Raw genomic sequence first — 57,671 nt, forward strand, 5'->3', positions numbered from 1 at the left:
GAGGGGGCTTGTCCCCCGTTGGGCTGCGAAGCGGCCCTAAAATCTGACATCCCGATCTACCTGAAAACTCTATTGCCTTTAAAGGGGCTGCTTCGCACCCCAACGGGGGACAAGCCCCCTCGCCACAACTTTGCAAGGATCGCCATCATGCTGCTGATGCTCTACCTCATCGCCATCACCGCCGAAGCCATGACGGGTGCCTTGTCCGCCGGGCGGCGCGGGATGGACTGGTTCGGTGTGGTGCTGATCGCCTGCGTGACGGCGCTGGGCGGCGGTTCGGTGCGTGACGTGTTGCTCGGCCACTACCCGCTGACCTGGGTCAAACACCCGGAGTACCTGGTGCTGACCTCCGTCGCGGCCCTGGTGACCATCTTCATCGCTCCATTGATGCGCCACCTGCGGTCGCTGTTCCTCGCGCTGGACGCCGTGGGCCTGGTGGCCTTCACCCTGATCGGCAGCATGACCGCCCTGGAAATGGGCCACGGCATGCTGGTGGCGTCAGTCAGCGGTGTGATCACCGGGGTATTCGGCGGCATCCTGCGGGATATCTTCTGCAACGACATTCCGTTGATCTTCCGCCGCGAGCTGTACGCCAGCGTGTCGTTCCTGGCCGCCTGGTTCTACATGCTGTGCATCTACCTTGAGCTGCCAAGTGAGCAATCGATCCTGCTGACGCTGTTCAGCGGCTTTCTATTGCGCCTGCTGGCGATCCGTTTTCACTGGGAAATGCCCAAGTTCGTCTACAACGACGACGTGCACTGACGTTCGGCGTGCTGGTTCAGCGCCCATTCCACATGTTCGCGCACCAGTTCCGAGGGGTATTCCCGACGCGCCTTCAGCGCTTCCAGCACCGGAATGCTTGATGGCGCATTGCCCAGGCCCACCGCCAGGTTGCGCAGCCAGCGCTCATAGCCGGCGCGGCGCAGGGGAGAACCTTCGGTGCTGCTGAGGAATTTGTCCTCGTCCCACATAAACAACTCGGCGAGCTCTGCGTTATCCAGGTTGTGCCGTGGCTTGAAATCGCCTTCGTCGGTAGGCCGCGCGAAACGATTCCACGGGCAAACGATCTGACAGTCATCGCAGCCGAATACCCGATTGCCGATCAGTGGGCGCAGTTCTTCGGGGATCGCGCTTTTCAGCTCGATGGTCAGGTAGGAAATGCAGCGCCGGGCGTCCAGCACGTAGGGCCCGACGAAGGCGTTGGTAGGGCAGATATCCAGGCAGGCGGTGCAGCGGCCACAATGTTCGGTGGCGTGGGGTGGGTCGACCGGCAACGGCAGGTCGACAAACAGCTCGCTCAGGAAGAAGTAACTGCCCGCCTTGCGATTGAGTACCAAGGTGTTCTTGCCGATCCAGCCGAGCCCGGCCTGCTCGGCGATGGCTTTTTCCAGCACGGGGGCGCTGTCGACAAAGGCGCGGAAGCCGAACGGGCCGATTTGCGCCTGGATGCGGTCGGCCAGTTGCTGCACGCGCTTGCGGATCAGCTTGTGGTAGTCGCGGCCCAGGGCGTAGCGGGAGATGTAGGCTTTTTCGGGTTTGGCCAGCAGTTGGGCCATTTGGGTGTCGCCCGGCAAGTAGTCCATGCGCAGTGAGACCACGCGCAAGGTGCCGGGTACCAGCTCCTCCGGGTGTGAGCGCTTGCTGCCGTGGGCGCCCATGTAGTCCATTTCGCCGTGGTAGCCGGCGTCGAGCCAGCGTTGCAGGTGCTGTTCATGCTCGGCGAGGTCGAGGCCGCTGATGCCCACTTGTTGAAAGCCCAGCTCGCGGCCCCAGTCTTTGATCGATTGGGCGAGGGCGGGCAGGTCGTAGGTAATAGCAGGCATGAACAAGAGAAACCGCAGGTTAGATGCGTATAATTCTGCCAGACATCGGAGCTTGAAGACGCATGCCGCAGACAAAACACGAAATACCCGACGTTCAGCACCTGTTGCCCGGCCAATTGCCGCAACTCGCTGCGCGTTCCCCGGACGCCCATAAAGGCCAGTTCGGCCATGTATTGCTGATCGGCGGCGACCGCGGTTTTGGCGGCGCCGCCTTGCTCAGTGCTGAAAGTGCCCTGCGCAGTGGTGCCGGAATGGTTTCCCTGGCGACCCGCAGCGAACACGTCGGTGCGGCGCTGGCGCGGTTGCCGGAAGTGATGACGGTGGGCGTGCACTCGGCCAATCAATTGATGGGCCTGCTGGAAAAGATTTCCGTGATCGTCATCGGCCCGGGCCTGGGCGAGGTCTCCTGGGGCAAAAGCCTGCTGTCGGTAGCGGCCAATGCCAGGCAGCCGCAAGTCTGGGACGCCGATGCCTTGAACCTGCTGGCGGCGGGCAGCGTCAGCTTGCCGGCCAATTGCGTGATCACTCCGCATCCTGGCGAAGCGGCCCGCTTGATGGGTATTTCGACAGCCGAGGTTCAGGCCGACCGCCTTAACGTGGCGCGCGCCTTGAGTCAGAAATTCAATGCAGTGGCCATCCTCAAGGGCGCCGGCAGCTTGATCGCCAGCCCGGACGGTCGGGTTGCCCGCTGCGATCAGGGCCATCCTGCAATGGCAACCGCTGGCCTTGGCGATGTGTTGGCCGGCCTGGTCGGTGCTTTGCTGGCGCAAGGCATGCCGGCATTTGATGCCGCCTGCCTGGCGGTCTGGCTGCATGCCACTGCCGGAGATCGCCAGGGTACCTACGGTCGCGGGCTGGCCGCCAGCGACCTGATTCCTGCCATTCGTCAGTTGCTGGAGGGGCAATCGCCGTGTCTGAAGTAGTTCTTTTCCTGCCTGATGAAGACGCCATGGTCGCCTTGGGCAACCGTATTGCCCGGGTCACTCAAGGCTCAGGGCTGATCTTTCTGGAAGGCGATCTCGGCGCCGGAAAAACCACCTTGTCCCGGGGCATCATTCGCGGGTTGGGGCACGCGGGTGCTGTGAAAAGCCCTACGTTCACCTTGGTAGAACCCTACGAAATCGGTGACGTACGAGCGTTCCACTTCGACCTGTATCGCCTGGTGGACCCGGAAGAACTGGAATACATGGGCATTCGTGATTACTTCGATGAGGACGCCTTGTGCCTGATCGAGTGGCCAGATAAAGGCACAGGCTTTTTGCCAAAGCCGGACCTGACCATTACCATTACCCCGCATAAGCAAGGACGTCAGCTGAAGTTGTTGTCCCAGAGCGCGCGCGGCGAGTCGTGGTGCGCCGCCTTGGCATTGGAATTCAAATAATTGATGGGGTTAGGTATGCGCTTTCGCGCGTTGGTTACTGTCGTAGGGGTGTTGCTTGCGGCAATGACTTTCAATGCACTGGCGGCCTCACAGGTGAAAAGTGTTCGCCTGTGGCGGGCACCGGATAACACGCGACTGGTATTCGACCTGTCTGGCCCGGTTCAGCACAGCGTCTTCACCCTCACGGCGCCTGATCGCCTGGTGATTGATATCAACGGTGCGACCCTGGCCGCGCCGTTGAAAGTCGCCATGGCCAATACCCCGATTACCGCGATGCGCTCGGCCCAGCGTACGCCGACCGACCTGCGGGTGGTTATCGACCTGAAAAAGGCCGTGACCCCGAAAAGCTTCGTGCTGGCGCCCAACGCGCAGTATGGCAACCGGCTGGTGGTCGACCTGTTCGACAACGCCGCCGATGCCGCGCCGCCGCCTGCGCCAACTCCAAGCGTCGCGACGATACCTGCGGTGCCGGTCAACCAGTCGCAACCCCAGGTCAAATTGCCGCCGCTGCCACCGGCTCCGGCGGGCAAACGTGACATTATCGTGGTCATCGATGCCGGTCACGGCGGCGAAGACCCGGGTGCCTCGGGCTCGCGCGGCCAGCATGAAAAAGACGTAGTACTGGCCATCGCCCGCGAACTGCAGCGCCAGATCAATGGCATGAAAGGCTACCGCGCCGAGCTGACCCGGACCGGCGACTACTTTATTCCGCTGCGTGGCCGTACCGAAATCGCCCGCAAGAAGGGCGCCGACCTGTTCGTCTCGATCCACGCCGACGCCGCACCTTCGGCCGCGGCGTTTGGTGCCTCGGTGTTTGCCCTGTCTGATCGCGGCGCTACGTCCGAGACCGCCCGCTGGCTGGCGGACAGTGAAAACCGTTCCGACTTGATCGGCGGGGCTGGCAACGTATCCCTCGACGACAAGGACAAGATGCTCGCTGGCGTATTGCTCGATCTGTCGATGACTGCCTCGCTGACCTCCAGCCTGAACGTGGGGCAGAAAGTCCTGAGCAACATTGGTCGCGTCACCTCGCTGCACAAACAGCGCGTGGAACAGGCCGGGTTCATGGTGCTCAAGTCGCCGGATATTCCGTCGATCCTGGTGGAAACCGGGTTTATCTCCAACTCCAACGAAGCTTCGAAACTGGCCTCGGCCAGCCACCAGCAGGCGTTGGCGCGGTCCATCAGCGCCGGTGTTCGCCAGTTCTTCCAGCAGAACCCGCCGCCGGGCACTTATATAGCCTGGCTGCGTGACTCCGGGAAAATCGCCCAGGGCCCGCGTGACCATCGCGTGCAGCCGGGCGACACCCTGGCGATGCTGGCGGTGCGCTTCCAGGTGTCAGCGGCAACCTTGCGCAGTGCCAACAACCTCAAGACCGATGAATTGAAGGTCGGCCAGGTGTTGACCATCCCGGGCACTGAACTGGCGGCGCAATAATGAGCGAAACAGTCTTGAGCAATACCTCGCGCATCGAGCTGCTAAGCCCGCGTCTCGCCAACCAGATCGCGGCGGGTGAGGTGGTCGAGCGGCCAGCGTCGGTGATCAAGGAGTTGCTGGAAAACAGTATCGACTCCGGCGCCAGGCGCATTGATGTCGATGTTGAGCAAGGCGGCGTCAAGCTGCTGCGAGTGCGCGACGACGGCAGCGGGATTTCCTCCGATGACCTGCCGCTGGCCCTGGCCCGTCACGCCACCAGCAAGATTCGCGACCTGGAAGACCTGGAACGGGTGATGAGCCTCGGGTTTCGTGGTGAGGCCCTGGCTTCCATCAGCTCGGTGGCTCGCCTGACCCTGACGTCCCGCACCCGCGACGCCGATCAGGCCTGGCAGGTTGAAACCGAAGGCCGCGACATGGCGCCCCGGGTCCAGCCGGCGGCACATCCGGTGGGCACCTCGGTGGAAGTGCGCGACCTGTTCTTCAACACCCCGGCCCGGCGTAAATTCCTCAAGGCCGAAAAAACTGAATTCGATCACCTGCAGGAAGTCATCAAGCGCCTGGCCCTGGCGCGGTTTGATGTGGCTTTCCACCTGCGCCACAACGGCAAGACCATCCTCAGCCTGCACGAGGCCCATGATGATGCGGCCCGTGCGCGGCGTGTCTCGGCCATCTGCGGCGCGGGATTCCTGGAGCAGGCGCTGCCGATCGAGATCGAGCGCAATGGCCTGCGGCTGTGGGGTTGGGTGGGTTTGCCGACTTTCTCCCGTAGCCAGGCGGACATGCAGTATTTCTTCGTGAATGGCCGGGCGGTGCGCGACAAGCTGGTGGCCCACGCGGTGCGCCAGGCGTATCGCGACGTGCTGTTCAACGGGCGGCATCCGACGTTTGTGCTGTTTTTCGAGGTCGACCCGTCGGTGGTCGACGTCAACGTGCACCCGACCAAGCACGAAGTGCGCTTCCGTGACGGTCGCATGGTCCACGACTTTCTTTACGGCACCCTGCACCGCGCCTTGGGCGATGTGCGGCCAGATGATCACCTGGCGGCGCCGATTGTCACGGCTGTTGTCCGTCCTTCAGGGCCGGAAGCCGGCGAGTTCGGGCCCCAGGGCGAAATGAGCCTGGCGGCCAACCTGCTGCAATCGCCGCAAGCCCAGCCGAGCTTTACCGCACCTGGTTCAGGCGCCGGCGCCGGTTATCAATACCAGTACACCCCGCGTCCGCAATCGGCGGTGCCGGTGGCCGAGGCCCAGGCGGCCTATCGCGAGTTTTTCGCGCCGCTGCCCGGCGCCGAGCCAGGTGCTGCCGCGTTGCCGGAAGGCCAGGGCGACGTGCCGCCGTTGGGTTACGCGCTGGCACAGCTCAAGGGTATCTATATTCTTGCGGAAAACGCCCATGGCCTGGTGCTGGTGGACATGCACGCCGCCCACGAGCGGATCATGTACGAGCGCCTGAAGATCGCCATGGCCAGCGAAGGCCTGAGCGGCCAGCCGCTGCTGGTGCCGGAATCCCTGGCGGTCAGCCAGCGGGAAGCGGATTGCGCCGAAGAGCACGTCAGCGTGTTCCAGAAGCTGGGCTTTGAGTTGCAACGCCTGGGGCCGGAAACCCTCGCTATCCGCCAGATTCCGGCTTTGCTCAAGCAGGCAGAGGCCAACCGGCTGGTGGCCGACGTCCTGGCGGACCTGATGGAATACGGTACCAGTGACCGGGTCCAGGCCCACATCAATGAACTGCTCGGCACCATGGCCTGTCACGGCGCCATCCGCGCCAACCGCCGGCTGGCCTTGCCGGAAATGAACGGCCTGCTGCGGGACATGGAAAACACCGAGCGCAGCGGCCAGTGCAACCATGGCCGCCCGACCTGGACCCAGATGGGCCTGGACGACCTCGACAAACTGTTCTTGCGCGGCCGTTGATGAGTGCCTTGCCCCCCGCCATCTTCCTGATGGGCCCGACGGCCGCCGGCAAGACCGACCTGGCCATCGAGCTGACCAAGGTCTTGCCGTGCGAGTTGATCAGTGTCGACTCTGCACTGGTTTACCGGGACATGGACATCGGCACTGCCAAACCTTCAAAAGAGCTGCTGGCCCAGTATCCGCACCGGTTGATCGACATTATTGATCCCAGCGAGAGCTATTCGGCGGCGGATTTTCGCACCGATGCGCTGGCCGCCATGGCCGATATCACCGCGCGGGGCAAGATTCCGCTGCTGGTCGGCGGCACGATGCTCTACTACAAGGCCTTGCAGGAAGGTCTGGCTGATATGCCGCCAGCTGATCCACAGGTGCGCGCCGAACTTGAAGAAGAGGCTGCGCGCCTTGGCTGGCAGGCCTTGCACGATCAGTTGGCCATTGTGGATCCGGTTTCCGCCGCGCGAATTCATCCCAATGACCCCCAGCGCCTGACGCGAGCGTTGGAAGTCTGGCGGGTCAGTGGCCAGACCATGACTGAACACAGGCTGAAACAAACTGCGCAAAGTGCTGAAGCAGGCGCCTCGGGACACTCACAATTGCCCTATACTGTGGCGAATCTGGCCATCGCTCCGACGGATCGCCAGGTGCTGCATGAACGAATTGCACAAAGATTCACAATTATGTTGGAACAGGGGTTTGTGGAGGAGGTCGTAGCACTGCGTTCAAGAGGTGACCTGCATCCAGGGCTGCCTTCGATACGTGCTGTAGGCTACCGCCAAGTCTGGGATCATCTGGATGGCAAGCTGACGTCAGCCGAAATGCAGGAGCGCGGCATCATTGCCACGCGCCAATTGGCGAAGCGTCAGTTCACCTGGTTGCGCAGTTGGAGCGATTTGCACTGGCTGGACAGCCTGGACAGCGACAATCTGTCACGCGCCTTGAAATACTTGGGAACGGTCTCCATATTGAGCTGAGTCCTTGCAATTGCCGTCTATCCTTGGGGGTGTGACGGCCATGAGCTATCTATTTTCCGATTTTTATTATTGATCCTTAAAGGAGTGCGGCACATGTCAAAAGGGCATTCGCTACAAGACCCTTACTTGAATACTTTACGTAAAGAGAAAGTTGGGGTTTCCATCTATCTGGTCAACGGTATCAAGCTGCAAGGTACGATCGAGTCGTTCGACCAGTTCGTGATCCTGCTGAAAAACACCGTAAGCCAAATGGTTTACAAGCACGCTATCTCGACCGTAGTGCCGGTTCGTCCAATTCGTCTGCCTAGCGCAACCGAAGAACAGGGTGACGCCGAGCCTGCACCAGGTAACGCCTGATAGGAGTCTCCTTTGTTCTTTGAGCGCCACGGTGGTGGTGAGCGAGTAATCCTCGTTCACTTGGATGGACAGGACCCTGAGGCGCGCGAAGATCCGCAGGAGTTTCAGGAGTTGGCAAATTCGGCCGGCGCCGAGACCGTCGCGTTTTTTAACGTGCCGCGTCATCGGCCAACCGCCAAATTCCTGATCGGCAGCGGCAAGGTCGAGGAACTGCGCGACCTGGTCCACGCCGAAAAGGCCGATCTGGTGATTTTCAATCACATCCTCACGCCCAGTCAGGAACGTAACCTCGAACGAGTTTTCGAGTGTCGCGTGATCGACCGCACGGGTCTGATTCTCGATATTTTCGCTCAACGCGCCCGTACCCATGAAGGCAAGCTCCAGGTAGAACTGGCCCAGCTTGACCACATGAGCACCCGGCTGGTGCGTGGCTGGACTCACCTTGAGCGCCAGGGTGGCGGCATCGGCATGCGCGGCCCGGGTGAAACCCAGCTGGAAACCGACCGGCGTCTGCTGCGGGTGCGCCTGCGGCAGATCAAGGGCCGCCTGGAGAAGGTGCGCAGCCAGCGCGAACAATCGCGACGTGGCCGTATGCGTGCGGATATCCCGACCGTTTCCCTGGTGGGCTATACCAACGCCGGCAAATCCACACTCTTCAACAACGTGACGAAATCGGATGTGTACGCGGCCGACCAACTGTTCGCGACCCTCGACCCGACCTTGCGCCGTCTGGAACTGGACGACCTGGGGCCGATTGTCCTGGCCGATACCGTGGGTTTCATTCGTCACTTGCCCCACAAGCTGGTCGAGGCATTTCGGTCTACGCTCGAAGAGTCGAGCAATTCCGACCTGCTGTTGCACGTGATCGATGCGGCCGAACCGGATCGCATGTTGCAGATTGAACAGGTCATGGTGGTGCTGGGCGAGATTGGTGCCCAGGACTTGCCGATCCTCGAGGTCTATAACAAACTCGATTTGCTTGAAGGCGTTGAGCCACAAATCCAGCGCGACGAAAACGGCAAGCCCCAGCGGGTCTGGCTGTCGGCGCGTGATGGCAGTGGCCTGGAATTGCTTGAACAAGCCATTGCCGAGCTGTTGGGCAGCGATTTGTTCGTCGGCACCTTGCGCTTGCCGCAGCGTTTTGCTCGACTGCGTGCACAGTTTTTCGAGCTGGGCGCGGTACAGAAAGAAGAACACGACGAAGAAGGTGTCAGCTTGCTGGCCGTTCGATTGCCGCGCTCGGAGCTGAATCGGCTGGTCAGCCGTGAAGGCGTTGTGCCGACAGAGTTCATCGAACAACACACTTTGCAATAAAAGCCTGAGAAAGCGGTTGTGCCGCTGTGACAGGCATTCTGTAGCATTGGTCGGCGCGCCGTGGGTGCGTCTTTGCTTTATCAGATGGAGAGCGCTATGGCTTGGAATGAGCCGGGTGGCAACTCGAATAATCAGGATCCTTGGGGTGGTAAACGCCGCAATAATGGCGACCGCAAGGGGCCACCAGATCTCGACGAGGCCTTCCGAAAGCTGCAGGAAAGCCTGAATGGGTTGTTCGGTGGTGGAAAAAAACGTGGTGGTGACGAAGGCGGTCGTACGAGCAAGGGCGGTGGTTACGGCCTGCTCGGCATCGGCCTCGTCGTGCTGGCGGCCGTCTGGCTGTACAGCGCCGTCTATGTGGTGGACGAGCAGGAGCAAGCAGTGGTGCTGCGCTTCGGCAAGTACTACGAGACTGTCGGCCCTGGCCTGAACATCTACTTCCCGCCGATCGACAAGAAGTACATGGAAAACGTCACGCGTGAGCGTGCCTACACCAAGCAGGGCCAGATGCTGACCGAAGACGAGAACATCGTCGAAGTGCCGCTGACCGTGCAGTACAAGATCAGCAACCTGCAGGACTTCGTGCTGAACGTCGACCAGCCGGAGATCAGCCTGCAACATGCGACCGAAAGCGCCCTGCGCCACGTGGTGGGTTCCACCGCAATGGACCAGGTGCTGACTGAAGGCCGTGAATTGATGGCCAGCGAAATCAAGGAGCGCCTGCAACGGTTCCTCGACACGTACCGCACCGGTATCACCGTGACCCAGGTCAACGTACAGAGCGCAGCGGCACCGCGTGAAGTGCAGGAAGCCTTCGATGACGTGATCCGTGCCCGTGAAGACGAGCAGCGTTCGCGCAACCAGGCTGAAACCTACGCCAACGGCGTGGTGCCGGAAGCCCGTGGCCAGGCCCAGCGCATCCTTGAGGATGCCAACGGTTACCGCGACGAAGTGGTCTCCCGCGCCAAGGGTGAGGCAGATCGTTTCACCAAGCTGGTGGCCGAGTACCGCAAGGCACCGGAAGTCACCCGTGAGCGTCTGTACCTGGACACCATGCAGGAAGTCTTCAGCAACACCAGCAAGGTTCTCGTGACCGGCAGCAAGGGCGGGCAGAACAATCTGCTGTACCTGCCGCTGGACAAGATGATCGAAGGTGGTCGTAGCAGCACCAGCGCACCGGCTACCGGTTCCAATGCTGCTGCCAACGAAGCGAGCGCCCGTGCGGCCGCTGACCTGCTGCAACAGCAAACACGTACCAGGGAGAGTCGTTGATGAGCAATAAATCGCTGACCGCCCTGATTGTGGGCGTCGTCGTGGTCATCGCTGCCTGGAACTGCTTCTATATCGTGTCTCAGACCGAGCGCGCGGTGTTGCTGCAATTCGGTCGCGTGGTCCAGGCGGATGTCCAGCCGGGCCTGCATGTGAAAGTCCCCTACGTCAACCAGGTGCGCAAGTTCGACGGCCGCCTGATGACCCTGGATGCACCGACACAACGCTTCCTGACCCTGGAAAAGAAAGCCGTGATGGTTGACGCCTACGCCAAGTGGCGCGTCAAGGATGCCGAGCGCTTCTACACCGCGACCTCCGGCCTCAAGCAGATTGCCGACGAGCGTTTGTCGCGCCGTCTGGAATCGGGCCTGCGTGACCAGTTTGGTAAGCGCACCCTGCACGAGGTGGTATCCGGTGAGCGTGACGCGCTGATGGCGGACATCACGCGTTCGTTGAATGCGATGGCGGAAAAAGAGCTGGGCATCGAGGTGATCGATGTTCGGGTCAAGGCCATCGACCTTCCGAAGGAAGTGAACCGCAGCGTGTTCGAACGTATGAGCACCGAGCGTGAGCGCGAGGCTCGTGAGCACCGCGCCAAGGGTAACGAACTGGCAGAAGGGATCCGCGCGGATGCCGACCGTCAGCGTCGCGTACTGTTGGCTGAAGCCTATCGCGAGTCTGAAGAGGCCCGTGGTGATGGTGATGCTCAAGCCGCTTCGATCTACGCCAAGGCCTATGGCCAGGACCAGGAGTTCTACGCGTTCTACCGTAGCCTGCGCGCCTACCGTGAAAGCTTTGCGAACAAAACCGACGTCATGGTGCTGGACCCAAGTAGCGATTTCTTCCGCTACCTGGAAAAGTCCAAGTAACCCGCATGTAGTCTGAGAATCGCTCCGTCGGGCGGCTAAAATGCCGGGCGGGGTGATCCTTTCAGAAAACGGGTGTATGATGCGGCAGCCGGGAAATTCCCGGCTTTTTTGCGTCTGCATGTTTGATTGTGGTTTTGCTCCGCAGGCGCCACAGGTTTTTCGAGGAAAGTGCCCGACGAGGCCGATTGTTGGTCGTTCGTCACGTCGCTCTTGCGCGTGGTTTATGCAGGGGCCGGGTATTTTCTGCTTCACTCAAGGCTCGCCCGAGGGCTGGCCGCCCGGATCATAGGGGAATGGCGTAATGGCAACGGTAGACCGCTGGCTGCTGCCAGATGGCATCGAAGAAGTACTGCCACCAGAAGCTGCGCGCATTGAAATCGCGCGCCGCCAGGTGTTGGATCTGTTCCAGAGCTGGGGTTACGAGTTTGTCGTGACTCCGCATATCGAGTACCTGGAATCCCTGCTGACCGGCGCGGGCCAGGACCTGGATCTGCGCACCTTCAAGGTCATCGACCCGCAATCGGGCCGGCAAATGGGCTTTCGTGCCGACATCACGCCGCAAGTAGCGCGCATTGATGCGCACACCCTGCGTCGCGAAGGGCCAAGCCGCCTGTGCTACGCCGGCAGCGTGCTGCATGCGCAACCGCGTGCCTTGTCGTCGTCCCGCAGCCCGATCCAGTTGGGCGCCGAGTTGTACGGTGATGCCAGCCCGAGCAGCGACGTGGAAGTCATCAGCCTGATGCTGGCCATGCTGCAATTGGCCGATGTGCCGGATGTGCACATGGACCTTGGGCATGTCGGTATCTACCGCGGCCTGGCCCGTGCGGCCGGCTTGTCGGGTGAAGTGGAACAACAGTTGTTCGATGCCTTGCAGCGCAAGGCCATCGATGAAGTGATTGCCCTGACGGCGGGCGTGCCTGCCGACCTGGCCGGCATGCTGCGTGCGCTGGTGGATCTGTGTGGCGGCCGTGAAGTACTGACCGCCGCCCGTGATCGCCTGGCGAATGCGCCGGCTGATGTATTGGCGGCCCTGGACGATGTGCTGGCGATTGCCGAGCAGTTGTCTGCGCGCTTCCCGCAGTTGCCGCTGTATTTTGATTTGGGTGAGTTGCGCGGCTACCACTACCACACCGGTGTGGTGTTCGCGGTGTTTGTCCCGGGTGTTGGCCAGGCCATCGCCCAGGGCGGTCGTTACGACGATATCGGCGCCGACTTCGGTCGCGCTCGTCCGGCGACCGGTTTTTCCACCGATTTGAAAACCCTGGTGACCCTGGGGCGTGCTGAGGTCGAACTGCCGTCTGGCGGTATCTGGATGCCCGACAGTACGGACGCAGCACTCTGGCAGCAGGTTTGCCAGTTGCGCAGTGAGGGTCAACGTGTGGTCCAGGCCCTGCCTGGGCAGCCATTGGCCGCCGCCCGTGAAGCGGACTGCGACCGGCAATTGATTCAGCAGAATGGGCTTTGGCAAGTATCGCCACTGGCTTCTTGAGTTTTCCTGCCGGCCGCTGCCGGCACCAAGTTTGCGCGAATGAGGACAAGTGTTATGGGTAAGAATGTCGTAGTCCTGGGCACCCAATGGGGTGATGAGGGCAAAGGCAAGATCGTTGATCTGCTGACCGAACATGCTGCCGCCGTAGTGCGCTACCAAGGTGGCCACAACGCTGGCCACACCCTGGTCATCGATGGCGAAAAAACCGTCTTGCACCTGATCCCGTCGGGTGTACTGCGCGAAGGCGTGCAGTGCCTGATCGGCAACGGCGTGGTGGTTGCACCTGACGCCCTGCTGCGCGAGATCACCAAGCTGGAAGAGAAAGGCGTGCCAGTGCGCGAGCGCCTGCGTATCAGCCCTTCCTGCCCGCTGATCCTGTCCTTCCACGTTGCGCTGGACCAGGCCCGTGAAAAGGCCCGTGGCGAGCTGAAGATCGGCACGACCGGTCGCGGCATCGGCCCGGCCTACGAAGACAAGGTTGCACGTCGTGGCCTGCGTGTGGGCGACCTGCTCAACATGCCGCGCTTTGAAGACAAGCTGCGTGAACTGGTGGATTACCACAACTTCATGCTGGTGGGTTACTACAAAGAGCCGGCCATCGAGTTTGAAAAGACCCTGGCCGAGTGCAAGGAATACGCCGAGCTGCTCAAGCCGCTGATGCTGGACGTGACTGCCGAGCTGCACGACCTGCGTCGCGCCGGCAAAGACATCATGTTCGAAGGCGCCCAGGGCTCGTTGCTGGACATCGACCACGGCACCTACCCTTACGTCACCAGTTCCAACACCACCGCTGGCGGCGTTGCGACGGGTTCGGGCGTTGGCCCGATGTTCCTGGACTACATCCTCGGCATCACCAAGGCATACACCACGCGTGTAGGTTCGGGTCCATTCCCGACTGAACTGTTCGACGACGTCGGCGCGCACCTGGCCAAACAAGGCCACGAGTTCGGCGCGACGACCGGCCGTGCGCGCCGTTGTGGCTGGTTCGACGCCGTTATCCTGCGTCGCGCTATCGATGTGAACAGCATCTCGGGCATCTGCCTGACCAAGCTGGACGTACTCGACGGCCTGGAAACCATCAACATCTGCATCGGCTACAAGGATGCGGAAGGCAAGGACGTTGCCCCGACTGACGCGGACAGCTACGTAGGCCTGCAGCCTGTGTACGAAGAAGTGCCAGGCTGGACCGAATCGACCGTGGGCGCCAAGACCCTGGAAGAACTGCCAGCCAACGCCCGCGCTTACATCAAGCGCGTCGAAGAGCTGATCGGTGCGCCGATCGACATTATTTCGACGGGCCCGGACCGCAACGAGACCATCGTTCTGCGTCACCCGTTCGCTTAATAAGCTGTTGATGTAAAAAGCAAAGGGCTCCTTCGGGAGCCCTTTGTCGTTTCCGCCTGGTAAACGGCACGACCCTTGCTATGGTTCTTTCTTTCGCGGTGCTATCAAATTAATGGCACCCGTGGTGGAGGGATTCCCAGTGTCTGCCGTTCTCTCATTGTTACAAAGCCGGCTGTTGCGGCCGGTGTTCGTTACCCTAGGTATCGCTCTTTTGGTGCAGGTACTGGTGGCCGTCGCCCTGACGCGAAGCACCGTCACTGCATTGGAAGCTGATTTGGGCAATCGCCTGGGCGTCGACAGCCAGAAACTGTCCGGCGAGTTGGCGCAAGCCGGCAAGGAAGTGACATCCAGCCTGGACAGTCTGTCTTCCAGCACGCGCCAGCGTCTGACGGCGGGGCTTTCCACGCGCCTGCAGGAAGAGCAGAAGCAACTGCGTGCGACCCTGGAAAAAGACCTGCAGGACTCTGCCAATGACATGGCGCAACTGCTCGCTTCGGTGGCGCCGCGCGCCATGTGGGACAGCGACGTGCCGACGCTGTCTGAGTTTGCCCGCAGAGCTCAGCGCAATCCCAACGTGTTGTTTGTGGTGTATGACGACGCGGCTGGCGAGCACCTGACCCGTTACCTCAATCGTGAAAACCCGATCAACCAGGCGCTGCTGGAAAAGGGCAAGGGCGAACGTGCCCTGGATAAAGTGCTGGATGCGGCGAAGAATGATCCCTCGGTGTTCTACGTCGAAGCGTCCATCAGCCCCAATGGCGTAGAGATCGGCAAGGTCCGCATGGGGGTTTCGACTGCCTCGGTCGAGGCTGACCTGGCCGCGCTGGACAAGCGTTTTGCTGCACTGATTGCCAGCGGTGACCAGTTGGTGGGCGACAGCCTCAAGGGTGCCGCGGCTGACAGCGCGGCGGCCATGGGCGCGCGTTTGCAGTCGGCGCAAGCCACCGCCACCCAGATGACCGCCAATACCACCAGCGCCGTGCAAGAGGCGGCGGGCACCTTGCGCTGGCGCATCGGCATGGGCCTGGCGGTGGTAGGTTTTGGTGTATTGCTGTTGATTGCTGTAGTGCTCGGCCGTCGGGTGGTCAATCGCCTGAAGCTGCTGATTGCAGCGATGGACGATCTGGCGGCAGGCGAGGGCGACCTGACCAAGCGCGTGCAGATCAACAGCCAGGACGAAATCGGCGACATGGCCTCGGCGGTCAATCGCTTTGTGGATAAATTGCAGCCGATCGTGCGTGAAGCCGGTGATGTGGCCCAGCGTACCGGCGTGGAAATCGGCGCGATGACCCTGCGCAATGCGGGTGCCGATGCGGCCGCCGGCTTGCAGCGTGATGAGGTTGCCGAAAGCCTGCGGGCGCTGTCGCAAATGGCGGATGAGGCCCAGGCGGAAAGCCATGCGATGCAGGCGGCCTTGCAGCAGGTGGTGGATATTCGCCAGGCGACTGATGAAAATTCCCGCACTTCAGCCGAAGTCGGCAGCTTGATCGAGGCGTTGGCGGGGCAGGTGCAGGCCGGTTCCAAGGTGATCGAGCGGCTGGCGCAGCAGAGCGAGCAGATCGAGGTGGTGTTAACGGTGATCCACGGGATTGCCGAGCAAACCAACCTGCTGGCGCTCAACGCGGCTATTGAGGCGGCGCGAGCCGGTGAGACCGGGCGCGGCTTTGCGGTGGTGGCGGACGAGGTTCGCGCCCTGGCCAGTAAAACCCAGAGTTCTACCGGCGACATCCAGGCCCACATCGTGGCCTTGCAGCAAGGCGCCCGTGAGGCTGTGGAAACCATCGGCAAGGCCGGGCGCCAGGCCAGCGAAGGTTTGCTGGTATTACGCGACAGCGTGCGCCTGCAGCAGTCGGTGCAGGCCTCGGTGGAGCAGGTGCATGCAGCGATTGGCCTGGCGACGCGGGCGGCTGAGCATCAGGCGCAGGGTGCGCATGCGGTGCGTGGGCGAGTCGAGATCATTCATGCCCAGGCTGAGCGAGCGGCGCAGGCGGTGGTAGAGACTACAGCCAGTGGCAAAGTGCTGGATGGGTTGGCTGCGCAGTTGAAGGCGAGCTTGGGGCAGTTCCGGGCTTGATGTCGCCTGGTGCGGCCCTTTCGCGAGCAAGCCCGCTCCCACATTCGACCGAGTTCCACTTCTGGAATGCGAGCAAATGTGGGAGCGGGCTTGCTCGCGAAAGCTATTTCAGCGGCTCAGGTACATCCGCGTCGTAAGCAAATACACCGGCAGTCCCGACACCAAAATCAACAATGCCGCATAGGGCGCCGCTGCCGCGAATTCCACATTCGAGGTGTGCGCCCACACGGCAGTTGCCAAGGTGTTCAGCCCGGTAGGGCTAAGCAGCAACGTCGCCGTCAATTCCTTCATTGCATCCAGGAATACCAGCGCAAACGCCGCCCCCAATGCCGGGAAAATAATCGGCAGCGTCACCCGGCAAAACGCACTGAACGACGACGCGCCCAGCGTTCTCGCCGCCTCTTCCAGCTGTGGTGCTGCCTTGTTCAGCGCCGTGCGGATCGGCGCCTGGGCCAGGGGCAAAAACAGCAGCGCATAAGCGATCAGCAGCAATGCCGACGTTTGATACAGCGCCGGCACGTAATGCAGGGCGAAATACACCAGTGTCAGCGCAATCACCAGGCCGGGCAGGGCGTGCAGGAGGTACGGCAGGCGTTCCGCCCACAGTGCGAGCTGGCCCTTGTAGCGCACCACCAGCAAGCCCACCGGCACGGCAAACAACAGGCAAAGCGCGGCGCCACCCAGGGACAGCGCCAACGAAGAAAGCAGTGCCTCGCTGATCTCGGCTATCGGAAATGCCGCCGAACTGCCCACTGCCAGCCAATAACCGAGCATGCCCAGTGGAATGCCGCTGCCGATGATCGCCAGGAGCAGGCAATACAGCTGCCCCAGCGCCGCCCATTTGCCGAGTCGAACCTGTTCGGCATGCCGCGCCGCGCCCTGGCCGGTACGCACGTGCCGGCCCTTGCCGCGCACCCGCAGCTCCAGCCAGAGCAGCGTCAGGCACATCACCAGCAGCACCGCCGAGAGCATCGCCGCATTGGCGTTGCTGAACTCCAGCTCGAATTGCTGGTAGATCGCGGTGGTAAACGTCTGCAAGCCGATGATCGACAAGGCGCCGAACTCCACCAGCATATGCAGGGCAATCAACAGTGCCCCTGCCAGCAGTGACGGCCACAGTAAAGGCAAGGTGATGCGAAAGAACACGCCCCAGCGATTCAGGCCAAGGGTGCGGGCCGATTCTTCCAGGGATGGATCAAGATTGCGCAGGGTTGCCGCCACCGGCAGAAACACCAGTGGGTATTTGGACAGGGTCATCACCAGGATCGCTCCGCCCAACCCTTCAAAGTTGGCGCTTAACGAAACCCAGGTAAAGCTGCTGACAAACGCCGGCACCGCGAACGGCAGGCACAGGATCACTCCCCAGATCCGCCGCCCCGGCAGGTTGCTGCGTTCCAGCAGCCAGGCCAGGGACAAGCCGATCACGCCGCAGGCCACGGTGACGCCGACCATCAGCGCCAGGGTGTTGCGCAGCAACCCGAATACATAGGGCCGCCACAGCAAATGCACCGCTTCGGCCCATCCTGCCTGCCAGGCCTTGAGGCCGACATACGCCAGCGGCAACAGGCTCAGGCCTACCAGCAGCAGGACTGGTAGCAGCAACCAGATCGAAGGGCGTTTGCGTCTCGGCGTAAAACCCCCGCGCAAGGCGGGGGCGGGGAGCGATGGGTTCATCAGTTCAAGCCAACGTCACGTTCCAGTTCCAGGGCTTCTTCGGCGTTGCCCAGGTCGGCAGGGGTGACTTTCGGCGGTTGCAGCTCGCTGAAAGGCTTGAGGCCGCGGTTGGATTCCATGCCCTTGCGCAGCGGGTATTCGGCGGAAGTGTTGGTGATCACCCGCTGGCCTTCTTCGCTGGCCATGAATGCCAGCAGTTGCTGGGCTTCCTTTGGATGCTTGCTGGATTTCAGTGCAGCCGCGGCAGACACGGTGATCAGGCCACCGGCATCGCCGTTGGTGAAGTAGTGCAGCTGCGAATCCAGGTTGGTTTTTTCTTTCTTCAGGGCGAACCAGTAGTAGTTGTTCACCAAGACAGTGGCGACTTCGCCATTTTCCACGGCCTTGAGCGCAACCATGTTGTTGCTGTAGACCTTGCCGAAAGCGCGCAGGCCGGTCAGCCACTCTTCAGCCGCTTCGCGACCGTGCAGCTTGATGATCGCTACGGCTTGTTCCTGGAACGCGCCGCTGGTGGGCACGAAACCGACCTTGCCTTGCCACTCGGGCCCGGCGAAATCCAGTACCGACTTGGGCAGGTCTTTCTCGGCGATCAGCTTCGGGTTGAAGGCCACGACGCGGGTGCGTGCGGTTACGCCCATCCAGGCGCCGTTGGCGGCCACGTATTCCTTCGGCAGGACGTCGAGGGTGCTGGCGTCGATGGTTGCCAGCAGGCCTTGCTCGCCGAGTTTATTCAGCGGCGGCGATTCTTCGGTGTAGATCACGTCGGCAGGGGAGCGGTCACCTTCTTCGACGACCTGGCTGGCCAGTTGGTTGCTGCTGCCCTTGCGCACATTGACGTGGATGCCGGTCTTGGCTTCGAAGGCCTTGGCAAGTTCATCGCCGACCTCCTTGTGTTGGCCGTTGTACAAGGTCAGTGCAACCTTGTCGGCAGAATAGGCAGCGGGCGAGAGCAGGGTCAGGCCGAGCAGAGTGATGGTCAGGCCACGCAGAAGGGATGTCTTGAGACGGGTATCGCGGATCATCATCCGGGGTTTTCCTCACTTGAGTGCAACAAATCCTTACAAGGATAAACGATAAAACTTCTCAAGTGCGGACGAGGGGGGAAATCACCGGTCAGGTTTTCAAACCCCGGAAACGAAAAAACCCGCTTTCGCGGGTTTGATCTGAATTTGGTGCCCAGGAGAAGACTCGAACTTCCACGACCTTGCGATCACCAGCACCTGAAGCTGGCGTGTCTACCAATTTCACCACCTGGGCATTATCAACGCTTGCGCTGTTGATGGAGCGAACTATACGGAGGGCTTTTTGATCTGTAAACCCCTGATTCAAAAATATAAATCAAGATTCTTGTTAAAAATCAAAGGCCTGAAACGCAAAAACCCGCTTTCGCGGGTTTTTGGAGACTCAAGGCATAACCTTGAGTTTGAAATTGGTGCCCAGGAGAAGACTCGAACTTCCACGACCTTGCGATCACCAGCACCTGAAGCTGGCGTGTCTACCAATTTCACCACCTGGGCAGCATCAACAACGTTGCCGTCGTCGATGGCGCGCACTATACGGAGGCTATTTTGAGCTGTAAAGCCCTGCCATGAAAAAAGTCTGGAATATTTCGCCGACGGTCGCGCAAGGTGCATTCCAAGGGCTACAAAGTGCTTTTACGGGCTTGTTGACACCTGAAATTTCCCGTTTCAATACGCGTATGCCAAACTAACCCGCATATAGACAAGGTGAAAACTCTCTAATGGCCGATTGGCAGTCCCTCGATCCCGAGGCCGCTCGTGAAGCGGAAAAATATGAAAACCCTATTCCTAGCCGCGAACTGATCCTGGCGCACCTCGCCGATCGGGGTTCGCCTGCTAGCCGCGAGCAGCTGGTTGAAGAATTCGGTCTGACCACCGAAGACCAACTCGAAGCCCTGCGTCGCCGCCTGCGCGCCATGGAGCGCGATGCCCAGTTGATCTACACCCGCCGCGGCACCTACGCGCCGGTGGACAAGCTCGACCTGATCCTCGGCCGCATCGCCGGCCACCGTGACGGTTTCGGCTTCCTGATCCCGGACGATGGCAGCGACGACCTGTTCATGAGCCCTGCGCAAATGCGCCTGGTGTTCGATGGCGACCGTGCCCTGGCGCGCGTTTCCGGCCTCGACCGTCGCGGTCGCCGTGAAGGCGTGATCGTCGAAGTGGTGTCCCGTGCCCACGAGTCCATCGTCGGCCGTTACTTCGAAGAAGGCGGCATCGGCTTCGTGGTGCCGGATAACCCCAAGGTCCAGCAGGAAGTGCTGATCACTCCGGGGCGCAATGGCGCCGCGAAAGTGGGCCAGTTCGTCGAGGTGAAAATCACCCACTGGCCCACTGCGCGCTTCCAGCCACAGGGCGATATCGTTGAAGTGGTCGGCAACTACATGGCGCCGGGCATGGAGATCGATGTTGCGCTGCGCACCTACGATATCCCTCACGTCTGGCCTGAGGCTGTGCTCAAAGAAGCCGCCAAGCTCAAGCCGGAAGTCGAAGAAAAAGACAAAGAGAAGCGCATCGACCTGCGTCATCTGCCGTTCGTCACCATTGACGGCGAAGATGCCCGCGACTTCGACGATGCGGTCTACTGCGAAGCCAAGCCTGGCAAACTGCGCCTGTTCTCCGGCGGCTGGAAGTTGTTCGTCGCGATTGCCGACGTGTCCAGCTACGTGAAGATCGGTTCGGCCCTGGACAACGAAGCCCAGGTGCGCGGCAACTCGGTGTACTTCCCCGAGCGCGTCATCCCGATGCTGCCTGAGCAGCTGTCCAACGGCCTGTGCTCCCTGAACCCGAAAGTCGACCGTTTGGCCATGGTGTGCGAGATGACCATCTCGAAAACCGGCGAAATGACCGACTACCAGTTCTACGAAGCGGTGATTCACTCCCAGGCGCGCCTGACCTACAACAAGGTCAGCACCATCCTGGAACAGCCGAAAACCAGCGAAGCCAAGGCCCTGCGCGGTGAGTACGGGCATGTCGTGCCGCACCTCAAGCAGCTCTACGCGCTGTACAAGGTGCTGTTGGGCGCTCGTCACGTGCGTGGCGCGATCGACTTTGAAACTCAGGAAACCCGGATTGTCTTCGGTTCCGAGCGCAAGATCGCCGCAATCACCCCGACCACGCGCAACGATGCTCACAAGCTGATCGAGGAATGCATGCTGGCGGCCAACGTGGCCACCGCAGAGTTCCTCAAAAAGCACGAGATTCCTGCGTTGTACCGGGTGCACGACGGCCCGCCGCCGGAGCGTCTGGAGAAGCTGCGCGCGTTCCTCGGTGAGCTCGGCCTGTCCCTGCACAAAGGCAAGGACGGCCCGACGCCGAAGGACTACCAGGCTCTGCTCGCGAGCATCAAGGACCGTCCGGATTACCACGTGATCCAGACCGTCATGCTGCGCTCCCTGAGCCAGGCGGTGTACAGCGCTGATAACCAGGGCCACTTCGGCCTGAATTACGAGGCGTACACCCACTTCACCTCGCCGATTCGCCGTTACCCGGACTTGCTCACGCACCGGGCGATCCGCAGCGTGATCCATTCCAAGCAGAACACCCCGCACGTCAAGCGTGCTGGTGCCATGACCATTCCGAAGGCACGGATCTATCCGTACGACGAAGCGGCCCTGGAACAGTTGGGCGAGCAGTGCTCCATGAGCGAGCGCCGTGCCGACGAAGCCACCCGCGACGTAGTGAACTGGCTCAAGTGCGAGTTCATGAAAGACCGCGTGGGCGAGTCGTTCCCGGGTGTGATCACTGCCGTGACCGGTTTTGGTTTGTTCGTCGAGCTGACCGACATCTACGTCGAGGGCCTGGTGCACGTCACCGCCTTGCCGGGTGACTACTACCACTTCGACCCTGTGCATCACCGCCTGGCGGGTGAGCGCACCGGTCGCAGCTTCCGTCTGGGCGATACCGTTGAAGTGCAGGTCATGCGCGTCGACCTCGACGAGCGCAAGATCGATTTCGGTATGCCTGACAAGCCGGCTGAACCGACTGGCCGTAAAAAACGTGGCAGCGAAACTGCAGCCCCGGCCAGCAAAGGCAAAGGTGCTCCTGCGAAAGCAGCGGTCGCCGAGCCTGCGCCAGCCAAGCCTGCGCGTCGTTCGTCTGCCAAGGACAAGGCCCCCGAAGCCTACCGCCCTAGCGATGCCGCGGCGAAAAACGCCGAGCTGCGCAAGAGCCGCGAGTTGAAGCAGCAGTTGCTCAACGAAGCCAAAAGCGGTGGTAAAGCGGCGTCTGGGGGAAAGTCCCGCGAGGCGGAAAAGCCGTCGAGCAAGCCGAGTAAACACCGTAAAGGCCCGCCAAAAGCGGGTTCGGCCCCCGCGAAAAGCGGCGGGTCGCGCAAACCTAAGGCCAAGTCATGAGTCTGGAAAAAATCTACGGCGTACACGCCGTAGAAGCATTGCTGCGTCACCACCCGAAACGCGTCAAGCAGGTGTGGTTGGCAGAAGGCCGCAGTGAGCCGCGTGTTCAAGCGCTGGTCGAACTGGCCAATCAGAACAAAGTTGCCATCGGCCAGGCCGAGCGGCGCGAGATGGACGTCTGGGTCGAAGGCGTTCACCAGGGCGTGGTAGCCGACGTCAGTCCAAGCCAGGTCTGGGGCGAAGCGATGCTCGACGAGCTGCTCGACCGCACCGAAGGCGCACCGCTGTTGCTGGTGCTCGACGGCGTGACCGATCCGCACAACCTCGGCGCCTGCCTGCGTTCGGCGGATGCTGCCGGTGCGTTGGCGGTGATCGTGCCTAAAGACAAGTCGGCAACCTTAACGCCTGTCGTGCGTAAAGTCGCCTGCGGTGCGGCGGAAGTGATTCCGTTGGTGGCCGTGACCAACCTGGCGCGCACCCTGGAGAAACTCCAGCAGCGCGGCCTGTGGGTCGTGGGTACGGCGGGGGAGGCCGAGGTCAGCATTTATGACCAGGACCTCACCGGCCCGACCATCCTGATCATGGGTGCCGAAGGCAAGGGCATGCGCCGCCTGACCCGTGAGCATTGCGATTACCTGGTGCACCTGCCGATGGCCGGTAGCGTCAGCAGCCTCAACGTTTCAGTCGCAACGGGCGTCTGCCTGTTCGAAGCCCAGCGCCAGCGTGGCGCCAAGGCCAAAGCCAAGAAATAAGGCTTAAGAGCTACGCAAGACCCTGTGGGAGCCGGGCTTGCCCGCGATGGCGGTGTGTCAGTCAGCAGAGATGTTGCCTGTGCCATTGTCATCGCAGGCAAGCCAGCTCCCACATTGTTTTGTGTTTGTCTTGATTCTGCGTTGTTCAAATAATCACCAATCACCTTGCACCCTTTCTCCCCCTTCTCTACAATTGCGCCCCTTGCCTTCATGGCAGGCACGCATGTGCCTCCCTTCGGCAAGATCCATAAGTGTCATTCACTCCTTGTCTGACCGTTTTTGAGCGGCAGGCTACAACCCGTAAGGAGCATTCATGCGTCATTACGAAATCATCTTTTTGGTCCACCCGGATCAAAGCGAGCAAGTCGGCGGCATGGTAGAGCGTTACACCAAGCTGATCGAAGAAGACGGCGGCAAAATCCACCGTCTGGAAGATTGGGGCCGTCGTCAACTGGCCTACGCAATCAACAATGTTCACAAGGCTCACTACGTGATGCTGAACGTTGAGTGCACTGGCAAGGCCCTGGCCGAGCTGGAAGACAACTTCCGCTACAACGATGCAGTGATCCGTAACCTGGTCATCCGTCGCGAAGAAGCCGTTACCGGCCAATCCGAGATGCTCAAGGCTGAAGAAAACCGCAGTGAGCGCCGTGAGCGTCGCGACCGTCCTGAGCACGAAGGCGCTGAAAGCGCTGATAGTGATGACAGCGACAACAGCGATAACGCTGACGAGTAATCCACGGACCTTTTAAGGAGCCTATCAAATGGCACGTTTCTTCCGTCGTCGTAAATTCTGCCGCTTCACCGCTGAAGACGTGAAGGAGATCGATTACAAAGATCTCAACACTCTGAAAGCCTACGTATCCGAGACCGGCAAAATTGTTCCAAGCCGCATCACCGGTACCAAAGCTCGTTATCAGCGTCAGCTGGCCACCGCTATCAAGCGCGCCCGCTTCCTGGCCCTGCTGGCCTACACCGACAGCCACGGCCGCTGAGACCGGGCAGTCGACAAGTAGTAAGGGATTGAATGCATGCGCGCCTTAGCTGAGTTCATCATGCGCGGTCGTGTGCAGGCCACTCTGGTAGTGGCTGGATGTGCAGCATTGCCGTTGTTGTATTGGTTGGGTGCTGCCGCGGGTTGCCTTGTGCTTCTGCGGCGCGGTTTGAAGGACGCCCTTGGCGTTCTTGCCCTGGGAATACTGCCGGCCTTGGTCTGGTGGTTGAAATTCGATGATCCACGGGTACTTCTGGTACTGCTCGGTTCATCGACCCTTGCGTTGGTTTTGCGCGCAAGTGAGTCCTGGGTCCGTACGCTGCTGGTCAGCGTGGCATTGGGGTTGGTGTATTCACTGGCGCTTGGCGCGGCTTTCCGCCCGCAAATCGAGGCGCTGGCGCAGGAGATCATAAAGATCCTGCCGCTGGCCCTCGGGGATCTCTACCAGCAGTTATCGGTAGAGGAGCGAGCGCGCTTTGCGTCAGTGGTTGCACCGATGCTTACCGGCCTGATAGCGGCACTGTTGCAGATTGTCAGCTTGCTGAGCCTGATTCTTGGGCGTTACTGGCAGGCGTTGTTGTATAACCCGGGTGGTTTTGGTCGCGAGTTTCGCAGTATCAGAATCCCCGCTGGACCGGCGATGTTGCTGCTGGCGTTCATGGTGGTCGGGCCGACTTTTGGCCTGGCGCTGTTGGTGCCGTTGTGCAGCGTACCGCTGGTATTCGCCGGCCTGTCCCTGATTCATGGGCTGGTGGCGCAAAAGCGACTGGGCAGATTCTGGCTGGTGGGGTTGTACGTGACGCTGTTGCTGTTCATGCAGCTGATCTATCCGTTACTCGTGGTCTTGGCCATTGTCGACGGCCTGATTGATTTTCGCGGTCGTCTGGCGCCGAAAGACGCCGATAACGCGAACGGTGAAGGTTAAAAGTTAGAGGATTTTCACATGCAACTGATCCTTCTGGAAAAAGTCGCCAACCTGGGCAACCTGGGCGACAAAGTGAACGTTAAGGCCGGCTACGGTCGTAACTACCTGCTGCCATACGGCAAAGCCACCGCTGCAACCGCTGCCAACCTGGCTGCGTTTGAAGAGCGTCGTGCTGAGCTGGAAAAAGCAGCAGCAGACAAAAAAGCTTCGGCCGAAACTCGCGCTGCCCAACTGGCTGAGCTGGAAGTGACTATCACTGCCACCGCCGGTGACGAAGGCAAGCTGTTCGGTTCGATCGGCACCCACGACATCGCTGATGCACTGACCGCCTCCGGCGTTGAAGTGCAGAAGAGCGAAGTTCGTCTGCCGAACGGCACCATCCGCAACGTTGGCGAATTCGATGTAGCCGTGCACCTGCACGCTGAAGTCGAAGCAACCGTACGCGTTGTTGTGGTAGCAGCTTAAGCAACACCTAACTGACTGGCACCTCGCGTGCCAGGCAGTTAACATCGGGCACGATCCTGTTCACAGGTCGTGCCTTTTGTTTTTCTGTAGCCCCAGATTCTCCAACTATTCCAAGTGGCCATGAACGATATCTCCGCTCCTGAGCAATATGACCTGCAAACCGCTGCCCTGAAGGTGCCGCCGCATTCCATCGAGGCCGAACAGGCCGTGCTCGGTGGCTTGATGCTGGACAACAACGCCTGGGAACGCGTGCTGGATCAAGTCTCGGACGGCGATTTCTACCGTCATGACCACCGCCTGATCTTCCGTGCCATTGCCAAGCTGGCCGACCAGAACTCACCGATCGACGTGGTGACCCTGGCCGAGCAGTTGGACAAGGAAGGCCAGACGTCCCAAGTGGGCGGCCTGGGTTACCTGGGCGAGCTGGCGAAAAACACGCCATCGGTCGCCAACATCAAGGCGTATGCGCAGATCGTCCGTGCGCGGGCCACGTTGCGCCAGTTGATCGGCATCGCCACCGAGATCGCCGACAGTGCATTCAACCCGGAAGGCCGCACTGCCGAAGAGATTCTCGACGAAGCCGAACGGCAGATCTTCCAGATCGCCGAGGCCCGGCCTAAAACCGGCGGCCCGGTCAGCGTCAACGACTTGCTGACCAAGGCCATCGACCGTATCGACACCTTGTTCAACACCGACAACGCCATCACCGGCCTGTCCACCGGCTACACCGACCTCGACGGCATGACCAGCGGCCTGCAGCCAGCCGACTTGATCATCGTCGCCGGCCGTCCGTCCATGGGTAAAACCACCTTCGCCATGAACCTGGTGGAAAACGCCGTGTTGCGCAGCGACAAGGCCGTACTGGTTTATTCCCTGGAGATGCCAGGCGAATCGCTGATCATGCGTATGTTGTCGTCCCTGGGCCGCATCGACCAGACCAAGGTGCGTGCCGGCCGCCTGGAAGACGACGACTGGCCGCGGCTGACCTCGGCGGTCAACCTGCTCAACGATCGCAAGCTGTTTATCGATGACACCGCGGGCATCAGTCCGTCGGAAATGCGCGCGCGTACCCGACGCCTGGTGCGTGAGCACGGCGATATTGCCCTGATCATGATCGACTACCTGCAGTTGATGCAGATCCCGGGTTCCAGCGGTGACAGCCGGACCAACGAGATTTCCGAGATTTCCCGCTCGTTGAAAGCCCTGGCCAAGGAATTCAACTGCCCGGTGGTTGCCCTGTCGCAGCTCAACCGATCTCTTGAGCAGCGTCCGAACAAACGCCCGATCAACTCCGACTTGCGGGAATCCGGAGCGATCGAGCAGGATGCTGACGTGATCATGTTCGTATACCGGGACGAGGTGTATCACCCGGAAACCGAGCATAAAGGCATCGCTGAAATCATTATCGGTAAACAGCGTAACGGGCCAATCGGCACCACGCGCCTGGCCTTCATCGGTAAATACACCCGCTTCGAGAACCTGGCGCCGGGCAGCTATAACTTCGAAGACGAGTAAAAGCGCTGCCCGCCAATTCCGACTGCAAAGGTCGGAATTGGTCAAATTTTGTGCTATATTCCGCGCCCGCGATTTTTCATCTCAACACCGGTCACCGTCATGCAAACAGCCAAGCCGTTATTTGACTATCCCAAGTACTGGGCCGAATGTTTCGGTCCTGCGCCATTCCTGCCGATGAGCAGGGAGGAGATGGATCAGCTTGGCTGGGATTCATGCGACATCATCATCGTCACCGGTGACGCGTACGTGGACCATCCGTCGTTCGGCATGGCAATCATCGGCCGGCTGCTGGAGTCCCAGGGCTTTCGCGTCGGGATCATTGCCCAGCCCAACTGGCAGTCCAAAGACGACTTCATGAAGCTCGGCGAGCCGAACCTGTTCTTCGGCGTCGCGGCCGGCAACATGGACTCGATGATCAACCGCTACACCGCCGACAAGAAAATCCGCTCCGATGACGCCTACACCCCAGGCGGCATGGCCGGCAAACGTCCGGACCGCGCGAGCCTGGTCTACAGCCAGCGCTGCAAGGAAGCCTACAAGCACGTGCCGATCGTGCTCGGCGGCATCGAAGCCTCCCTGCGCCGCATCGCCCACTACGACTACTGGCAGGACCGTGTACGCAACTCGATCCTGATCGACGCCTGCGCCGATATCCTGCTGTACGGCAATGCCGAGCGGGCCATCGTCGAAGTCGCCCAGCGCCTGTCGTGGGGCCACAAGATCGAAGACATCACCGACGTGCGCGGCACCGCGTTCATTCGCCGTGACACGCCTGAAGGCTGGTACGAGGTGGACTCCACCCGTATCGACCGTCCGGGCAAGATCGACAAGATCATCAACCCGTACGTGAACACCCAGGACACCCAGGCCTGCGCCATCGAGCAGGAAAAGGGCCCGGTGGAAGATCCGGAAGAGGCCAAGGTGGTACAGATCCTGGCAAGCCCGCGCATGACCCGTGACAAGACCGTGATCCGTCTGCCGTCCGTGGAAAAAGTCCGTGGCGACTCGGTGCTGTATGCCCACGCCAACCGCGTGCTCCACCTGGAAACCAACCCGGGCAACGCCCGCGCGCTGGTACAGAAGCACGGCGAAGTGGATGTGTGGTTCAACCCGCCGCCCATTCCCATGACTACCGAAGAAATGGACTACGTGTTCGGCATGCCTTACGCCCGTGTTCCACACCCGGCGTACGGCAAGGAAAAGATCCCGGCCTACGACATGATCCGCTTCTCGGTGAACATCATGCGTGGCTGCTTCGGCGGCTGCACCTTCTGCTCGATCACCGAGCACGAAGGCCGGATCATCCAGAACCGTTCCGAAGAGTCGATCATTCGCGAAATCGAAGAGATCCGCGACAAGGTGCCAGGCTTCACCGGCGTCATTTCCGACCTCGGCGGCCCGACCGCGAACATGTACCGCATTGCCTGCAAGAGCCCGGAAATCGAATCCGCGTGCCGCAAGCCATCCTGCGTGTTCCCGGGCATCTGCCCGAACCTGAACACCGACCACTCGTCGTTGATCCAGCTGTACCGCAGCGCCCGTGCGTTGCCGGGTGTGAAGAAGATCCTGATCGCTTCCGGCCTGCGCTACGACCTCGCGGTCGAGTCGCCGGAGTACGTGAAGGAGCTGGTGACCCACCACGTCGGTGGTTACCTGAAGATCGCCCCGGAACACACCGAGGAAGGTCCGCTCAACCAGATGATGAAACCGGGCATCGGCAGCTATGACAAGTTCAAGCGCATGTTCGAGAAGTACACCAAGGAAGCGGGCAAGGAGCAGTACCTGATTCCTTACTTCATCGCCGCCCACCCGGGCACCACCGATGAAGACATGATGAACCTGGCCCTGTGGCTCAAGGGCAACGGCTTCCGCGCCGACCAGGTGCAGGCGTTCTACCCGTCGCCAATGGCCACCGCCACGGCGATGTACCACTCGGGCAAGAACCCGCTGCGCAAGGTCACCTACAAGAGCGACGCGGTGACCATCGTCAAGAGCGAAGAACAGCGCCGCCTGCACAAGGCCTTCCTGCGCTACCACGACCCGAAGGGCTGGCCGATGCTGCGTGAAGCATTGACTCGCATGGGCCGTGCAGACCTGATCGGGCCGGGCAAGGAGCAACTGATCCCGTTGCACCAACCGTCCACCGACAGCTACCAGAGCGCCCGTCGCAAAAACTCGACGCCGGCTGGCAGCCACAAGGTTGCGAAGGAAACCACCACCAGGATCCTCACCCAGCATACCGGCTTGCCGCCCCGTGGCAGTGACGGCAGCAACCCGTGGGACAAGCGCGAGCAAGCCAAGGCCGCGGCCATGGCGCGCAACAAGCAGGCCGCCAAGGAGCGCACCGACGCCGCCAAGGGCAAAGGCAAGAAGCCAGCCCGCAAGCCGGTGGTGCCGCGTTGATCGTCGCCTGAAACGCAAAACGCCAGCCTCGTGCTGGCGTTTTGCTTTCTAGCGGGTGGGTAGCCTGTTTGTTAAGGTGGCGCCCATTCGAGCGCCATCGCAGGCAAGCCAGCTCCCACATGTGACCGGGTTTCAGCATGAGAATGCGGTCGAATGTGGGAGCGGGCTTGCTCGCGAAAGCGCCAGTTCAGACACCACCCATTTCAAGGAAGAACACCCCCATGAGCAGCCCCCTGCTTGGCATCGGCATGGACTCCAACCGCTCCCAGTTCATGGCCCGCCAGCGCATCGAAAGCCAGATCAACCTGCCACGCCTGTTTGCTGCCATCGACGCCGACCCAGGCATCGTGGGGGCGGGTGTGGTGTATATCGATGCCGACTTCAACGTCGTCACCCTGCGCGAATTCCAACCCATCTGCAGCATTGCGCCCAAACGCGTGATCCTGCGGGAAGCGCAGCGGTACATAGCGCCGGCGCAGTTCGCCCAGCAGGTGCAAGACAATCCCCGTGAATCGCGGCTGGTGGGTGAAGCGATCAACACCACGCTGTCGTGTGCCGGTGCAGTCATCGGCTGGGTAGTGGTACTCAGCGGCTCTGTCGCGATACCGTTTTCGGCGGGTGCCAGTACGGTGGTCGCAGCCCTCGGCTACACCGCTGCGGCAGCCAGTACCGTTCAGTGTTTTGCCGGTGGCTACCGGACCGTCAACGAAATAAGAAATCCGTCGCGCAACGACGAGCTCGACGGCGAGGAATGGTATCAATACACGATGATCGCGTTGGACGCCGCATCGTTGGTCGGAGTCGGTGCATCGTCACTCACCACCCTCAAGCTGGTCCGGCTGAATAGGGCGACCACCGGCAAAAGTGTTCGGGAGGTACTGAAAGGCTTGAATCGACAAGAGCGCGCCAAACTGACCAAGGAGTTGCTGAGCATTAACGACCCTCGCTTGAGCTCGAAGATGCTCAAGTTGCGACAGTTGTCAGGTGAGCTGCCCAAGCGCTTCACGCCCACACAGGTCAAGCACGCAACGGTCACGCAAATACAGGATGCGTTGGGCGCCTCGATTGGCTTCACGGGCAGTGCGCTTTCCGGGAATGTCCGAACCATTGCCGTAGGTCTATACGAGGAGATTGAGCAATGAACCAAGCACCGAGCATTCGTGCCTTTCTATCCCGGTACTTTCCGGTTTTCATGGGGGCGATATTTGCAGCGGTATTTTCCCTGGTCTTCGCGGTGCCTTTGTTTTTTGACAGCTATTTCCGGGACCTTCCCCTGGCGGATAACGCCAAGTACTCCTTTCTCGGCGGAATCGCTCTGACGTTGGTCATCGTGCACTGCAACTTCATGATCGCCCGCGGACGCCCGCAATGGGTGTGGCCGCTGGTGGTGTTGCTGGGGCTTTGTCTTGTGTGTGTGCTGCCCACGATCGAGTACCGACCGCATCCATTTATTTATGGCATGAGCGTGCTGTTGCCGTTGCTGGCGCTGCTGGTGCTTAACAGCAAGCGCCACCGCGAAATGCGCCAGAAACTGGTCGAAGTTCGCCACCTGCGTGAAGCCGTGATCGCCAGGCACAAAGCCCGTTGACTGGGTAGATTCACCACCCACCCTCACACTCCCGCCACAAATATGTGCAACCCTCGCACCACGACGGCAGCCATCGCGCCGTTTTGGTGCTGTACTGCACCGGGTCCCACGATAAAGCGCAATGACCACTGCTCTGGCATAAGTCTTGCGCGCTTTGTTTCCATGCCCTGGCTCGCAGGAGGCCGCCGTGTCGATTCATGTCGCGTTGCACCACGTTACGCATTACCGCTACGACCGCGCGGTCGAACTCGGCCCACAGATTGTTCGTCTGCGTCCGGCGGCCCATAGCCGCACGCGGATTCTTTCCTACGCGCTGAAGGTGCTGCCGGAACAGCACTTCATCAATTGGCAGCAAGATCCCCAGGGCAATTACCTGGCGCGTCTGGTGTTCCCGGAAAAAACTGACGAGCTGCGCATCGAAGTCGACTTGGTCGCGGAGATGGCGGTATTCAATCCGTTCGATTTCTTCCTGGAACCCTACGCCGAAAAAATCCCTTTCAGCTACGCCGCCGATGAGCAGCGCGAGCTGGCGCCGTACCTCGAAACATTGCCGCTGACCCCGAGATTCGCCGCGTATCTGGCGGGTATCGACCGCACGCCGTTGCCGGCAGTGGATTTCCTGGTGGGTCTGAATCAGCGCCTGGCCGCCGATATCGGCTACCTGATCCGCATGGAGCCGGGGGTACAAACACCGGAATTCACCCTGGAAAACGCCTCCGGTTCCTGCCGGGATTCGGCGTGGTTGCTGGTGCAACTGCTGCGCAACCTTGGGTTGGCGGCACGGTTTGTGTCGGGCTATCTGATCCAGCTGACCGCCGACGTCAAAGCCCTCGACGGCCCATCCGGCACCGAGGTGGATTTCACCGACCTGCACGCCTGGTGCGAAGTGTATTTGCCCGGCGCCGGCTGGATCGGCCTCGATGCCACCTCCGGTTTGTTCGCCGGTGAAGGTCATATCCCGTTGGCCTGTAGTCCTGATCCTTCTTCCGCGGCGCCCATCAGCGGCCTGGTGGAACCCTGCGAGTGCGAATTTACCCACGAGATGTCCGTGGAACGGATTTGGGAAGCCCCCAGGGTTACCAAGCCCTACACCGAAGAGCAGTGGCTGGCGATCCAGGCCCTGGGCCGGCAGATCGACGGTGACCTGCACAAGGACGACGTACGCCTTACCATGGGCGGCGAACCCACCTTCGTTTCCATCGACGACCCCGACGGCGCCGAATGGAACACCGCCGCCCTGGGCCCGGACAAACGCCGGCTGTCCGCCGAGCTGTTCCAGCGCATGCGCAAGCACTACGCACCCAAGGGCCTGGTGCATTTCGGCCAGGGCAAGTGGTACCCCGGCGAGCAACTGCCGCGCTGGTCCCTCAACTGCTACTGGCGCCGCGACGGCGTGCCGATCTGGCACAACAGCGCGCTGATCGCCGATGAGCAGGAAAGCTATGGCGCCGACGGCGTGATGGCCGGGCGTTTTCTGGCCAGCGTTGCCGAGCGCCTGAAACTGCCCGCGCAGTTTGTATTCCCGGCCTACGAAGACAATTTCTATTACCTGTGGCGCGAAGGCGCCTTGCCGCAAAACGTCAGCGCCGAAGATCCGCGCCTTGAGGACAAGCTTGAGCGCGAGCGCCTGCGCAAGGTCTTCAGCCAGGGCCTGGATAAAGTCATCGGCCAGGTGCTGCCGCTGGCACGCACGGCGGCCAATGACCGCTGGCAGAGCGGGCGCTGGTACCTGCGGGACAACCATTGCCGCCTGGTGCCGGGCGATTCACCGTTGGGTTATCGCCTGCCACTGGCCTCGCAACCGTGGGTAACGGCGGCGGACTATCCGTTCGTGCACCCCACCGATCCCAATCAGGACCTGGCAGACCTGCCGACCACCTCGCAACTGCAAAGCTATGGCGAGGCAGCTGCCAGCCAAGACCGTATCCCGAAGATCGACGAGTCTGCCGACTGGCTGACCCGCACCGCCCTGTGCGCCGAGGCACGGGACGGCCGCTTGTACCTGTTCATGCCGCCGCTGGAACGGGTCGAGGATTACCTGGAACTGGTGGCCGCCATCGAAGCCACCGCCGAAGAACTGCATTGCCCGGTGTTGCTGGAGGGTTATGAGCCGCCGAGCGACCCACGCCTGAGCAACTTCCGGGTGACGCCGGATCCGGGTGTGATCGAGGTCAACGTGCAGCCGTCCGCCACCTGGGACGAGTTGGTGGAACGCACCGAGTTTCTCTACGAAGAAGCCCGGCAAACCCGCCTCACCACAGAAAAATTCATGATCGACGGGCGCCACACCGGCACCGGCGGCGGTAACCACTTTGTGCTCGGTGGCGCTACGCCCAAGGATTCGCCGTTCCTGCGGCGTCCCGATCTGCTGCGCAGCCTGATCAGCTATTGGCATAACCATCCGTCATTGTCCTACCTGTTTTCCGGCCTGTTCATCGGCCCGACTTCCCAGGCACCACGGGTCGACGAAGCGCGCAACGATGCGCTGTATGAGCTGGAAATCGCCTTCGCGCAGATGCCCGAAGCGGGCGAAGAATGCCCGCCATGGTTGGTGGACCGCCTGCTGCGCAACCTGCTGATCGACGTCACTGGCAATACCCACCGCGCCGAGTTCTGCATCGACAAGCTCTACTCGCCGGACGGTGCCACCGGCCGCCTGGGCCTGCTGGAATTGCGTGCCTTTGAAATGCCGCCCCACGCCCGCATGAGCCTGACCCAACAATTGCTGCTGCGGGCACTGGTCGCGCGGTTCTGGCGTGAACCCTATGCGCCGCCGAAGCTGGCGCGCTGGGGCACAGAGCTGCATGACCGCTTCCTGCTGCCGCACTTTATCGAGCAGGATTTTGCCGACGTGATCGTCGAGCTGAACGCTGCCGGTTATCCGCTGCGGGCCGAATGGTTTGCCGCGCACCTGGAGTTCCGTTTTCCCAAGGTCGGTGACTACGCCGTCAGCGGCATCGAACTGGAATTGCGCCAGGCCCTTGAGCCCTGGCATGTGCTGGGCGAAGAGGGCGCGGTGGGCGGTACGGTGCGTTACGTGGATTCGTCCCTGGAGCGCCTGCAGGTCAAGTTGAGTGGCCTGCCGCCCCAGCGTTACCTGCTGACCTGCAATGGCATCCCGGTGCCGCTGCAACCCACCGGGCGCGTCGGCGAGTTTGTGGCTGGCGTGCGTTATCGCGCCTGGCAACCGGCCAACTGCCTGCAGCCAACGATCCCGGTGCATGCGCCACTGGTGTTCGATCTTTTGGATACGTGGATGCAGCGCTCGCTGGGCGGTTGCCAGTACCATGTCGCCCACCCGGGCGGGCGCAATTACGACAGCCTGCCGGTGAATGCCAATGAAGCTGAAAGCCGGCGGATGGCGCGGTTTTTCCGCTTGGGACACAGCCCCGGGAAATTGCCGGTGCCGAGTGTGGTGATCAATGATGAATTGCCGATGACCCTGGATTTGCGGCGCTTCCCCAATAAGAATGACTAAATGCGATTCAAAATGTGGGAGCAGGGTTTGTGTGGGAGCTGGCTTGCCTGCGATAGCATCACCTCGGTTTAACAGAGACTCCGAGGTGCTTGCATCGCAGGCAAGCCAGCTCCCACACAAGCCTGCTTGCACACTGGATTTGCAGTGTTTGTAAATTAATCTGACTTCCCTTGCCTCTGCCGAGCGTTCCATGCCCGACTTGCTCGACCGTTACCCGCTGACCGCGGGCACTTATCACGAACTGCTGGACGACAGCGGCGCGGTTCGCGCCCATTGGCAGCGGCTGCTCGATCACTTGCAACGCAGCACCCCGGCGCAACTGGCCCAGCGCCAAGCCTTGCTGACTCGGCAGATACAGGAAAACGGCGTGACCTACAACGTCTACGCCGACCCCAAGGGCGCCGATCGTCCCTGGGAGCTGGACCTGCTGCCCCACGTGCTGGCCGCCGATGAATGGAAGCAACTTGCCGCCGGCATCGCCCAGCGTGCGCGCCTGCTGAATGCAGTACTGGCCGACCTCTACGGCCCGCAACGCCTGATCGCCGAAGGCTTGCTGCCGGCAGAACTGGTGTTCGGCCATAACAATTTCCTGTGGCCGTGCCAGGGCATCCAGCCGCCCGACGGCGCGTTCCTGCACCTGTACGCCGTGGACCTGGCGCGTACGCCGGATGGCCGCTGGTGGGTCACCGCCGACCGGACCCAGGCCCCGTCCGGCGCCGGTTATGCTTTGGAAAACCGCACCATCGTGTCCCGCGCCTTCCCGGACCTTTACCGCGACTTGCAGGTGCAGCACCTCACCGGGTTCTTCCGCACCCTGCAGGAAACCCTGGCCCGCCAGGCGCCGAGCGACGACCAGCCACCGCTGATCGTGCTGCTGACCCCGGGCCGTTTCAACGAAAGCTATTTCGAGCATCTGTACCTCGCCCGCCAGCTTGGCTACCCGCTGGTGGAAGGCGGCGACGTGACCGTGCGCGACGCCACGGTGTACCTCAAGACCCTCAGCGGCCTGCGCCGGGTGCACGCGATCATGCGCCGCCTGGACGACGACTTCTGCGACCCGCTGGAACTGCGCACCGACTCGGCCCTCGGCGTGCCCGGCCTGCTGGATGCCGTGCGCCAGGGCAATGTGCTGGTGGCCAACGCCCTGGGCAGTGGCGTGCTGGAATCCCCTGGCCTGTTGGGATTTCTGCCGAAGATCAATCAATTCCTGTTTGGCGAAGAACTGATCCTGCCGTCCATCGCCACCTGGTGGTGCGGTGAGCCGCCGGTGCTGGCCGAAGCCCTGGAGAAACTGCCGGAACTGCTGATCAAGCCGGCGTTTCCGTCGCAAAGCTTCACCCCGGTATTTGGCCGCGACTTGAACGACGAACAACGCGAGGCCCTGGCTGAGCGCATGCGCGCGCGGCCTTACGCCTATGTCGCCCAGGAACTTGCGCAGTTGTCCCAGGCGCCGGTCTGGCACACCGTTGACGATCACCTTCAGCACCGCGCCATCGGCATGCGTGTGTACGCCGTAGCCAGCGCCGACGGTTATCGGGTACTGCCCGGTGGCCTGACCCGTGTGGCCGCCGATGCCGATGCCGAAGTGGTGTCGATGCAGCGCGGCGGTGCGAGCAAGGACACCTGGGTGCTCGGCGAACGCGCCCATGGCACCGAGCAATGGCGCGCCCAGCGGGCCATCGGCGCCCATGACCTGGTGCGGCGCGATCCGTACCTGCCGTCGCGGGTGGTGGAAAACCTGTTCTGGTTTGGCCGCTATTGCGAGCGCTGTGATGACAGTGCGCGCTGGCTGCGGATCGTCCTCGCCCGCTATGTCGACGGAGACGACCCGCTGGCGCTGCAGGCGGCGGTTGAACTGGGTGAGAACCTGCGACTGTTGCCGGAGGAGGGCGAGTTGCCTGAGCGGCTTCAGGCGGCGTTGCTCGGTGACGACTGGCCGTCGAGCCTGCGGGCCAACTTGCAGCGCTTGCAGTGGGCGGCGTCCCAGGTGCGCGGCAAGCTGTCCCGGGAAAACTGGCAGGCGCTGGTGGAGTTGCAGCGCGAAGCCCTGGACCTGGAAAGCGAAGAGCCGGACTTCGGCGAACTGCTGGATTTCCTCAACCGCCTGGTGATGTCCCTGGCCGCGCTGTCGGGCTTTGCCCTTGACGACATGACCCGCGACGAAGGCTGGCGCTTCCTGATGATGGGCCGGCGCATCGAGCGCCTGCAGTTTCTCAGCAGCAGCCTGGCGGCGTTCCTGCGCGGCGTGGCGGTGTTCGATCAGGCCGGGCTGGAGTGGTTGCTGGAACTGGGCAACAGCAGCATCACCTATCGTTCGCGCTACCTCGCGGTACCGCAGCTGATTCCGGTGCTGGACCTGTTGCTGCTGGATGAGCAAAACCCTCACGCAGTGCTGTTCCAGCTGAAACTGGTGAGCCGCACCTTGCGTCGCTTGAATGACGATTTCGGCGTGCCCCGGGAAACCGGGCTGGCGCCGTTGGTGGAGCGCCTGGCGCGCTTTGACCTGGGCTGCCTGGAGAACCCGCTGTTCGGCGAGTCCAGTGTGCGTGCCGCGCTGGATGGCCTGGCCGACCTGCTGCAAGCGGTGGCCGATGAAAGTGGGCAAGTCTCCGACCGCCTGGCCTTGCGCCATTTTGCCCATGTGGACGATGTCAGCCAGCAAACGGTGTCTTTGTGATGAGTGCCCGCTACCAGATTTTCCACGATACCCACTACCACTACGACAGCCCGGTGTCCCTGGCCCAGCAGCTGGCGCACCTGTGGCCGCGGCCTTGCGCCTGGCAGCGCTGCAGCTCGCAGCAACTGGAGATCAGCCCCGAGCCGACCTCGCGCCGGGATGAACTGGATGTGTTCGGCAACCCGATCACCCGGCTGGCATTCGAGCGGCCCCATGATGAACTGCTGGTGAACGCCGGGCTGACAGTGGAGGTGTTGGCGCGGCCGCTGCTGGATTTCAGCCTGTCGCCGGCCTGGGACCAGACCCGCAACGGCCTGACCTACAGCAGCCAGCCGCTGTCGGCCGAAGTGATCGAGGCGTGCCGCTATCGGTTCGAATCGCCCTATGTGCATTTGAAGAAAAGCTTCGTCGAGTTCTCCGAAGACTGTTTCCCGGCTGGTCGTCCGTTGCTGTTGGGTGTGCAGGCGCTGATGCAGAAGATCTTCAGCGAATTTACTTTCGATGCCGAAGCCACCCAGGTCGCCACGCCGTTGGTGGAAGTGCTGGAGCGCCGGCGCGGCGTGTGCCAGGACTTCGCCCACCTGATGCTCGCGTGCCTGCGTTCCCGGGGCCTGGCGGCGCGGTATATCAGTGGTTACCTGCTGACCCAGCCACCGCCCGGCCAACCACGGTTGATCGGCGCGGATGCGTCCCACGCGTGGGTGTCGGTGTTTTGCCCGGTGTCGGGTTGGGTGGATTTTGACCCGACCAACAATGTGCAGCCGGCACTGGAACACATCACCCTGGCCTGGGGCCGGGACTTTTCCGATGTTTCGCCGTTGCGGGGGGTGATTCTGGGGGGAGGGAGCCATGACCCGGAAGTGCGGGTGACGGTGATGCCGCTGGAGTAATGCACAAGATCGTTCCCACGCTCCGCGTGGGAATGCCTGTTGTGACGCTCTGCGTCACCCTGCACATATCTCAAATCGGGACGCGGAGCGCCCCAGGATGCATTCCCACGCGGAGCGTGGGAACGATCACCTATTCAGCGTCTTTCGGTGCTTCGGTGTCGTCTGTAGCCACTGTACCTTCAGCATCCGGGTTCAGTGCACCGGCTTCTTCGTCGGCTGCAATTTTCTTGCGCTGCAGCTTTTCCTCTTTCTTCTGCTCTTTGGCCAAGTCTCTCTGACGTTTGGCGAAGGAGTAATTAGGTTTTGCCATGGGCGATCCTCTGGGGTCGAAGGTGAGGTTGAGCGGCGCGTATTCTGCCTTTAATCGCGTCCCAAGGGTTAATCGGGTTTTTGGTCCACCCATTTGGGCAGGACCAGCGGTTGCCAGGCATCCAGTACGTCAAGCAGCTCAGCCGGCGATTCGCTCATTTGCAGCATGGCACGATGCGGTGCCCGGACGAAGCCTTCGCCGACGATATGATCAAGAAAATCGGTCAACTTGCGGTAAAAACCGTTCACTTCGAGCAAACCCAGCGGTTTGCCGTGGTAGCCGAGCTGGCCCCAGGTCCAGACTTCGAACAGTTCTTCCAGGGTGCCCAGGCCGCCCGGCAGCGCAATAAAGGCGTCGCTCAGTTCGGCCATGCGCGCCTTGCGGGCGTGCATGCCGTCGACCACCTCCAGGCGGGTCAGGCCTTTGTGGCCGATTTCGAGGTTTTTCAGACTTTCGGGAATAATTCCGATCACCTCGCCGCCGGCTTCCAGCGCCGCATCGGCGACGATACCCATCAGGCCCACGGCGCCGCCGCCGTACACCAGGGTCAGCTTGCGCTCGGCCAGCGCGCGCCCGAGGGCCACGGCTGCTTCACGGTAGGCCGGGTTGGTGCCGCTGCTGGCACCGCAAAACACACAGACAGACTTCAAGGACATACCTGACTCCACTCAGTTGTGGCTAAAGAGTAAAGGCTGGCTTGCGTCTCTCAAAGGATTAAACCTCGCGTTGAGGTGTTTCGCAGGTGCCGCTGGCACCACAGGCATAGGCGGCAAGCAGGCTGCGGAACAGGCTATTGAGGTGCATGGCTGGAACTCCGGATGAGTGATGGACCGATCATAGGCCGGCACCCGCACTTTGGCCGGTAGATTGTGTCGATGAGTCTGATAGCCTAAAGTTGTATACAATCTGTTGATACAGATCATATGAAGTCCTGTCTGACTCAGGCACCCTTGTCGCAATATGCGTTTTTTAAACCCTGCCCTGGAGATTCACATGTTTGCCAAACTCGTTGCTGTTTCCCTGCTGACTCTGGCTAGCGGCCAGTTGCTTGCTGCAGAGTGCAAGGTCACTGTCGACTCCACTGACCAGATGTCCTTCAACACCAAGGCCATCGAAATCGACAAGAGCTGCAAGACGTTCACCGTTGAGTTGACCCACTCCGGCAGCTTGCCGAAAAACGTCATGGGCCATAACTGGGTGCTGAGTTCCGCCGCCGACATGCCTGGCATCGCCAGCGACGGCATGGCTGCCGGCATCGACAAGAACTACCTGAAAGACGGCGACACCCGCATCATCGCCCACACCAAGATCATCGGTGCCGGCGAGAAAGACTCCGTGACCTTCGATGTGTCGAAGCTGGCGGCAGGCACTGACTACGCGTTCTTCTGCTCGTTCCCAGGCCACATCTCGATGATGAAAGGCACTGTGACCCTGAAGTAAGCAATCTTCAGGCAAAAAAAAGCGCCCTTCGGGGCGCTTTTTTTGCCTGTAGGCAGGCTGCTCTTGTGGCGAGGGAGCTTGCTCCCGCTGGGCTGCGGAGCAGCCCCAATAAGCTCACCGCGTAGCATCAGAAAAAGCAGTAAGCAGGTTTCAGGGGCCGCTTCGCGCCCCAGCGGGAGCAAGCTCCCTCGCCACAGCAAGCCTTTTTGCCAGAATGAGCCGCTACGTCAGATCAGGGTGCAAACGGCATCACCCGCTTGTGCTCGGTCTTGCGATAGGTGTCGCAGATGATCTTGAAGGCCTCCTCGCGCACCGGCTCGCCGTGCAGGAACGCGTCGATCTCGGCATAGGTCACGCCATGGGACGCTTCGTCCGGCTTGCCCGGCGACAGGTCTTCCAGGTCGGCCGTCGGGATCTTCTCTACCAGCGATTCCGGAGCACCAAAGTGCCGGGCAATCGCGCGCACCTGGTTCTTCACCAGCCCGCTCAGCGGTGCCAGGTCGCAGGCGCCGTCACCGAACTTGGTGAAAAAGCCCATCACGGCTTCCGCCGCATGGTCGGTACCGATCACCAAACCACCGGCCGCGCCGGCGATGGTGTACTGCGCCACCATGCGCATGCGCGCCTTGGTGTTGCCCAGCACGAAGTCCCGGGAGACTGCGGCCTTGCCTTCAAACGCCGCCACTTCATTGGCCAGGGATTTCACCGCCGGGCCGATGTTCACTGCGTGGCGTTCGTCGGGTTCGATAAAGTCCACGGACGCCTGGGCGTCGTGTTCGTCGAACTGGGTTTCGTAGGGCAGGCGCACCGCGATAAAGCGGTACGCATCGTCACCCTTGGCAGCCCGCAACTCTTGCATTGCACGCTGGGCCAGCAGGCCGGCGGTCAGGGAGTCGACGCCGCCGCTGATGCCCAGCACCAACGTCTTGAGGCCTGAATTGAGCAGGCAATCCTGGATAAAGGTAACGCGCCGGGCGACCTCCGCCTCAAGGGCGGCCTGGTCCTTGAACGGTGGTTGGACCTTGAGCTGTTCAGCAATCTCGCGCTGTACGGCTTGCATGATTCACTCCTTGCTGGGTAGGGCAGGTACTTTGAAAACGTGGCGCAAATAGGCGACAAAGTTCGGATCGGTGCAGTGGGTCTTGCCCGCTTCATCGGAAATCTTCGCGACGGGCTGGCCATTACAGGCAGTCATTTTAAGCACGATGCTCATCGGTTCCACACCTGGAATATCACAGGTCAGGTTGGTGCCGATGCCGAAGCTCACATTGATCCGACCACGCAGCGCGCGGAAAATCTCCAGCGCCTTGGGCAGCGACAGGCTGTCGGAGAACACCAGGGTCTTGCTCATGGGCTCGATCCCCAGCTTGTGATAGTGGGCGATCGCCTTTTCGGCCCATTGCACCGGGTCACCGGAGTCGTGGCGCAGGCCGTCGAAGAGCTTGGCGAAGTACAGGTCGAAATCGCTGAGAAACGCATCGGTGGTGATGCAATCGGTCAGGGCGATGCCCAGCAGGCCACGGTACTCGCGCACCCAGCAGTCGAGGGCGGCGATCTGGCTGTCGATCAGGCGCGGGCCGAGTTGCTGGTGGGCCATGATCCATTCGTGGGCCATGGTGCCCAGCGGCTTCATGTTCAGCTCGCGGGCCAGGTGCACGTTGCTGGTGCCGACAAAACGCCCGGGGAAGTCGTGCTTGAGCACGTTCACCACTTCTTCCTGCACGCGGTAGGAGAAGCGTCGACGCGTGCCGAAATCCGCGACCTGCAGTTCGGACAGTTCTTCGACGCTGGCGTTGGCCGTCAGCCAGTCGAACTTGCGATACAGCTGCTCGCGGGCCTGTTCGAGGATCACGCTCTGGTAGCGATAGCGGTTACGCACTTCGCTGACGATGGCCAGCATCGGCACTTCAAACAGGATCACGTGCAGCCATGGCCCGCGCAGGCGGATAAACAGCTCACCGTTTTCGATACCGGTGTGCACGTAGCGCAGGTTGAAGCGAAACAGCCCGAGGAAACGCAGGAAATCCGGCTTCATGAAGCTGATGCGTTCCAGGAAGCCCAGTTGGTCGGGGCTCAGGCTCAGCTCGGCGAGGCGCTCGATCTGGTAGCGGATCTCCGCCAGGTACGGGCGCAGGTCTTCACTGTTGCGGCAACGAAACTCCCATTCAACTTCCACGTTCGGGTAGTTGTGCAGCACCGCCTGCATCATGGTCAGCTTGTAGAAGTCGGTGTCGAGCAGGTTCTGCACGATGCGATCGGCAAACACACTCTCGCTCATAACGGGAATCTCCAGATGGGTCGGCGATGGGCGCCGACCTTTACGCACAATTAAGGAATGGCGCTAGTGGCGCATAGACCTGTGCTGTTTTGCCAGTGTTTTTTCAGCTGGGCATGGTTGTTTGGCCCCTGGCGCCTTCGCGAGCAAGCCCGCTCCCACATTTGGAACGCATTTCAAATGTGGGAGCGGGCTTGCTCGCGAAGGCGGTATTGCAGGCGACGCGCCTCAATCAGACTCAACCTGCTCCATCATCCACTTCACAAAATCCCGCACCTTGGGCACTTCAGCCGAGTGCTCGGGGTAGGCCAGGTAATACGCATCCTGGCTCGGCATCGCGTGCTGCCAGGGGATCACCAGCTTGCCTTCTGCTAGCTCTTCTTCCACCAGAAACCTGGGCAGCAGCGCCACACCGCAGCCAACCTGTGCGGCGCGAATGCACATATAAAAGGTCTCGAAGCGCGGCCCATGGTAGCTGTGCTCGGTGTGATGACCCTGGGCGGCGAACCAGTCATGCCAGCCTTGCGGGCGCGAGGCGTTTTGCAGCAACACCAGTTCGCTCAGTTGCGTGGGATCGGTAAATGCTTGGGCGGGCAGGCTGTCGGGTGAGCACACGGGCACCAGTTCTTCGCTGAACAGCTTGAGGCTCTCGGTGCCGGGCCGTGAGCCCTGGCCAAAGTAGAAGGCCAGGTCGGCCTTGCCTTGCAGCAGCTCGTCGGGCTCCTGTTCGTTGCACAGGTCCAGGTGAATCTGCGGATGGCGCAGTCGCCAGCCCTTGAGGCGCGGCACCAGCCAGCGGGCGCCGAAGGTGTAGGGCGTGGACACCCGCAGCACTTCAGTCTCGCCGCCGTAGGAGCGCAGGTAATGGGTGGACATCTCCACCTGGGTGAGGATCTTGCGCACTTCCACCAGGTACAGATCGCCCGCCGGGGTCATCTGCAAGCGGCGGCGCACCCGGCGAAACAGCAGGTGCTGCAACAGTTCTTCCAGCTGCGCGACCTGTTTGCTGACAGCGCTCTGGGTGAGGTTCAGCTCTTCGGCGGCGCGGGTAAAACTCAGGTGGCGGGTGACCGCTTCGAAGCACTGCAGGGCGGTGATCGAGGGCAAATGTCTTTTATTCAGCACGGCACGCCTCTTTTTGTTCTTAGCATGAATAAACGGAATGATATCTCGCCTAATCGTCGTTTGTTGGCAAGTCTTGGGCCAGCTACAAATAAGGTCTGGATCGCCGCGACCGCTGGCGGCGCAAATTTCTGTTTGTAGATTGAAGGAGTGACCCATGGTTGCCGCATTGCTTGATCGTCTCGGGGTAAACCCGGCGCTGTACCAGTCGGGTAAACAACCCGTGCATTCGCCCATTGATGGCAGCCGGATTGCCAGTGTGCACTGGGAAGGCGCCGCCGAGGTGGAGCAGCAGGTCAGTCGCGCCGAGCATGCATTCGAGGCCTGGCGCAAGGTGCCGGCCCCCCGTCGTGGTGAGCTGGTGCGCCAGTTCGGTGACGTGTTGCGCGAGTACAAGGCCGACCTCGGCGAGCTGGTGTCGTGGGAAGCCGGCAAGATCACCCAGGAAGGTTTGGGTGAAGTGCAGGAAATGATCGACATCTGCGACTTCGCCGTCGGCCTGTCGCGCCAGCTGTACGGCTTGACCATCGCCTCCGAGCGTCCGGGCCACCACATGCGTGAAACCTGGCACCCGCTGGGCGTGGTTGGCGTGATCAGCGCCTTCAACTTCCCGGTCGCCGTATGGGCGTGGAACACCGCGCTGGCGCTGGTGTGCGGCAACGCAGTGATCTGGAAACCGTCGGAAAAAACCCCGCTTACCGCCCTGGCCTGCCAGGCACTGTTCGAGCGCGTACTGAAGAACTTCAGCGATGCGCCGCCGTACCTCAGCCAGGTGATCATCGGTGGCCGCGATGCCGGCGCCGCACTGGTGGATGACCCGCGTGTTGCGCTGATCAGCGCCACCGGCAGCACCCGCATGGGCCGCGAAGTAGCGCCGAAAGTCGCTGCACGTTTTGCCCGCAGCATTCTCGAACTGGGCGGCAACAACGCGATGATCCTCGGCCCAAGCGCCGACCTGGACATGGCCGTGCGCGCGATTCTGTTCAGCGCCGTCGGTACTGCCGGGCAGCGCTGCACCAGCCTGCGCCGCTTGATCGCCCATGAGTCGGTGAAGGAGGAAATCGTCACCCGCCTCAAGGCTGCGTATTCCAAAGTGCGCATCGGCCATCCGCTGGAAGGCAACCTGATCGGCCCGCTCATCGACAAGCACAGCTTCGAAAACATGCAGGACGCCCTGGAGCAGGCCTTGAGCGAAGGCGGCCGGGTGTTTGGCGGCAAGCGCCAGTTGGAAGACACGTTCCCCAACGCTTACTACGTGTCGCCGGCCATCGTGGAAATGCCGGAGCAGAGTGATGTGGTGTGCACCGAGACGTTCGCGCCGATTCTGTATGTGGTCGGCTATACCGATTTCGCTGAAGCGCTGCGCCTGAACAATGCGGTGCCACAAGGCCTGTCTTCGTGCATCTTTACCACTGACGTGCGCGAGGCCGAGCAGTTCATGTCGGCGGTAGGCAGTGACTGCGGGATCGCCAACGTCAACATCGGCCCGAGCGGCGCGGAGATTGGTGGCGCGTTTGGCGGTGAGAAAGAGACCGGTGGCGGGCGTGAGTCGGGCTCGGATGCATGGCGCGGGTACATGCGTCGCCAGACCAACACCGTGAACTACTCGCTGGAACTGCCGCTGGCCCAGGGCATTACCTTCGACTGAATCTCTGCTCGGAGTGCGGTCAATGTGGGAGCTGGCTTGCCTGCGATAGCATCACCCCGGTGTAACCGATACACCGAGGTGCCTGCATCGCAGGCAAGCCAGCTCCCACATTTGATCGGGTTCGCACATCAACAAAGTGGTTTGTTAGGTCTCATCGGAGTCTGGCAATGGCATTACGCGAAGCATGTTTGTGGGAACAACTCACTCCTGGCCGGCCGGATCGTGCCGCGCTCAAGGGCGAGGTAAAAGTGGATGTGTGCGTGATCGGCGCCGGCATCACCGGTTTGTCGGCAGCCATTCACTTGCTGGAGCAAGGAAAAAGTGTCGCCGTACTCGAGGCCCATCGCACCGGCCACGGTGGTTCGGGGCGCAACGTAGGGTTGGTCAATGCAGGGATGTGGATTCCCCCGGACGAGATCGAAGCCGGTTTTGGTACCGCGGTGGGCAGCCAGCTCAACCGCATGCTCGGCGCGGCACCGTCCCTGGTGTTCAGCCTGATCGACAAATACAACATCGACTGCCAACTGCGTCGCGAGGGCACCTTGCACATGGCGCACAACGCCCGTGGCGAGGCGGATTTGCGCAGCCGTGAAGAACAATGGAAGCGTCGTGGCGCACCGGTGGAGCTGTTGACCGGCGCTGCATGCGAACAAGCCACCGGTACCAAAAAGATCGCCGCCGCCTTGCTCGACCGGCGGGCCGGCACCTTGAACCCGATGGCCTACACCAGTGGTTTGGCCAATGCCGCCGTCGGGCTCGGCGGACAGTTGTTCGATCACTCCCCAGTCACCCAACTGGAACGCCAGGGCCAGCACTGGTCAGTGCAGACTGCCCAAGGCTCGGTGCAGGCCGAACAGGTGGTGATCGCCTCCAACGCCTACACCGAAGGCGAGTGGACCGAGCTGCGCCGCAACTTTTTCCCCGGTTATTACTATCAGGTGGCGTCGGCCCCTCTGACCGACGACGCCGCCCAACAAATCCTGCCCGGCGGCCAAGGCTCCTGGGACACTCGCCAGGTACTCAGCAGCATCCGCCGCGACGCCGAAGGCCGCCTGCTGCTCGGCAGCCTGGGCAACGGCAACCAGAAACCTGCGTGGTTCCTCAAGGCCTGGGCCGATCGGGTGCAACAGCACTACTTCCCGTACCTCAAACCGGTGCAGTGGGAGTGCACCTGGACCGGCTGCATCGCGTTCACCCCGGACCACTTGATGCGCCTGTTCGAGCCGGCGCCCGGGTTGGTGGCGGTCACCGGTTATAACGGGCGTGGGGTGACGACCGGCAGTGTCGTGGGCAAAGCCTTCGCGGATTATCTGTGTCACCAGGATCCACAGGCACTGCCGATCCCCTTTGCGCCGATGCAGCCGTTGGCCGGTGTGGGCCTGCGCAGCTGTTTGTACGAGGCGGGATTCTCGCTGTATCACGCGGGCCAATGCCTGCGGATCGTGATCTGATCAACGAAATACCCCTCAGAAGCCTGCATTTTCTTAGCCGGCTACTAATCTGTATTGGTGCGAGTCGTAGCAGTAACGCACTGTAAATGTGCACTTCCGTTACGCACGCTGTTACATGTTTAAGGGTGGCCGTTTAGTGGCCGGGTTGCAGCGCTTGATCGACCGGGTTGCACTTTATAGGTCCAATGGTTGCACCTGGTTGAGATAGACGGTTGCACGTCCAATCAAAAGGCGCCCAAAAACCTGCAATAACAATGACACCGTGTCTTTTTGAATAATAAAAACGTAATGGCACGACGCTTGCTCTGGGCTTTCTCCGAAAGTTTTTGAAGTGAAGCTGCAGTGCCAATTCAACAAAAACCTCGGAGCACCACTCATGTCCCAGACGTTTTACAAGAAAGGTTTTCTAGCCCTCGCCGTTGCTGCGGCGCTGGGTGTTTCTGCGTTTGCTCAAGCTGATGTGAAGATTGGCGTAGCGGGGCCGATGACCGGCGCCAACGCGGCATTTGGTGAGCAGTACATGAAAGGTGCCCAGGCGGCAGCCGATGTCATCAACAAGGCCGGCGGCATCAACGGCGAGCAGATCAAGCTGGTGGCCGGCGATGACGCCTGCGAACCCAAGCAGGCCGTGGCCGTGGCCAACCGCCTGGTTGACCAGGACAAAGTGATTGGCGTGGTCGGGCACTTCTGCTCGTCGAACACTATCCCAGCCTCCGAGGTGTATGCCGATGCGGGCGTGATCATGATCACCCCGGGCTCCACCAACCCGCAGGTTACCGAGCGTGGCCTGTCGGCCGTGTTCCGCATGTGTGGTCGTGACGATCAGCAAGGCATCGTGGCCGGCGACTACATCGTCGACGTGCTCAAGGGCAAGAAAGTTGCCGTTATCAACGACAAGGACACCTACGGCAAAGGCCTGGCCGACGCCACTGCGGCGCAGTTGACCAAGCGCGGCGTGAAGCCGGTGCTGGAAGAAGGCCTGACCCGTGGCGAGAAAGATTTCAGCGCCCTGGTCACCAAGATCCGCTCCACCGGTGCTGACGTCGTGTACTTCGGCGGCCTGCACCCGGAAGCCGGCCCACTGGTTCGGCAGATTCGTGAAGCCGGCCTGAAAGACGTCAAGTTCATGTCCGATGACGGCGTGGTGACCGACGAACTGGTGGCCACCGCCGGTGGTGCACAGTATGTGGATGGCGTGTACATGACCTTCGGCGCCGACCCCCGCCTGCTGCCAGACAGCAAGACCGTGGTGGAAGAGTTCCGCAAAAATGGCACCGAGCCTGAAGGCTACACCCTGTACGCCTACGCCTCGATCCAGGCCCTGGCCGCCGGTTTCAATGGCGCCAAGTCCGACAAGGGCGAAGACGCAGCCAAATGGCTGAAATCCCACCCGGTCAAAACCGTCATGGGCGAGAAGAACTGGGACGCCAAGGGCGACCTGAAAATCTCCGACTATGTGGTTTACCAGTGGGACAAGGACGGCAAGTATCACCAGCTGGAAAAGCAGAAGTAATAGTTAGCGCGATGGGTTAGACGCCACTTGACCCTGTGGGAACCGGGCTTTTGTGGGAGCTGGCTTGCCTGCGATAGCGTCACCTCGGGTTGACTGACATTCCGAGGTGTCGCTATCGCGGGCAAGCCCGGCGCCCATACACGCCAGCTCCCACACGGGGACTTGGTTGCCAGCCCCTTTTGTGTCTGTCTTTTCCTCCTAGAAGATCCGCACACCCACAGGTGTGCAGGCTCTCACTGCGTGAGATTGCGTTATGGATGGTATTTTCCTGCAGCAACTGGTCAATGGGCTGACCCTCGGGTCGGTCTATGGCTTGATCGCCATCGGCTACACAATGGTCTATGGCATCATTGGCATGATCAACTTCGCCCATGGCGAGGTTTATATGATTTCCGCTTACCTCGCGGCGATCAGTCTGGCACTGCTGGCTTACTTCGGCATCGAATCCTTCCCGCTGCTCATCCTTGGCACCCTGATCTTCACCGTCGTCGTCACCGGCGTTTACGGCTGGGTCATCGAGCGTGTCGCCTACAAACCGCTGCGTAACTCCACCCGATTGGCACCGCTGATCAGCGCCATCGGTATTTCGCTGATCCTGCAGAACTACGCGCAGATCGCCCAGGGCGCCAAGCAACAAGGCATCCCGACGCTGCTGGCCGGCGCCTGGAGAGTCGATATCGGCACCGGCTTCGTGCAATTGACCTACACCAAGGTGTTCATCCTGGTGGCCGCGTTCGTCGGCATGGGCCTGCTGACCTACATCATCAAGTACACCAAGCTCGGCCGCATGTGCCGCGCTACCCAGCAAGACCGCAAGATGGCGTCGATCCTCGGTATCAACACCGACCGGGTCATCTCCTACGTATTCGTGATTGGTGCCGCCATGGCCGCCTTGGCCGGTGTGCTGATCACCCTGAACTACGGCACGTTCGACTTCTATGCCGGCTTCATCATCGGCATCAAGGCATTTACCGCGGCGGTACTCGGCGGCATCGGTTCCCTGCCTGGGGCCATGCTGGGTGGGATCATCCTGGGTATTTCCGAGTCGCTGTTCTCGGGGTTGATCAACTCTGACTACAAAGACGTGTTCAGTTTCTCCCTGCTGGTGGTGATCCTGATTTTCCGTCCCCAGGGCCTGCTCGGTCGCCCACTCGTGGCGAAGGTATAACTATGTCTGCTGCCTACTCTATCGATATCAAGAAAAGTGTCGTCGATGCGGTACTCGCCGGGCTGATTTCGCTGATCGTGTTCGGTCCGATCGTCGGCGTGGTCCTCGACGGCTACAGCTTCAACCTGCAACCGGCGCGTGTCGGCATTCTGGTGGCCATCGTGATGGTCGGCCGGTTCGCCATGAGCCTGTTCCTGCAAACCCCAAGGGGCCTGCGGATTCTGCAAGGGTTTGAAAGCACCGGCTCCGGTGTGCATGTGCTCAAGCCGGACTACAAGTCGCGCCTGCGCTGGATCATCCCGGCGTTGATCGTGATTGCCATCGTGTTCCCGTTCTTCGCCAACAAATACCTGCTGACCGTGGTGATCCTCGGGTTGATCTACGTGTTGCTGGGCCTTGGCCTGAACATCGTGGTCGGCCTGGCCGGGCTGCTCGACCTGGGTTACGTGGCGTTCTACGCCATCGGCGCCTATGGCCTGGCGCTGGGTTACCAGTACCTCGGCCTGGGCTTCTGGTCGGTGCTGCCGCTGGCGGCGATTTGTGCGGCGCTGGCGGGGTGCATACTCGGGTTTCCGGTGCTGCGAATGCACGGCGATTACCTGGCGATCGTGACCCTGGGCTTCGGTGAAATCATCCGCCTGGTGCTGAATAACTGGCTGTCGTTTACCGGTGGCCCGAACGGCATGCCGGTGCCGTCGCCAACGTTTTTCGGCCTGGAGTTCGTGCGCAAGGCGAAGGATGGCGGGGTGCCGTTCCACGAGTTCTTCGGCATCGACTACAACCCCAACATCAAATTCCTGTTCATCTACATCGTGCTGTTCCTGGTAGTGCTGCTGGTGCTGTACATCAAGCACCGCCTGACCCGCATGCCGGTGGGCCGCGCGTGGGAAGCCTTGCGCGAAGACGAAATCGCCTGCCGTTCCATGGGCCTCAACCACGTGCTGGTGAAGCTCTCGGCGTTCACCATCGGCGCGTCCACTGCCGGTCTGGCCGGGGTGTTTTTCGCCAGCTACCAGGGCTTCGTCAACCCGTCGTCGTTCACCTTCTTCGAGTCGGCGCTGATACTCGCCATCGTGGTATTGGGCGGCATGGGCTCGACCGTCGGCGTGGTGATTGCCGCGTTCGTGCTGACGGTGGCGCCGGAGCTGCTGCGCAGCTTCTCCGAGTACCGCGTGCTGCTCTTCGGCGTGTTGATGGTGGTGATGATGATCTGGCGACCACGAGGCCTGATTCGTATCAGCCGTACCGGTGTTGTCCCGCGTAAAGGAGTGGCGCCATGAGCAAGGAAGTCGTTCTTTCCGTGGAACACCTGATGATGCACTTTGGTGGCATCAAGGCCTTGAGCGACGTAAGTCTCAAGGTCAAGCGCAACTCGATCTTCGCCCTGATCGGTCCCAACGGTGCCGGCAAGACCACCGTGTTCAACTGCCTGACCGGTTTCTACAAAGCCTCCGGCGGCAAGATCGAACTCAATGTGCGCGGCAAGCAGACCAACGTGATCCAACTGCTGGGCGAGCGCTTCAAGGCCACCGACTTTGTCTCGCCGAAAAGCTTCGTCAGCCGGGTGTTCTACAAGATGTTCGGCGGCACTCACCTGGTGAACCGGGCGGGTTTGGCGCGCACCTTCCAGAACATTCGCCTGTTCAAGGAAATGTCGGTGGTGGAGAACCTGCTGGTGGCCCAGCACATGTGGGTCAATCGCAACATGCTCGCGGGCATCCTCAATACCAAGGGCTACCGTAAGGCTGAAAGCGATGCCCTCGACCATGCGTTCTACTGGCTGGAAGTGGTGGACCTGGTGGACTGCGCCAACCGCCTGGCCGGCGAGCTGTCCTACGGCCAGCAGCGCCGCCTGGAAATCGCCCGTGCCATGTGCACCCGGCCGCAGATTATTTGCCTCGACGAACCGGCCGCCGGCCTCAACCCCCAGGAAACCGAAGCCCTCAGCGCGATGATTCGCCTGCTGCGGGACGAGCACGACCTGACGGTGGTGCTGATCGAACACGACATGGGCATGGTGATGAGTATTTCCGACCACATCGTGGTGCTGGACCACGGCAACGTGATTGCCGAGGGCGGGCCGGAAGCGATCCGCAATGATCCGAAGGTGATCGCGGCTTATCTGGGCGCTGACGAAGAGGAACTGGTATGAGTGAGCCAATCCTCGAACTGAAAGACCTGGACGTGTTCTACGGCCCGATCCAGGCCCTGAAGAAAGTTTCGCTGCACATCAACGAAGGCGAAACTGTGAGCCTGATCGGCTCCAACGGCGCGGGTAAATCCACGCTGCTGATGTCGATCTTTGGCCAGCCACGGGCCGAGTCCGGGCAGATCATCTACCGCGGCGTCGACATTACCCACAAATCATCCCACTACATCGCCTCCAACGGCATTGCGCAGTCGCCGGAAGGGCGGCGGGTGTTCCCCGACATGACCGTCGAGGAAAACCTGCTGATGGGCACCATCCCGATTGGCGACAAGTTCGCCACCGAAGACATGCAGCGCATGTTCGAGCTGTTCCCGCGGCTCAAGGAGCGGCGCAACCAGCGGGCGATGACCATGTCCGGTGGTGAACAGCAGATGCTTGCCATCGCCCGCGCACTGATGAGCCGGCCCAAGCTGTTGCTGCTGGACGAGCCGAGCCTGGGGCTGGCGCCGATCGTGGTGAAGCAGATCTTTTCCACGCTGCGGGAGCTGGCGTCTACCGGCATGACCATCTTCCTGGTGGAGCAGAACGCCAACCATGCGTTGCGCTTGTCGGACCGGGCGTACGTGATGGTCAACGGCGAGATTCGCCTTACCGGCACCGGCAAGGAGCTGCTGGTGAATGAGGAGGTGCGTAACGCCTACCTCGGCGGGCATTAAGTCGTTCGCAGGTCCAATGTGGGAGCGGGCTTGTGTGGGAGCGGGCTTGCTCGCGAAGACGGTGGGTCAGTCACATGTGCATTGACTGATACGCCGCTTTCGCGAGCAAGCCCGCTCCCACATTTTTTTGCGTCGCCTGCAGGCTTTCCTGAAATTGTGGACAACAAATCCGGGCACCTGCCAAAGCGCGACATATAGCCGCCGCAAATCCCTGTTTTGTCACAGTTTTGACTTGTCCCCAAGCACTGTGGAACCGGCTGTGGGTAACGTGGGAGTAGCTGGCTGGAGGCCTTTGTTTTCGCGGCTTGCAGCGTGGTGGTTGTTTATTGATCAGTGAGTTTTTCGTGACCACCCGAGGGTTTTGTCAACCTGTTTAAAGACACAGGTATATGACCGGAATATGTCACTTCGGCCTGTGGATAAGTCTGTGACTAAACTCTGGAAAGAGTGCCGCAGAGGCCGGAATGACTGGCCTGGAGCCATCGTCCTGGTTGCACCGTTTTGAACCGGGCTACATACGGACTACGCAAGGTCAAGCAAAAAACTTTTTGAATCGCGCTGAAAGCCTTGTGTAGCGCGGCTTTCAGCTTTTGTACTTGCCCCCAAAGACTGTGGACGGGGCTGTGGATAAGGTGCGCGCACATGGCTGCACGCCACGGCCTGTATGGCTTTCGGGCGATTGGTTGAATTTCGTACAGCATGAGCGGCATTCACCTGTGTCCACAGCGTGTATCAGTTGCCGCCAGCCCGGCAGCCGGGCATTCTGCTGGCTGATTTTTTACCTCGTAGCCCCGCAAGGAGAACACCATGTCCGATACGCTGTTTATTACTGGCGCGACCTCCGGTTTTGGCGAAGCCTGTGCCCGCCGTTTTGCCGAAGCCGGCTGGAAACTGGTGCTCACCGGCCGCCGCGCAGAGCGCTTGAACGCCCTGTGCGCCGAGCTTTCCAAGCAGACCGAAGTGCTCGGCCTGGTGGTGGACGTGCGTGACCGCAAGGCCATGGAAGAGGCGATCGCCAACCTGCCGCCGTCCTTTGCCACGCTGCGCGGGCTGATCAACAACGCCGGCCTGGCGGTGGGCACCGACCCTGCGCCGAAGTGCAGCCTCGACGATTGGGAAACCATGGTCGACACCAACATCAAGGGTCTGCTGACCACCACCAGCCTGCTGTTGCCGCGCCTGATCGCCCATGGCCGTGGCGCCGGCATCATCAACCTCGGTTCCATTGCCGGCAGCTACCCGTACCCGGGCAGCCACGTGTATGGCGGCACCAAGGCCTTCGTCAAACAGTTCTCGCTGAACCTGCGTTGCGACCTGCAGGGCACCGGCGTGCGCGTGACCAACATCGAGCCGGGCCTGTGTGAGAGTGAGTTCTCGCTGGTGCGCTTTGCCGGTGACCAGGCGCGTTATGACGCGACTTATGCCGGTGCCGAGCCGATCCAGCCGCAGGACATTGCGGATACGATCTTCTGGGTGCTTAACACCCCGGCACACGTGAACATCAACCGCCTGGAGCTGATGCCAGTGAGCCAGACCTGGGCCGGGTTTGCGATTGAGCGTGGCGCCAAGGCCTAAGTTCGTCGAGCTGTTGTGGCGAGGGAGCTTGCTCCCGCTGGGCTGCGAAGCGGCCCTGGCTTTTTTGGGGCGGCTTCGCCGCCCAGCGGGAGCAAGCTCCCTCGCCACAGGGTTTTTGTCAGGCTTGAATATGCGGCAAATCGGCCAAAACAGGACATAAGGTACACTCCACCCCTGAAAACCCCGCCGCGCTGTGCGGTTCAAGGGTTTTGACAGGAGGATATGTGAGTAACCGAGGTGAGCAGTCGCTGCTCAAACAATCGACCATCCTGATGTTCGCCGTGGCGATCGCCGGGATTGTCACGGGGGTGGTGTCGGGCGCCCAATCGATTTTATTCGACGGCTTTTTCTCGCTGATCGCCACCGCCATCAAGGTGCTGATGCTGATCACGGCCAAGCTGATCGCCAAGAAAAGCAACGAACGTTTCCAGTTCGGCTACTGGCACCTGGAGCCCATGGTGCTGCTGATCGAGGGCAGTTTCCTGCTGTTGATCGCCATCTACGCGTTTCTCAACGGCGTGTTCGGCATTATCAATGGCGGGCGCGATATCGAGTTGGGCCTGGTGATCATCTATGCGGCGGTGTTTACCGTCGTCGAGTTCGCCTATTTCTTCTACGTGCGTTACCGCAATCGCACGCTCAAGTCGTCGCTGATCCAGTTCGACAACATCAGTTGGCTGGTGGACGCGATGCTGTCGGTGGGGCTGCTGGTGAGCTTCCTGGCGGCGCTGTTGCTCAAGTCCCAGGGCTATGGGCAGTGGGCGGTGTATGTGGACCCGTTGATCCTGATCCTGCTGGCGTTGAGCATGCTGGCGCCGGCCTTCAAGATCCTGCGCCCGGCGCTACGCGACGTGTTGGGGATTGTGCCGGACCAACTGGACGGAAAAGTGCGCGAAGTGATGGAGGCGGCCCAGGCCAGGCATGGTTTCGATGATTACGTGTCCTACGTGCAGAAGCACGGGCGGGCGCGGTTTATCGAGATTCATGTGGTGCTGCCGGCGGATTACCCGGTGGATAACGTCGCCACCCTGGACGGGCTGCGCGAAGAAATATCCACAGGGTTGGGCAAGCCCGACGCGGCCCGCTGGCTGACGATCAGTTTTACCGGGGACCGCAAATGGATTGCGTAAGGCCCAGGTAGCACGTCGCCAAGTGGTAAGGCGTGGTCGACGGCATGTCCCGCCGGCTCACGTGCCCCCTGGCATCCAGGCACTCATTCCAGCCTTTGTCGTGCAGGAAGCGTTGTTGCAGCGCCAGCAATTGGCGTTGTAGCACGGCTTCACTGTCGGGCCGCAAGGTCAGCGCCCGCAGGTATTCGGCCTGGGCCCAGATGCGCTGGGTGCCGTCGCGCACGCTGCCGTCCAGGGCGAGCATGCCGCTGACCGCACCGGTCAGGTTATCCACACCCTTTTGCTCGGCATAGGTGAACGCTTTGCTCAGTGATGTGTGCAACGGTGTGCCCCGCAGCAAATCCGAAGATTCCAGCAGGAAGAACCATTCGAACTGATGCCCCGGTTCAAACCAGTTATCCACAGCACCCAGCGGTTTTTCCATCATCACCCCGTGTTGGCGGTCGATGAAGCGCTTCTGCATGGCGTTGGCCAGGTCCAGCAACGCGTCTTGGGTGACGGCGTCCTCCCGCACGGCCAACGTGGCGAGGAAACCTTCGGCAAGGTGCATCAGCGGGTTTTGCAGAGGGCCAGACTTGAGGGATGACCAGTTACGTTCCAGCACCGCTTCGTACAGGCCGTCGCCGGTGGCGAAGCGTTCGGCGACCACTTCCAGGGCGGCGTCGAGTACCGATTCCACCAGCGATTCACGTACCTTGGCCCAATAGTGGGCGCAGGCGAAGATGATGAAGGCGTGGGTGTAGAGGTCCTTGCGCTTATCCAGCGGCTTGCCGTGGGCGTCGATGCTGTAGAACCAGCCGCCGTGCTCGGCGTCGTGGAAGTGCCGTTGCAGGGAGCGGAACAACGCGGCGGCGCGCTCCTCGGCAAAGGCTGCGCCGGGTTCACCGATCAGGCTGGCAAACAGGTACAACTGCCGTGCGCAGGCCATGGCGCGATAGCGTTGCGGGGGCAAAGGCCGATGATCGGCGTCCAGGGCCTCATAGGGCAGCGCCAGGTCGGCATTCCAGCCCGGGCCTTGCCAGAGCGGCACGATCAGGTCGTGGAAGTGCGTCAACACGGCGGTCAATTGAGGCTTGAGGGCGGAGCTTGGAGCGATGGGCATCGGCTGGCGTCGTCACGGCAGGGGTGTTTGCGCGACATGGTATCAGGCTTGGGATCGGTGTTGTCTTTACTGCCGCCTTCGCGAGCAACCAAACCCCAGTCGCCGCCGAAGCCGCACCCGCCACCCGCACCAACGGCGCAGCCGCCGCCGGCAGGAAACGCACCACGGCATAACCGGCAGCATGCAAAACCGCCGTCGCACCCACAAACCCTATGGCATACGCCCAAGGGCTGGACATGTCCGGCAGCTCCAAACCATGGGCCACGCCATGGAACAGTGCAAACAGCGCCGTCGCCGCCACCGCCACGAACAACGGCGGCCGCACCGCCAGCGCTACCGCCAGGCCCAGCGCCAGCACCGACGCGGCAATCCCGCTTTCCAGCGCCGGCAGTTCCAGCCCTTCAAAGCCCAGCATCCCGCCGATCAGCATGGTGCCGACAAACGTGCACGGCAGCGCCCAGCGCGCCGAGCCTTTTTGTTGAGCGGCCCACAGGCCCACGGCGACCATTGCCAGCAAGTGGTCGATGCCGCCCAGCGGGTGGCTGATACCGGCCACCAGGCCGTTGTCGCCATGGCCGGGGTGGGCGAAGGCGAGGGCGGGAGTGAGCAGCAGGGCTGCGGCAGCGAGAAGTGTATTGAGGCGCATGGACAGGCTCCTTGTGGGGGTTGATCAGGCTGCGGTCAGCAAGCCCTGGCGTTCGATGAAGGCGACGATTTCTTCCAGGCCGACGCCGGTTTTCTGATTGCTGAAGACGAAAGGTTTACCGCCGCGCATGCGCTGGGTATCGCTGTTCATCAGTTCCAGGGATGCGCCTACCAGCGGCGCCAGGTCGATCTTGTTGATCACCAGCAGGTCGGATTTGCAGATTCCCGGCCCGCCTTTGCGCGGCAGCTTGTCGCCGGCCGACACATCGATCACGTAGATGGTCAGGTCCGACAGTTCCGGGCTGAAGGTGGCCGACAGGTTGTCGCCGCCGGATTCCACCAGGATCAGGTCCAGGCCGGGAAAGCGACGGTTCAACTGGTCTACCGCTTCGAGGTTGATCGAGGCGTCTTCGCGAATCGCGGTGTGGGGGCAGCCGCCGGTTTCCACACCGATGATGCGCTCGGGCGCCAGGGCCTGGTTGCGCACCAGGAAGTCGGCGTCTTCGCGGGTGTAGATATCGTTGGTGACCACCGCCAGGTTGTAGCGATCACGCAGGGCCAGGCACAGGGCCAGGGTCAGGGCGGTCTTGCCGGAGCCGACCGGGCCGCCGATGCCGACGCGCAGGGGTTGGGTGTTCATGTGATTCTCCAAGATAAAGTGCCCTAGGAACGGAACAGGCGGCTGTACTGGCGCTCATGGGCCATGCACGCCAGGGACAGGCCAAACGCGGCGCTGCCGTAGTGATTGGGGTCAAGCTGGCTGGCGTTCTGCTGGGCTTGTTGCAGCAGCGGCAGCAGTTCGCTGGTCAGGCGCTGGGCGGCTTGTTGGCCCAGAGGCAGCGTCTTCATCAGCACCGCCAATTGGTTTTCCAGCCAACTCCACAGCCAGGCGGCCAGGGCGTCATCCGGGCTGATCTGCCAGGCGCGGGCGGCCAGGGCCCAGCCCAGGGCCAGGTGCGGTTCGGAGCGCTGTGCCAGGAACTCTCGGGCGGCGTCATCCAGCTCCGGTAAACCGTTCAATAGCTGGTGCAGGGAATAGCCCATCTGCCGGCTTTCCTGATACAGCTCGCGGGTTTCACGGCTGGCGCGGTGTTCCTCACACAACTGCGCGAGGCGCGACCAGTCCTGTTCGGCGGCGGCCTGGCAGTGGGCGAGCAGCAGCGGCGCTTCGAAGCGCGCCAGGTTGAGCAACAGTTGATCGCTGATCCAGCGCCCGGCACTTGCCGGGTCGGTCACGCGGGCTTGCTCCACGGCCATTTCCAGGCCCTGGGAATAGCTGTAGCCACCAATCGGCAGCTGCGGACTGGCCAGACGCAACAGCGCCCAGGCTGGGTTCATAGACGTACGCCGAACTGGTGCAGCTTGGGCGGGTAGTTGAAGTCTTCGTCGCCATGGCGGGAATGGTGGTGGCCGCCGCCATAGGCGCCGTGTTCCGGCTGGAAGGGGGCCT

At 61.4% G+C, this 57,671-nt stretch carries 48 protein-coding genes, 2 tRNA genes and 1 pseudogene (1 of these 51 running past the window's edge); 36 read left to right on the forward strand and 15 right to left on the reverse strand.

Annotated features, from left to right (window positions below; translation table 11 throughout):
• Positions 1–144 precede the first annotated feature (144 nt).
• On the forward strand, positions 145–762 hold the full coding sequence (locus tag HX869_RS03000; protein ID WP_172834585.1) for a trimeric intracellular cation channel family protein: 618 nt from the start codon (positions 145–147) through the stop codon (positions 760–762).
• Here HX869_RS03000 and queG read toward each other — a convergent pair.
• Positions 741–1,823 (reverse strand): tRNA epoxyqueuosine(34) reductase QueG, encoded by a 1,083-nt coding sequence (queG, locus tag HX869_RS03005; protein WP_003217527.1) that lies wholly within the window; start codon positions 1,821–1,823, stop codon positions 741–743. The two genes, HX869_RS03000 and queG, sit on opposite strands and share 22 nt — an antisense overlap.
• Positions 1,824–1,885: 62 nt before the next feature.
• On the opposite strand from queG, the gene HX869_RS03010 reads away from it, so the two are divergent.
• The 12 genes from HX869_RS03010 to HX869_RS03065 all read left to right on the forward strand — a co-directional run bounded on the left by HX869_RS03010 (position 1,886) and on the right by HX869_RS03065 (position 16,241).
• A complete protein-coding gene (locus HX869_RS03010) occupies positions 1,886–2,746 on the forward strand; it encodes an NAD(P)H-hydrate dehydratase (RefSeq protein ID WP_178902720.1) in 861 nt (286 codons plus the stop codon).
• Positions 2,734–3,204, forward strand: a complete 471-nt coding sequence (gene tsaE, locus HX869_RS03015; protein WP_003217524.1) for a tRNA (adenosine(37)-N6)-threonylcarbamoyltransferase complex ATPase subunit type 1 TsaE — start codon at positions 2,734–2,736, stop codon at positions 3,202–3,204. The genes HX869_RS03010 and tsaE overlap by 13 nt, the downstream gene beginning before the upstream one ends.
• Before the next feature lie 3 nt (positions 3,205–3,207).
• Positions 3,208–4,641 carry an N-acetylmuramoyl-L-alanine amidase gene (locus HX869_RS03020; RefSeq protein WP_202948682.1) on the forward strand — a complete coding sequence of 478 codons (1,434 nt, stop codon included), beginning with the start codon at positions 3,208–3,210 and terminating at the stop codon, positions 4,639–4,641.
• Between the two features lie 14 nt (positions 4,642–4,655).
• Entirely contained in the window at positions 4,656–6,554 is a 1,899-nt protein-coding gene (gene mutL / locus HX869_RS03025; RefSeq protein WP_178902727.1) for a DNA mismatch repair endonuclease MutL, read from the forward strand.
• Positions 6,554–7,525 carry a tRNA (adenosine(37)-N6)-dimethylallyltransferase MiaA gene (gene miaA, locus HX869_RS03030; protein WP_177028648.1) on the forward strand — a complete coding sequence of 324 codons (972 nt, stop codon included), beginning with the start codon at positions 6,554–6,556 and terminating at the stop codon, positions 7,523–7,525. The genes mutL and miaA overlap by 1 nt, the downstream gene beginning before the upstream one ends.
• 93 nt (positions 7,526–7,618) lie before the next feature.
• Complete coding sequence (gene hfq, locus HX869_RS03035; protein WP_003217515.1) at positions 7,619–7,882, forward strand: RNA chaperone Hfq; 264 nt, start codon at positions 7,619–7,621, stop codon at positions 7,880–7,882.
• A gap of 12 nt (positions 7,883–7,894) precedes the next feature.
• Entirely contained in the window at positions 7,895–9,196 is a 1,302-nt protein-coding gene (gene hflX, locus HX869_RS03040) for a ribosome rescue GTPase HflX (RefSeq protein ID WP_003217514.1), read from the forward strand.
• Positions 9,197–9,292: 96 nt separating this feature from the next.
• Positions 9,293–10,468 (forward strand): FtsH protease activity modulator HflK, encoded by a 1,176-nt coding sequence (hflK, locus tag HX869_RS03045; RefSeq protein ID WP_087692480.1) that lies wholly within the window; start codon positions 9,293–9,295, stop codon positions 10,466–10,468.
• On the forward strand, positions 10,468–11,334 hold the full coding sequence (gene hflC / locus HX869_RS03050) for a protease modulator HflC (RefSeq protein ID WP_003217510.1): 867 nt from the start codon (positions 10,468–10,470) through the stop codon (positions 11,332–11,334). The genes hflK and hflC overlap by 1 nt, the downstream gene beginning before the upstream one ends.
• A 301-nt stretch (positions 11,335–11,635) precedes the next feature.
• On the forward strand, positions 11,636–12,823 hold the full coding sequence (locus tag HX869_RS03055) for an ATP phosphoribosyltransferase regulatory subunit (protein WP_003217507.1): 1,188 nt from the start codon (positions 11,636–11,638) through the stop codon (positions 12,821–12,823).
• A 54-nt stretch (positions 12,824–12,877) separates the two neighbouring features.
• Positions 12,878–14,167 carry an adenylosuccinate synthase gene (locus HX869_RS03060; protein WP_003217505.1) on the forward strand — a complete coding sequence of 430 codons (1,290 nt, stop codon included), beginning with the start codon at positions 12,878–12,880 and terminating at the stop codon, positions 14,165–14,167.
• Positions 14,168–14,306: 139 nt separating this feature from the next.
• Positions 14,307–16,241, forward strand: coding sequence for a methyl-accepting chemotaxis protein (locus HX869_RS03065; protein ID WP_178902721.1), 1,935 nt, complete (start codon positions 14,307–14,309; stop codon positions 16,239–16,241).
• A gap of 108 nt (positions 16,242–16,349) precedes the next feature.
• On the opposite strand, the gene HX869_RS03070 is transcribed toward HX869_RS03065, so the two are convergent.
• From HX869_RS03070 to HX869_RS03085, 4 genes are all read right to left on the reverse strand, one after another.
• Positions 16,350–17,915 (reverse strand): iron ABC transporter permease, encoded by a 1,566-nt coding sequence (locus HX869_RS03070; RefSeq protein ID WP_003217500.1) that lies wholly within the window; start codon positions 17,913–17,915, stop codon positions 16,350–16,352.
• Positions 17,915–18,940: an extracellular solute-binding protein gene (locus HX869_RS03075; RefSeq protein ID WP_008439094.1), complete on the reverse strand. Its 1,026-nt coding sequence runs from the start codon at positions 18,938–18,940 to the stop codon at positions 17,915–17,917. The genes HX869_RS03070 and HX869_RS03075 overlap by 1 nt, the downstream gene beginning before the upstream one ends.
• 145 nt (positions 18,941–19,085) lie before the next feature.
• Positions 19,086–19,172: transfer RNA gene (locus HX869_RS03080), tRNA-Leu, on the reverse strand.
• A gap of 173 nt (positions 19,173–19,345) precedes the next feature.
• Positions 19,346–19,432 (reverse strand) — tRNA-Leu (locus tag HX869_RS03085).
• 224 nt (positions 19,433–19,656) lie between these two features.
• Here HX869_RS03085 and rnr point away from each other — a divergent pair.
• From rnr to HX869_RS03150, 13 genes are all read left to right on the forward strand, one after another.
• On the forward strand, positions 19,657–22,290 hold the full coding sequence (rnr, locus tag HX869_RS03090; RefSeq protein ID WP_003217496.1) for a ribonuclease R: 2,634 nt from the start codon (positions 19,657–19,659) through the stop codon (positions 22,288–22,290).
• A complete protein-coding gene (rlmB, locus tag HX869_RS03095; RefSeq protein WP_003217493.1) occupies positions 22,287–23,042 on the forward strand; it encodes a 23S rRNA (guanosine(2251)-2'-O)-methyltransferase RlmB in 756 nt (251 codons plus the stop codon). The genes rnr and rlmB overlap by 4 nt, the downstream gene beginning before the upstream one ends.
• A gap of 313 nt (positions 23,043–23,355) precedes the next feature.
• Positions 23,356–23,778, forward strand: coding sequence for a 30S ribosomal protein S6 (rpsF, locus tag HX869_RS03100; protein ID WP_003217491.1), 423 nt, complete (start codon positions 23,356–23,358; stop codon positions 23,776–23,778).
• 28 nt (positions 23,779–23,806) lie between these two features.
• Positions 23,807–24,037: a 30S ribosomal protein S18 gene (rpsR, locus tag HX869_RS03105; RefSeq protein ID WP_002551829.1), complete on the forward strand. Its 231-nt coding sequence runs from the start codon at positions 23,807–23,809 to the stop codon at positions 24,035–24,037.
• 36 nt (positions 24,038–24,073) lie between these two features.
• On the forward strand, positions 24,074–24,961 hold the full coding sequence (locus HX869_RS03110) for a hypothetical protein (protein ID WP_003217488.1): 888 nt from the start codon (positions 24,074–24,076) through the stop codon (positions 24,959–24,961).
• An 18-nt stretch (positions 24,962–24,979) separates the two neighbouring features.
• Positions 24,980–25,426 (forward strand): 50S ribosomal protein L9, encoded by a 447-nt coding sequence (gene rplI, locus HX869_RS03115; protein ID WP_003171376.1) that lies wholly within the window; start codon positions 24,980–24,982, stop codon positions 25,424–25,426.
• A 120-nt stretch (positions 25,427–25,546) separates the two neighbouring features.
• On the forward strand, positions 25,547–26,941 hold the full coding sequence (gene dnaB, locus HX869_RS03120) for a replicative DNA helicase (RefSeq protein WP_003217484.1): 1,395 nt from the start codon (positions 25,547–25,549) through the stop codon (positions 26,939–26,941).
• A gap of 99 nt (positions 26,942–27,040) precedes the next feature.
• On the forward strand, positions 27,041–29,344 hold the full coding sequence (locus HX869_RS03125; RefSeq protein ID WP_008439091.1) for a YgiQ family radical SAM protein: 2,304 nt from the start codon (positions 27,041–27,043) through the stop codon (positions 29,342–29,344).
• Between the two features lie 221 nt (positions 29,345–29,565).
• Positions 29,566–30,486 carry an NAD synthetase gene (locus HX869_RS03130; protein WP_102604267.1) on the forward strand — a complete coding sequence of 307 codons (921 nt, stop codon included), beginning with the start codon at positions 29,566–29,568 and terminating at the stop codon, positions 30,484–30,486.
• Positions 30,483–30,932 carry a hypothetical protein gene (locus tag HX869_RS03135; protein ID WP_134325642.1) on the forward strand — a complete coding sequence of 150 codons (450 nt, stop codon included), beginning with the start codon at positions 30,483–30,485 and terminating at the stop codon, positions 30,930–30,932. The genes HX869_RS03130 and HX869_RS03135 overlap by 4 nt, the downstream gene beginning before the upstream one ends.
• 187 nt (positions 30,933–31,119) lie before the next feature.
• The gene (locus HX869_RS03140) at positions 31,120–34,410 is read left to right on the forward strand and encodes a transglutaminase family protein (RefSeq protein WP_178902722.1); all 3,291 of its coding nucleotides are present in this window, start codon (positions 31,120–31,122) and stop codon (positions 34,408–34,410) included.
• Between the two features lie 190 nt (positions 34,411–34,600).
• Positions 34,601–37,087, forward strand: a complete 2,487-nt coding sequence (locus tag HX869_RS03145; protein WP_178902723.1) for a circularly permuted type 2 ATP-grasp protein — start codon at positions 34,601–34,603, stop codon at positions 37,085–37,087.
• Positions 37,087–37,977, forward strand: coding sequence for a transglutaminase family protein (locus HX869_RS03150; RefSeq protein ID WP_003217471.1), 891 nt, complete (start codon positions 37,087–37,089; stop codon positions 37,975–37,977). Before HX869_RS03145 ends, HX869_RS03150 begins: the two co-directional genes overlap by 1 nt.
• A gap of 130 nt (positions 37,978–38,107) precedes the next feature.
• On the opposite strand, the gene HX869_RS03155 is transcribed toward HX869_RS03150, so the two are convergent.
• Together HX869_RS03155 and HX869_RS03160 are read right to left on the reverse strand one after the other, a co-directional pair.
• Positions 38,108–38,287, reverse strand: coding sequence for a hypothetical protein (locus HX869_RS03155; RefSeq protein ID WP_017478355.1), 180 nt, complete (start codon positions 38,285–38,287; stop codon positions 38,108–38,110).
• Between the two features lie 68 nt (positions 38,288–38,355).
• Positions 38,356–38,943: a TIGR00730 family Rossman fold protein gene (locus HX869_RS03160; protein ID WP_003217468.1), complete on the reverse strand. Its 588-nt coding sequence runs from the start codon at positions 38,941–38,943 to the stop codon at positions 38,356–38,358.
• A gap of 337 nt (positions 38,944–39,280) precedes the next feature.
• Between HX869_RS03160 and azu the strand changes: the two genes are divergently transcribed.
• Positions 39,281–39,727, forward strand: a complete 447-nt coding sequence (gene azu / locus HX869_RS03165; protein ID WP_008439083.1) for an azurin — start codon at positions 39,281–39,283, stop codon at positions 39,725–39,727.
• Positions 39,728–39,959: 232 nt separating this feature from the next.
• On the opposite strand, the gene nadE is transcribed toward azu, so the two are convergent.
• The 3 genes from nadE to HX869_RS03180 all read right to left on the reverse strand — a co-directional run bounded on the left by nadE (position 39,960) and on the right by HX869_RS03180 (position 43,127).
• Entirely contained in the window at positions 39,960–40,787 is an 828-nt protein-coding gene (gene nadE / locus HX869_RS03170) for an ammonia-dependent NAD(+) synthetase (protein ID WP_178902724.1), read from the reverse strand.
• 3 nt (positions 40,788–40,790) lie between these two features.
• Positions 40,791–42,005, reverse strand: a complete 1,215-nt coding sequence (gene pncB, locus HX869_RS03175; protein WP_003217456.1) for a nicotinate phosphoribosyltransferase — start codon at positions 42,003–42,005, stop codon at positions 40,791–40,793.
• 225 nt (positions 42,006–42,230) lie between these two features.
• Positions 42,231–43,127, reverse strand: a complete 897-nt coding sequence (locus HX869_RS03180; protein ID WP_003217454.1) for a LysR family transcriptional regulator — start codon at positions 43,125–43,127, stop codon at positions 42,231–42,233.
• 154 nt (positions 43,128–43,281) lie between these two features.
• Between HX869_RS03180 and HX869_RS03185 the strand changes: the two genes are divergently transcribed.
• From HX869_RS03185 to HX869_RS03225, 9 genes are all read left to right on the forward strand, one after another.
• Entirely contained in the window at positions 43,282–44,772 is a 1,491-nt protein-coding gene (locus HX869_RS03185; protein ID WP_003217452.1) for an aldehyde dehydrogenase family protein, read from the forward strand.
• A gap of 167 nt (positions 44,773–44,939) precedes the next feature.
• The gene (locus HX869_RS03190) at positions 44,940–46,223 is read left to right on the forward strand and encodes an FAD-binding oxidoreductase (protein WP_087692468.1); all 1,284 of its coding nucleotides are present in this window, start codon (positions 44,940–44,942) and stop codon (positions 46,221–46,223) included.
• Between the two features lie 376 nt (positions 46,224–46,599).
• On the forward strand, positions 46,600–47,736 hold the full coding sequence (locus HX869_RS03195; RefSeq protein ID WP_003217449.1) for a branched-chain amino acid ABC transporter substrate-binding protein: 1,137 nt from the start codon (positions 46,600–46,602) through the stop codon (positions 47,734–47,736).
• Between the two features lie 253 nt (positions 47,737–47,989).
• A complete protein-coding gene (locus HX869_RS03200; protein WP_003217447.1) occupies positions 47,990–48,904 on the forward strand; it encodes a branched-chain amino acid ABC transporter permease in 915 nt (304 codons plus the stop codon).
• A gap of 2 nt (positions 48,905–48,906) precedes the next feature.
• Positions 48,907–50,184, forward strand: a complete 1,278-nt coding sequence (livM, locus tag HX869_RS03205; protein ID WP_003217445.1) for a high-affinity branched-chain amino acid ABC transporter permease LivM — start codon at positions 48,907–48,909, stop codon at positions 50,182–50,184.
• The gene (locus HX869_RS03210) at positions 50,181–51,056 is read left to right on the forward strand and encodes an ABC transporter ATP-binding protein (protein ID WP_003217442.1); all 876 of its coding nucleotides are present in this window, start codon (positions 50,181–50,183) and stop codon (positions 51,054–51,056) included. Before livM ends, HX869_RS03210 begins: the two co-directional genes overlap by 4 nt.
• On the forward strand, positions 51,053–51,769 hold the full coding sequence (locus tag HX869_RS03215) for an ABC transporter ATP-binding protein (RefSeq protein ID WP_003217439.1): 717 nt from the start codon (positions 51,053–51,055) through the stop codon (positions 51,767–51,769). The genes HX869_RS03210 and HX869_RS03215 overlap by 4 nt, the downstream gene beginning before the upstream one ends.
• Positions 51,770–52,576: 807 nt before the next feature.
• Positions 52,577–53,344, forward strand: coding sequence for an SDR family oxidoreductase (locus HX869_RS03220; protein WP_008439080.1), 768 nt, complete (start codon positions 52,577–52,579; stop codon positions 53,342–53,344).
• Between the two features lie 224 nt (positions 53,345–53,568).
• The gene (locus tag HX869_RS03225) at positions 53,569–54,474 is read left to right on the forward strand and encodes a cation diffusion facilitator family transporter (RefSeq protein WP_102367988.1); all 906 of its coding nucleotides are present in this window, start codon (positions 53,569–53,571) and stop codon (positions 54,472–54,474) included.
• Here the strand turns inward: HX869_RS03225 and HX869_RS03230 are convergent.
• The 5 genes and pseudogenes from HX869_RS03230 to ureE form a co-directional block, all read right to left on the reverse strand.
• Positions 54,446–55,576, reverse strand: coding sequence for an AGE family epimerase/isomerase (locus tag HX869_RS03230; protein ID WP_177080382.1), 1,131 nt, complete (start codon positions 55,574–55,576; stop codon positions 54,446–54,448). The genes HX869_RS03225 and HX869_RS03230 overlap by 29 nt on opposite strands.
• A 79-nt stretch (positions 55,577–55,655) precedes the next feature.
• A pseudogene (locus HX869_RS03235) lies at positions 55,656–56,222 on the reverse strand (HupE/UreJ family protein); the annotation flags it as partial.
• A gap of 24 nt (positions 56,223–56,246) precedes the next feature.
• Complete coding sequence (gene ureG, locus HX869_RS03240; protein ID WP_003217431.1) at positions 56,247–56,861, reverse strand: urease accessory protein UreG; 615 nt, start codon at positions 56,859–56,861, stop codon at positions 56,247–56,249.
• 23 nt (positions 56,862–56,884) lie between these two features.
• Positions 56,885–57,559, reverse strand: a complete 675-nt coding sequence (locus HX869_RS03245) for an urease accessory protein UreF (RefSeq protein WP_178902725.1) — start codon at positions 57,557–57,559, stop codon at positions 56,885–56,887.
• On the reverse strand, positions 57,556–57,671 hold the end of the coding sequence (gene ureE / locus HX869_RS03250; protein WP_003217426.1) for an urease accessory protein UreE. 385 nt of this gene lie beyond the right edge of the window; only the last 116 of its 501 coding nucleotides appear in the window; its start codon lies off the right edge, out of view; its stop codon occupies positions 57,556–57,558. The genes HX869_RS03245 and ureE overlap by 4 nt, the downstream gene beginning before the upstream one ends.

Origin of the sequence: Pseudomonas sp. P7779, assembly GCF_013386315.1 — a bacterium.
Classification (GTDB): Bacteria; Pseudomonadota; Gammaproteobacteria; order Pseudomonadales; family Pseudomonadaceae; genus Aquipseudomonas.

Excerpts from the sequence above, each read along its gene's own strand:
- ureG (WP_003217431.1), bottom strand. The coding sequence starts at position 56,861 with ATGAACACCCAACCCCTGCGCGTCGGCATCGGCGGCCCGGTCGGCTCC.
- HX869_RS03020 (WP_202948682.1), top strand. The coding sequence starts at position 3,208 with ATGGGGTTAGGTATGCGCTTTCGCGCGTTGGTTACTGTCGTAGGGGTG.
- HX869_RS03195 (WP_003217449.1), top strand. The coding sequence starts at position 46,600 with ATGTCCCAGACGTTTTACAAGAAAGGTTTTCTAGCCCTCGCCGTTGCT.
- HX869_RS03075 (WP_008439094.1), bottom strand. The coding sequence starts at position 18,940 with ATGATGATCCGCGATACCCGTCTCAAGACATCCCTTCTGCGTGGCCTG.
- azu (WP_008439083.1), top strand. The coding sequence starts at position 39,281 with ATGTTTGCCAAACTCGTTGCTGTTTCCCTGCTGACTCTGGCTAGCGGC.
- rplI (WP_003171376.1), top strand. The coding sequence starts at position 24,980 with ATGCAACTGATCCTTCTGGAAAAAGTCGCCAACCTGGGCAACCTGGGC.
- rnr (WP_003217496.1), top strand. The coding sequence starts at position 19,657 with ATGGCCGATTGGCAGTCCCTCGATCCCGAGGCCGCTCGTGAAGCGGAA.
- HX869_RS03185 (WP_003217452.1), top strand. The coding sequence starts at position 43,282 with ATGGTTGCCGCATTGCTTGATCGTCTCGGGGTAAACCCGGCGCTGTAC.
- HX869_RS03190 (WP_087692468.1), top strand. The coding sequence starts at position 44,940 with ATGGCATTACGCGAAGCATGTTTGTGGGAACAACTCACTCCTGGCCGG.
- HX869_RS03055 (WP_003217507.1), top strand. The coding sequence starts at position 11,636 with ATGGCAACGGTAGACCGCTGGCTGCTGCCAGATGGCATCGAAGAAGTA.
- hfq (WP_003217515.1), top strand. The coding sequence starts at position 7,619 with ATGTCAAAAGGGCATTCGCTACAAGACCCTTACTTGAATACTTTACGT.
- HX869_RS03245 (WP_178902725.1), bottom strand. The coding sequence starts at position 57,559 with ATGAACCCAGCCTGGGCGCTGTTGCGTCTGGCCAGTCCGCAGCTGCCG.
- HX869_RS03215 (WP_003217439.1), top strand. The coding sequence starts at position 51,053 with ATGAGTGAGCCAATCCTCGAACTGAAAGACCTGGACGTGTTCTACGGC.
- miaA (WP_177028648.1), top strand. The coding sequence starts at position 6,554 with ATGAGTGCCTTGCCCCCCGCCATCTTCCTGATGGGCCCGACGGCCGCC.
- HX869_RS03145 (WP_178902723.1), top strand. The coding sequence starts at position 34,601 with ATGCCCGACTTGCTCGACCGTTACCCGCTGACCGCGGGCACTTATCAC.
- HX869_RS03070 (WP_003217500.1), bottom strand. The coding sequence starts at position 17,915 with ATGAACCCATCGCTCCCCGCCCCCGCCTTGCGCGGGGGTTTTACGCCG.
- HX869_RS03155 (WP_017478355.1), bottom strand. The coding sequence starts at position 38,287 with ATGGCAAAACCTAATTACTCCTTCGCCAAACGTCAGAGAGACTTGGCC.
- rlmB (WP_003217493.1), top strand. The coding sequence starts at position 22,287 with ATGAGTCTGGAAAAAATCTACGGCGTACACGCCGTAGAAGCATTGCTG.
- HX869_RS03210 (WP_003217442.1), top strand. The coding sequence starts at position 50,181 with ATGAGCAAGGAAGTCGTTCTTTCCGTGGAACACCTGATGATGCACTTT.
- rpsR (WP_002551829.1), top strand. The coding sequence starts at position 23,807 with ATGGCACGTTTCTTCCGTCGTCGTAAATTCTGCCGCTTCACCGCTGAA.
- queG (WP_003217527.1), bottom strand. The coding sequence starts at position 1,823 with ATGCCTGCTATTACCTACGACCTGCCCGCCCTCGCCCAATCGATCAAA.
- hflK (WP_087692480.1), top strand. The coding sequence starts at position 9,293 with ATGGCTTGGAATGAGCCGGGTGGCAACTCGAATAATCAGGATCCTTGG.
- livM (WP_003217445.1), top strand. The coding sequence starts at position 48,907 with ATGTCTGCTGCCTACTCTATCGATATCAAGAAAAGTGTCGTCGATGCG.
- nadE (WP_178902724.1), bottom strand. The coding sequence starts at position 40,787 with ATGCAAGCCGTACAGCGCGAGATTGCTGAACAGCTCAAGGTCCAACCA.
- HX869_RS03110 (WP_003217488.1), top strand. The coding sequence starts at position 24,074 with ATGCGCGCCTTAGCTGAGTTCATCATGCGCGGTCGTGTGCAGGCCACT.
- HX869_RS03130 (WP_102604267.1), top strand. The coding sequence starts at position 29,566 with ATGAGCAGCCCCCTGCTTGGCATCGGCATGGACTCCAACCGCTCCCAG.
- HX869_RS03125 (WP_008439091.1), top strand. The coding sequence starts at position 27,041 with ATGCAAACAGCCAAGCCGTTATTTGACTATCCCAAGTACTGGGCCGAA.
- HX869_RS03220 (WP_008439080.1), top strand. The coding sequence starts at position 52,577 with ATGTCCGATACGCTGTTTATTACTGGCGCGACCTCCGGTTTTGGCGAA.
- HX869_RS03150 (WP_003217471.1), top strand. The coding sequence starts at position 37,087 with ATGAGTGCCCGCTACCAGATTTTCCACGATACCCACTACCACTACGAC.
- pncB (WP_003217456.1), bottom strand. The coding sequence starts at position 42,005 with ATGAGCGAGAGTGTGTTTGCCGATCGCATCGTGCAGAACCTGCTCGAC.
- HX869_RS03060 (WP_003217505.1), top strand. The coding sequence starts at position 12,878 with ATGGGTAAGAATGTCGTAGTCCTGGGCACCCAATGGGGTGATGAGGGC.
- HX869_RS03160 (WP_003217468.1), bottom strand. The coding sequence starts at position 38,943 with ATGTCCTTGAAGTCTGTCTGTGTGTTTTGCGGTGCCAGCAGCGGCACC.
- rpsF (WP_003217491.1), top strand. The coding sequence starts at position 23,356 with ATGCGTCATTACGAAATCATCTTTTTGGTCCACCCGGATCAAAGCGAG.
- HX869_RS03230 (WP_177080382.1), bottom strand. The coding sequence starts at position 55,576 with ATGCCCATCGCTCCAAGCTCCGCCCTCAAGCCTCAATTGACCGCCGTG.
- HX869_RS03135 (WP_134325642.1), top strand. The coding sequence starts at position 30,483 with ATGAACCAAGCACCGAGCATTCGTGCCTTTCTATCCCGGTACTTTCCG.
- dnaB (WP_003217484.1), top strand. The coding sequence starts at position 25,547 with ATGAACGATATCTCCGCTCCTGAGCAATATGACCTGCAAACCGCTGCC.
- HX869_RS03200 (WP_003217447.1), top strand. The coding sequence starts at position 47,990 with ATGGATGGTATTTTCCTGCAGCAACTGGTCAATGGGCTGACCCTCGGG.
- HX869_RS03010 (WP_178902720.1), top strand. The coding sequence starts at position 1,886 with ATGCCGCAGACAAAACACGAAATACCCGACGTTCAGCACCTGTTGCCC.
- hflC (WP_003217510.1), top strand. The coding sequence starts at position 10,468 with ATGAGCAATAAATCGCTGACCGCCCTGATTGTGGGCGTCGTCGTGGTC.